This window comes from Corynebacterium sp. 13CS0277, from assembly GCF_002994655.1.
Lineage (GTDB): Bacteria > Actinomycetota > Actinomycetes > Mycobacteriales > Mycobacteriaceae > Corynebacterium.
On sequence record NZ_PPDL01000020.1, the window covers coordinates 1 to 57,671 of the forward strand.

Annotated in this window: 43 protein-coding genes, 2 tRNA genes and 1 pseudogene (1 of these 46 running past the window's edge); 15 read left to right on the plus strand and 31 right to left on the minus strand. The window is 68.5% G+C overall.

Annotated features, from left to right (window positions below; genetic code table 11):
- Positions 1 to 73 precede the first annotated feature (73 nt).
- From C1Y63_RS09235 to C1Y63_RS09245, 3 genes are all read right to left on the minus strand, one after another.
- Positions 74 to 1,366, minus strand: a complete 1,293-nt coding sequence (locus C1Y63_RS09235; RefSeq protein ID WP_233195665.1) for an IS481 family transposase — start codon at positions 1,364 to 1,366, stop codon at positions 74 to 76.
- Positions 1,367 to 2,133: 767 nt separating this feature from the next.
- Positions 2,134 to 2,862 carry an SDR family oxidoreductase gene (locus tag C1Y63_RS09240; RefSeq protein ID WP_106016171.1) on the minus strand — a complete coding sequence of 243 codons (729 nt, stop codon included), beginning with the start codon at positions 2,860 to 2,862 and terminating at the stop codon, positions 2,134 to 2,136.
- A 203-nt stretch (positions 2,863 to 3,065) separates the two neighbouring features.
- Positions 3,066 to 4,235, minus strand: a complete 1,170-nt coding sequence (locus C1Y63_RS09245) for an Ig-like domain-containing protein (RefSeq protein ID WP_106016207.1) — start codon at positions 4,233 to 4,235, stop codon at positions 3,066 to 3,068.
- Between the two features lie 958 nt (positions 4,236 to 5,193).
- On the opposite strand from C1Y63_RS09245, the gene C1Y63_RS09250 reads away from it, so the two are divergent.
- Positions 5,194 to 5,266: transfer RNA gene (locus C1Y63_RS09250), tRNA-Lys, on the plus strand.
- A gap of 148 nt (positions 5,267 to 5,414) precedes the next feature.
- Here C1Y63_RS09250 and C1Y63_RS09255 read toward each other — a convergent pair.
- Positions 5,415 to 6,920 carry a glycoside hydrolase family 1 protein gene (locus C1Y63_RS09255; RefSeq protein ID WP_106016172.1) on the minus strand — a complete coding sequence of 502 codons (1,506 nt, stop codon included), beginning with the start codon at positions 6,918 to 6,920 and terminating at the stop codon, positions 5,415 to 5,417.
- Positions 6,921 to 7,053: 133 nt separating this feature from the next.
- Between C1Y63_RS09255 and C1Y63_RS09260 the strand changes: the two genes are divergently transcribed.
- Positions 7,054 to 7,653, plus strand: coding sequence for an isochorismatase family protein (locus C1Y63_RS09260; RefSeq protein ID WP_106016173.1), 600 nt, complete (start codon positions 7,054 to 7,056; stop codon positions 7,651 to 7,653).
- A 215-nt stretch (positions 7,654 to 7,868) separates the two neighbouring features.
- Here C1Y63_RS09260 and C1Y63_RS09265 read toward each other — a convergent pair whose 3' ends face one another.
- Complete coding sequence (locus tag C1Y63_RS09265) at positions 7,869 to 8,144, minus strand: DUF3618 domain-containing protein (RefSeq protein ID WP_106016174.1); 276 nt, start codon at positions 8,142 to 8,144, stop codon at positions 7,869 to 7,871.
- A 219-nt stretch (positions 8,145 to 8,363) separates the two neighbouring features.
- Between C1Y63_RS09265 and bcp the strand changes: the two genes are divergently transcribed.
- The 3 genes from bcp (at position 8,364) to C1Y63_RS13240 (ending at position 11,236) form a co-directional block, all read left to right on the plus strand.
- Positions 8,364 to 8,864 (plus strand): thioredoxin-dependent thiol peroxidase, encoded by a 501-nt coding sequence (bcp, locus tag C1Y63_RS09270; protein WP_106016175.1) that lies wholly within the window; start codon positions 8,364 to 8,366, stop codon positions 8,862 to 8,864.
- A 234-nt stretch (positions 8,865 to 9,098) separates the two neighbouring features.
- Positions 9,099 to 9,749, plus strand: coding sequence for a TetR/AcrR family transcriptional regulator (locus C1Y63_RS09275; RefSeq protein WP_106016176.1), 651 nt, complete (start codon positions 9,099 to 9,101; stop codon positions 9,747 to 9,749).
- Positions 9,750 to 9,760: 11 nt separating this feature from the next.
- On the plus strand, positions 9,761 to 11,236 hold the full coding sequence (locus tag C1Y63_RS13240; RefSeq protein WP_106016177.1) for a ribonuclease HI: 1,476 nt from the start codon (positions 9,761 to 9,763) through the stop codon (positions 11,234 to 11,236).
- 199 nt (positions 11,237 to 11,435) lie between these two features.
- On the opposite strand, the gene C1Y63_RS09285 is transcribed toward C1Y63_RS13240, so the two are convergent.
- From C1Y63_RS09285 to C1Y63_RS09330, 10 genes are all read right to left on the minus strand, one after another.
- A complete protein-coding gene (locus C1Y63_RS09285) occupies positions 11,436 to 12,332 on the minus strand; it encodes an ABC transporter ATP-binding protein (protein ID WP_106016178.1) in 897 nt (298 codons plus the stop codon).
- Positions 12,333 to 12,483: 151 nt separating this feature from the next.
- Positions 12,484 to 13,584, minus strand: coding sequence for an iron chelate uptake ABC transporter family permease subunit (locus C1Y63_RS09290; protein ID WP_106016179.1), 1,101 nt, complete (start codon positions 13,582 to 13,584; stop codon positions 12,484 to 12,486).
- Positions 13,581 to 14,753: an iron ABC transporter permease gene (locus C1Y63_RS09295; protein WP_233195667.1), complete on the minus strand. Its 1,173-nt coding sequence runs from the start codon at positions 14,751 to 14,753 to the stop codon at positions 13,581 to 13,583. The genes C1Y63_RS09290 and C1Y63_RS09295 overlap by 4 nt, the downstream gene beginning before the upstream one ends.
- Positions 14,754 to 14,831: 78 nt before the next feature.
- Entirely contained in the window at positions 14,832 to 15,863 is a 1,032-nt protein-coding gene (locus C1Y63_RS09300; RefSeq protein ID WP_106016180.1) for a hypothetical protein, read from the minus strand.
- 284 nt (positions 15,864 to 16,147) lie between these two features.
- Complete coding sequence (locus C1Y63_RS09305; protein WP_106016181.1) at positions 16,148 to 16,780, minus strand: hypothetical protein; 633 nt, start codon at positions 16,778 to 16,780, stop codon at positions 16,148 to 16,150.
- Between the two features lie 307 nt (positions 16,781 to 17,087).
- Positions 17,088 to 19,547 carry a hypothetical protein gene (locus C1Y63_RS09310; protein WP_106016182.1) on the minus strand — a complete coding sequence of 820 codons (2,460 nt, stop codon included), beginning with the start codon at positions 19,545 to 19,547 and terminating at the stop codon, positions 17,088 to 17,090.
- A gap of 101 nt (positions 19,548 to 19,648) precedes the next feature.
- Positions 19,649 to 20,647 carry an iron-siderophore ABC transporter substrate-binding protein gene (locus C1Y63_RS09315; protein WP_199189104.1) on the minus strand — a complete coding sequence of 333 codons (999 nt, stop codon included), beginning with the start codon at positions 20,645 to 20,647 and terminating at the stop codon, positions 19,649 to 19,651.
- 368 nt (positions 20,648 to 21,015) lie between these two features.
- Positions 21,016 to 23,316: a hypothetical protein gene (locus C1Y63_RS09320; protein ID WP_106016183.1), complete on the minus strand. Its 2,301-nt coding sequence runs from the start codon at positions 23,314 to 23,316 to the stop codon at positions 21,016 to 21,018.
- Positions 23,317 to 23,955: 639 nt separating this feature from the next.
- Positions 23,956 to 24,441, minus strand: coding sequence for a holo-ACP synthase (locus C1Y63_RS09325; protein ID WP_106016184.1), 486 nt, complete (start codon positions 24,439 to 24,441; stop codon positions 23,956 to 23,958).
- A gap of 183 nt (positions 24,442 to 24,624) precedes the next feature.
- Complete coding sequence (locus C1Y63_RS09330) at positions 24,625 to 33,969, minus strand: fatty acid synthase subunit beta domain-containing protein (protein ID WP_369831040.1); 9,345 nt, start codon at positions 33,967 to 33,969, stop codon at positions 24,625 to 24,627.
- A 668-nt stretch (positions 33,970 to 34,637) separates the two neighbouring features.
- Between C1Y63_RS09330 and C1Y63_RS12705 the strand changes: the two genes are divergently transcribed.
- The 5 genes from C1Y63_RS12705 to C1Y63_RS09345 all read left to right on the plus strand — a co-directional run bounded on the left by C1Y63_RS12705 (position 34,638) and on the right by C1Y63_RS09345 (position 35,835).
- Complete coding sequence (locus C1Y63_RS12705) at positions 34,638 to 34,814, plus strand: hypothetical protein (protein WP_158256138.1); 177 nt, start codon at positions 34,638 to 34,640, stop codon at positions 34,812 to 34,814.
- A gap of 131 nt (positions 34,815 to 34,945) precedes the next feature.
- The gene (locus C1Y63_RS12710; protein WP_158256139.1) at positions 34,946 to 35,116 is read left to right on the plus strand and encodes a hypothetical protein; all 171 of its coding nucleotides are present in this window, start codon (positions 34,946 to 34,948) and stop codon (positions 35,114 to 35,116) included.
- Positions 35,113 to 35,331 carry a hypothetical protein gene (locus tag C1Y63_RS09335; RefSeq protein ID WP_106016186.1) on the plus strand — a complete coding sequence of 73 codons (219 nt, stop codon included), beginning with the start codon at positions 35,113 to 35,115 and terminating at the stop codon, positions 35,329 to 35,331. Before C1Y63_RS12710 ends, C1Y63_RS09335 begins: the two co-directional genes overlap by 4 nt.
- 133 nt (positions 35,332 to 35,464) lie before the next feature.
- A complete protein-coding gene (locus tag C1Y63_RS12715; protein ID WP_158256140.1) occupies positions 35,465 to 35,614 on the plus strand; it encodes a hypothetical protein in 150 nt (49 codons plus the stop codon).
- Positions 35,615 to 35,616: 2 nt separating this feature from the next.
- Positions 35,617 to 35,835, plus strand: coding sequence for a hypothetical protein (locus C1Y63_RS09345; RefSeq protein ID WP_106016188.1), 219 nt, complete (start codon positions 35,617 to 35,619; stop codon positions 35,833 to 35,835).
- A gap of 130 nt (positions 35,836 to 35,965) precedes the next feature.
- Here C1Y63_RS09345 and C1Y63_RS09350 read toward each other — a convergent pair.
- Positions 35,966 to 36,047 (minus strand) — tRNA-Leu (locus tag C1Y63_RS09350).
- A 206-nt stretch (positions 36,048 to 36,253) separates the two neighbouring features.
- Here C1Y63_RS09350 and C1Y63_RS09355 point away from each other — a divergent pair.
- Both C1Y63_RS09355 and C1Y63_RS09360 read left to right on the plus strand, forming a co-directional pair.
- The gene (locus tag C1Y63_RS09355) at positions 36,254 to 36,628 is read left to right on the plus strand and encodes a hypothetical protein (RefSeq protein ID WP_233195671.1); all 375 of its coding nucleotides are present in this window, start codon (positions 36,254 to 36,256) and stop codon (positions 36,626 to 36,628) included.
- Positions 36,629 to 36,692: 64 nt separating this feature from the next.
- Positions 36,693 to 37,049: a DUF3817 domain-containing protein gene (locus C1Y63_RS09360; RefSeq protein WP_106016189.1), complete on the plus strand. Its 357-nt coding sequence runs from the start codon at positions 36,693 to 36,695 to the stop codon at positions 37,047 to 37,049.
- Positions 37,050 to 37,134: 85 nt separating this feature from the next.
- Here C1Y63_RS09360 and C1Y63_RS09365 read toward each other — a convergent pair whose 3' ends face one another.
- The 9 genes and pseudogenes from C1Y63_RS09365 to clpS form a co-directional block, all read right to left on the minus strand.
- Positions 37,135 to 38,805 carry an MFS transporter gene (locus tag C1Y63_RS09365; RefSeq protein WP_106016190.1) on the minus strand — a complete coding sequence of 557 codons (1,671 nt, stop codon included), beginning with the start codon at positions 38,803 to 38,805 and terminating at the stop codon, positions 37,135 to 37,137.
- A gap of 474 nt (positions 38,806 to 39,279) precedes the next feature.
- A pseudogene (gene rdgB / locus C1Y63_RS09370) lies at positions 39,280 to 39,906 on the minus strand (RdgB/HAM1 family non-canonical purine NTP pyrophosphatase); the annotation flags it as partial.
- A gap of 118 nt (positions 39,907 to 40,024) precedes the next feature.
- Positions 40,025 to 40,759: a ribonuclease PH gene (rph, locus tag C1Y63_RS09375; RefSeq protein ID WP_106016192.1), complete on the minus strand. Its 735-nt coding sequence runs from the start codon at positions 40,757 to 40,759 to the stop codon at positions 40,025 to 40,027.
- Positions 40,760 to 40,956: 197 nt separating this feature from the next.
- Positions 40,957 to 41,742 (minus strand): MBL fold metallo-hydrolase, encoded by a 786-nt coding sequence (locus tag C1Y63_RS09380; protein ID WP_106016193.1) that lies wholly within the window; start codon positions 41,740 to 41,742, stop codon positions 40,957 to 40,959.
- Positions 41,743 to 41,904: 162 nt separating this feature from the next.
- Positions 41,905 to 42,765: a glutamate racemase gene (murI, locus tag C1Y63_RS09385; protein ID WP_106016211.1), complete on the minus strand. Its 861-nt coding sequence runs from the start codon at positions 42,763 to 42,765 to the stop codon at positions 41,905 to 41,907.
- 159 nt (positions 42,766 to 42,924) lie between these two features.
- The gene (locus tag C1Y63_RS09390) at positions 42,925 to 43,623 is read right to left on the minus strand and encodes a rhomboid family intramembrane serine protease (protein ID WP_106016194.1); all 699 of its coding nucleotides are present in this window, start codon (positions 43,621 to 43,623) and stop codon (positions 42,925 to 42,927) included.
- A 169-nt stretch (positions 43,624 to 43,792) separates the two neighbouring features.
- Positions 43,793 to 44,773, minus strand: a complete 981-nt coding sequence (locus C1Y63_RS09395; RefSeq protein ID WP_106016195.1) for a P1 family peptidase — start codon at positions 44,771 to 44,773, stop codon at positions 43,793 to 43,795.
- The gene (locus tag C1Y63_RS09400) at positions 44,770 to 45,324 is read right to left on the minus strand and encodes a DUF2017 domain-containing protein (RefSeq protein WP_106016196.1); all 555 of its coding nucleotides are present in this window, start codon (positions 45,322 to 45,324) and stop codon (positions 44,770 to 44,772) included. Before C1Y63_RS09400 ends, C1Y63_RS09395 begins: the two co-directional genes overlap by 4 nt.
- 11 nt (positions 45,325 to 45,335) lie before the next feature.
- Positions 45,336 to 45,689, minus strand: a complete 354-nt coding sequence (clpS, locus tag C1Y63_RS09405) for an ATP-dependent Clp protease adapter ClpS (RefSeq protein ID WP_106016212.1) — start codon at positions 45,687 to 45,689, stop codon at positions 45,336 to 45,338.
- A 163-nt stretch (positions 45,690 to 45,852) separates the two neighbouring features.
- Between clpS and C1Y63_RS09410 the strand changes: the two genes are divergently transcribed.
- The 3 genes from C1Y63_RS09410 (at position 45,853) to C1Y63_RS09420 (ending at position 50,820) form a co-directional block, all read left to right on the plus strand.
- Entirely contained in the window at positions 45,853 to 47,166 is a 1,314-nt protein-coding gene (locus tag C1Y63_RS09410) for a nicotinate phosphoribosyltransferase (RefSeq protein WP_106016197.1), read from the plus strand.
- 246 nt (positions 47,167 to 47,412) lie between these two features.
- Complete coding sequence (locus tag C1Y63_RS09415; protein ID WP_233195668.1) at positions 47,413 to 49,386, plus strand: ATP-dependent DNA helicase; 1,974 nt, start codon at positions 47,413 to 47,415, stop codon at positions 49,384 to 49,386.
- Between the two features lie 33 nt (positions 49,387 to 49,419).
- Positions 49,420 to 50,820: a class I adenylate-forming enzyme family protein gene (locus C1Y63_RS09420; protein ID WP_158256141.1), complete on the plus strand. Its 1,401-nt coding sequence runs from the start codon at positions 49,420 to 49,422 to the stop codon at positions 50,818 to 50,820.
- Here C1Y63_RS09420 and C1Y63_RS09425 read toward each other — a convergent pair.
- From C1Y63_RS09425 to nrdF, 6 genes are all read right to left on the minus strand, one after another.
- A complete protein-coding gene (locus tag C1Y63_RS09425; protein WP_106016199.1) occupies positions 50,817 to 51,668 on the minus strand; it encodes a hypothetical protein in 852 nt (283 codons plus the stop codon). The genes C1Y63_RS09420 and C1Y63_RS09425 overlap by 4 nt on opposite strands.
- An 85-nt stretch (positions 51,669 to 51,753) precedes the next feature.
- Positions 51,754 to 52,527 carry a YwiC-like family protein gene (locus tag C1Y63_RS09430; protein ID WP_158256142.1) on the minus strand — a complete coding sequence of 258 codons (774 nt, stop codon included), beginning with the start codon at positions 52,525 to 52,527 and terminating at the stop codon, positions 51,754 to 51,756.
- Between the two features lie 72 nt (positions 52,528 to 52,599).
- A complete protein-coding gene (locus C1Y63_RS09435; RefSeq protein WP_233195669.1) occupies positions 52,600 to 53,409 on the minus strand; it encodes an aminoacyl-tRNA hydrolase in 810 nt (269 codons plus the stop codon).
- Positions 53,410 to 53,495: 86 nt separating this feature from the next.
- Positions 53,496 to 54,791 (minus strand): phosphoserine phosphatase SerB, encoded by a 1,296-nt coding sequence (serB, locus tag C1Y63_RS09440; protein ID WP_199189101.1) that lies wholly within the window; start codon positions 54,789 to 54,791, stop codon positions 53,496 to 53,498.
- Between the two features lie 263 nt (positions 54,792 to 55,054).
- The gene (ctaD, locus tag C1Y63_RS09445) at positions 55,055 to 56,758 is read right to left on the minus strand and encodes a cytochrome c oxidase subunit I (RefSeq protein ID WP_106016201.1); all 1,704 of its coding nucleotides are present in this window, start codon (positions 56,756 to 56,758) and stop codon (positions 55,055 to 55,057) included.
- A gap of 606 nt (positions 56,759 to 57,364) precedes the next feature.
- Positions 57,365 to 57,671, minus strand: partial view of a class 1b ribonucleoside-diphosphate reductase subunit beta gene (gene nrdF, locus C1Y63_RS09450; protein WP_106016202.1) — the 3' end only. It continues 707 nt past the right edge of the window; the window shows 307 of its 1,014 coding nt (coding positions 708–1,014); its start codon lies beyond the right edge, outside the window; its stop codon occupies positions 57,365 to 57,367.

The following is a 57,671-nucleotide window of genomic DNA, read 5'->3' on the forward strand; positions in this document are numbered from 1 at the left end:
TGGAGTGGTGGAGGTTAGGTGTTTTGGGTGGTGTTCGAATGTTGGGTGGGCATGTCAGGGTTGTTCGTGCTGGTCATACCGTGAAAATCGGGGGTTCCAGACACACTTTCTGTCGTTTAACCCGGGTTTTTGGTTTTTCCGGGGGGATGACGTGGTCCGGGGGCGGTGGGTACTTCTCGTAGGGCTTCTGGTACTGCTTGCGTGGGTCCAGGATGTGGCGGGCGATGAGGATGCCTGTGGCGGTCTCGACGACGGTGGTTTGGTCATCGTCGACGAAGATGGTGATGGCGGTGTGGCGCCACTTTCTGCCGAGTCCGAGTTTGAGTAACTTGCCGCCGTGGCGGAGTGTGCATTTTCCAGAGGGGTCGACAACATCAGCGCGCGCTCGGTTGTTGGCGTCAGGGTCGTAATTGGGGTCTGGGACAGCCTTCGGTGCGCTGCTGTAGGCGTGGTGGGGGATCTTGCCTCCGATGGAACTGTGTGGGCGCCTGTTGTTGTAGAGTTCGACGGCGTCGTCGAGTTGTTTTTGCAGTTCTTGGATGGTGTGCGCCGGGGGCTGTGCGCGGAGGATCTTCTTGAAGGTTTGGTGCCAGCGCTCGATTTTCCCCTGGGTTTGGGGGTGTGATGGGCGGCCGTTTTTCTGCTCGATGTGCAGTCCGGCCAGCAGCCGTTCGAAGCCGTTGCGAGCGCCTGGCCTGCCGGTGAGGCGGGATGTGAAGATCATGCCGTTGTCGGTCAGTGTGGATTGGGGTGCGCCGTAGGTGGCGAAGGCTTTCTCGGCGAAGTCGACGACGATCTGCCCGGTGACTACTGGGTAGGCTTTGGCGTCGATGATCATGCGGGAGTAGTCGTCGATGCAGTCGAGGATTTCTACTTTGGTTCCGTTGACCAGGCGGTATTCGGTGACGTCGAATTGCCAGCATTCGTTGGGCATGGCCGCGTTGAAGCGGATGTAGCTGGATTTGGGGCGTCGCTTGGGGTGCGGGGTGACCATGCCGGCGTTGACCAGGATGCGGTGGATAGTGGACGCTGCGGGGGCGTAGAGCCCTTGTTGGGTCAGGTGCCAGCGGATGGTGACTGGGCCTGCGTCAAGGCCTTGCGCGGTCAGTGTGGTGCGCAGGTCGAGGATTGCCTTGGTGAGGGCTTCGTTGACGCGTGTGGGGTTGGTGTGGGGGCGCCTGGATTTAGGGGTGAGGGCTTGTTCTCCGTGGCGTTCGTAGGCGTGGAGGATGTTGTAGATGGTTTGGCGGGTGAGGTTGAGGTCGGCGGCGATTTGGGCGACGGGTTGGCCGAGTTGGTGTCTGGTGACGATGGCCTTGTTGCGGTTGTAGGTGGGGTCGCGGCGGGGCTTGCGGTTTGTGGACATACTTTTCATGTTTCCCGCCGCCGTGGGGTGGGATGTCAAAAATGTCCTGAGACATGTGTCAAACATGTCTGTACTGGGAAGTGTCAAGTATGTCCCGAGAGATGCCGGGGGTGGAGGGGTGTGAGGTGCAGGTGGGGGATGTCAAATATGTCCCCGATGTTCACACCGTCAGCCACCCCGAAAAAGAAAAGCCTTTCGCTATATGTCAGCGGAAGGCTTTTCGCATACCTACCCCCTGGGGCGCCCGCACGCGGGGGGTTAAGTGTCAAAAAGTGTGTATGCCGGCGTGTCGCGCTCGGCTGCGGCACCAACACACCGAGCGCCCCAGCCACAGCAGTCGATCCGGATCCTCCTGTGGCAGTCAGGCGGGCGTATTCGGACTGCGTGAGGCGACATGGGCTCCTTGATCGGCCCTCCACAGCCGCCATCAGCTTCGAGGCTCAGGAGGGGCGTTTGAGTCGCACAGCGCCATGTGGCGCCTTCGCGGCGTGAGCGATTCCGCGCGCCCGATACCCGACGTACTCAAAGAGCCTGCCTCACACATCCCTGCACGTCAGCTACGCTTTTTCAAGCGTTGCCCGGCCTTGGCACACGTATAGCACAGCTTCGGACTCGATGGGTGGATTTAGGTGTTCAGGGCCGTGTATATGCTCGAAAAGATTAAACTTCGCGTGTTCCCGCAGGTAGGGGCGGGTAAATCGAGGATTTCATACACACCTTTTGACACTTAACCCCACGCGGGGCCCGCCCAGCCCCGCCGGCGGCGGCTATTCGCTGCGGGGCCTCACAGAGAGGTTCGCGATCTGGGCGCTCGGGCCGATCGCCAGCACCCCGAGCAGCGCGATGGCCACCTCTTTGGGGTCGATGTACTTCTCGGGCGCGTACTCCCCCGGGGTAATGCCCTGCAGCATCTCTGTATCCGTCGGGCCGGGCGCCAGGGTCGTCACCCGCACCCCGGTGCCGGCGACCTCCTTGCGCAGGGTGTCGGCCAGCGCGTAGAGCGCGTGCTTGGTCGCGCAGTACAAACCTAGGCCCGGGTGCACGTGGGTGCCGGCACCAGAGTTGATGAACACCACGAGCCCTTCGGCGGCGGTGATCTGCGGCAGCAAAGCCCGGGTGAGGGTGGCGGGGGCGATGACGTTGAGCATCATCTGCCGCTGCCACTGGGTGGTGGTCGTTTCCTGCAGGGGCATGCGGGTCGCCACGGCGGCGGCGTGCACGAGCACATCAACGCGCTCCACGCCATGGAGTTGCTCCGGGAGGGGGTTCGCGTCGCTGAGCTGGAGCAGATCGCAGGCGACGGGGATGATGCGCTCACTGGCCATGGCGTGGAGTTTCACCTCGTTGCGCCCGAGGGCGTAGACGATGTGCGTGTCGGCGAGGGCGGCGGCGATGGCCTGCCCCATGCCTCCTGTCGCGCCAGTGACGACGGCGATGGGGATGCGTTGCGTGTTTTCGTCAAGGTTGCGGCCGGCGGAGGGGGACTGGGTGGTCATGGGTCAAGCGTAACCAACCGGCCCGCCACCGTGCCCGATGCGCGGCCACCCGCGCGGACGATTCCACCCCCGACAGCCCCCTCCCCCACCGACCAACGCCGCGGGTACTACGACAACGCCCACCGTGCGGTGCACGGTGGGCGTGTAGGATGCGTGGCTCAGGCACCAGCGGCGGCCCTGGTGGGGGCGCCGTGTCGGCGGGGCTATTGGTCTTCGCGCTGCGCGTTGCCGGCGGACCAGGTCTCCCAGGGGATGTTCCAATCGCCGAGGCCGTCGTAGCCGTTGAGGGTCCCGCCGATGGTGTTCTTCACGATGACGACGTCGCCGCGTTTGGTGTTGTTGAAGAACCACTCGGCGTTCGCCGGGCTGACGTTGAGGCAGCCGTGGGAGGTGTTCTGCGAGCCCTGGGCCCACACCGACCAGGGGGCCGAGTGGACGTAGATACCGGACCAGGACATCTGGGTGGCGTAGTTGACGGTGGTGCGGTAGCCGTCCGGGGAGGAGGTGGACAGCCCGTAGGTGGAGGAGTCCATGACCATCTGCTGGGAGCGGTCGCCTAGGACGTAGGTGCCGTTCGGCGTGGCGTACTTGTCGCGCCCCATGGAGATCGGCATGGAGATGATCTCCTCGCCGTCCTTGGTGATCGTCATGGTCTTGGTGTTGTCGTCGGCGTAGGCGATGATCGCGTCACCGATGGTGAAGTTGGTGGCGTTATCCTCGTCGCCCCACACCCCGTCGCCGAGTTTCACGCCGTGGAGCTTCACATCGACGCTGACTTCGGTCCCCGGCGTCCAGAAGTCCTTCGGCCGCCAGCGCAGCACCCGGTCGTTGAGCCAGTAGAAAGCACCGTCGACGTGCGGGGTGGTCTCAATGGTGATGGCCTTCTGGGCAGCCTCACGGTCGGGGATGGCGGTGTTGAAGGTGATCGCGATGACCTGGCCGATGCCGACGGTGGAGTCGGGGATCGGCGACAGGTAGGCCTCCGCGAGCGCCGTCGGCGCGATCGTCTGGAAGGTGGTGGTCAGGGTCTGCCCGTTCGAGGCGGTCGCCGTGATGGTGTAGGTGCGGTTGTAGCCCAACACCTCATCCGTCGACCAGGTCTTGCCGCCGTCCTTGATGGAGGCCTCAATGACCTTGCCGGTCTCGTTGACCATCTGCACCTCGGTGAGGGTGCCGTCGACAGCCTTCACAGTGACAGGCGTATCGGGGTTGACCTCCGTCGCACCGTCCGCGACGGACGCCACCGGCGGCATCGGCATCGCGGAGGTCTGTGCGGCGGCCTCCACGGTTTCGGATTCACCCTTATCAATGGTGCACGCCGTCAGCGTGGCGGCGAGTGCTGCCGCCGCAACGACAGCCACGCCCCGCAGCATGCGGGGGCGGGCCGCGCGGGTACCGCGGGGGTGGGCGAACATGTGGGTGCGAATGCCTGTCACGGGGGCTACTCCACTTACCTTGGGGTGAGTTCTTGAAAAAAGAGGGCTTAAAGGGTGTCACGGCGCGTGCCATCGCGCACCCCGCTGCGCGCACTGGACGAGCCACGTCTTCGCAGGTGTCGGCGTGCGGGTGCGGGGTGGGTGATGCCGCGACGTTTTGTTTGGCCTGACCACCCAACTTAGTGGTTTCTGGCGAGAGATACACCCGGCAGCGCCGGGCGGGCGCGCAATGTCACGCCCACGCCGCCAAGCGGCCTACATCACGACACACACTCGCAGGCGTAACAACCGGGCCCTGCCTGGTCTTTTGCATCACCCGCGCGAGTGCTGCGCATCTGCGGTCAGCTTACACCCAAATCTTGTTGATGTGGCAACATCACCACCCTTCACCCCGCACCAGATCGACAAGCGCCACAGGACCCCACACCACAGCAGAGGCACAAGCAGAGACAGCACAAAGAAAAGGGGTGGGAGCACAGGAGCAGAACAAAGAATAGGGGAAGGAATGGAGGAGAGAAGGAGAGAAGGAGGACTCCCAGCCACACTCCCCGAGCGCCCCGCAACGCACAAACACAGACGCGCGGCATAAATCGCGGAAACACGGGCTGGCCCCACGAACCCCGGCGGACTCACCTCGCCGCCGCCACACTGCCCACCCGCCGCCACACAAGACGGCGGGCACCACGCCGACACTGCCGCCAATCACCACCTACACGGCACGCGACGGCGGATCCATGCAAGACCTCCACCCCATGCAAGCAACCGCAGCACGCACCACGCACAGCAATACACCTCAGAAAGCGCCTTTGAGCAGCCGATTTGTCAAGGTTCAGCATCGTGCGTAATATTTCATTCCGTTGCCAGGGAGGCCGAAAGAAATCCCAGAGACAACGAAGCGCCATTAGCTCAATTGGCAGAGCAGCTGACTCTTAATCAGCGGGTTCGGGGTTCGAGTCCCTGATGGCGCACACTCCTTCGGGAGGCAAAGAAGAAAAAAACCAGCCTTCGGGCTGGTTTTTTTATGCCTTCAGCCAGCCTACCCGCCCGCAGCCCCGCACACACCTACTCACCGTGTGCGGGGCTGTCGCCTGCGCGGCACCTGCTCGCCTGGGGGCTTTACTCCCCCGCTGCCGGCGTGCGGTCGACGAGGGTGCCGCCGCGGCTGGCGATGACGTCCCGGTACCAGTCGAAGCTGTGCTTCTTATACCGCGCCAGGGTGCCACTGCCGTCGTCGTTCCGGTCGACGTAGACGATGCCGTAGCGTTTCGACATTTGCGCGGTGGAGGCACTGACGAGGTCGATGATGCCCCACATCGTATAGCCGATGACCTCCACCCCATCGAGGATCGCCTCGTGCAGCTGCACCAGGTGGTCGTTGAGGTAGGCGATCCGTTCCTCGTCGCGCACGGTGGGGCGCCCGTCCTCCACGACGAGCTCGTCGCGGGCACCGAGGCCGTTTTCCACCACGAACAGCGGCTTGCCCCAGCGCTGCCAGTACTCCCCGGCGATGATCCTCAACCCCACCGGGTCGATCTGCCACCCCCACTCGGAGGCCGGCAGCGTCGGGTTGTGCACCCCGCCGAACAGGTTCGCCACCGCCGGGTTCGACTCCCCGGCGGCCGCAGCCGCCGCAGAGATCGCCGTCGAGGAGTAGTAGCTGAAGGACACGAAGTCCACGGTGTGCCGCAGCGCCTCCTCGTCCTCCGGGCGGATGTCGACGACGATGCCCTGCTCCCGCCACGCCCGCCGCACGTACCCGGGGTAGGCGCCCCGACAGTGCACGTCCCCGAACGCCAACTGCTGCTCCTGCAGGGCGCGCGCCGCCAGCACGTCCTCCGGGTGGGGCGACAGCGGGTACGCCGGCACCGCCAGGATCATGCACCCCACCTGCGCCCCGGGCATCATCTCGTGCGCGAGCTGTGTCGCCCGCGCAGAGGCCACCAGCTCGTGGTGCATCGCCTGATAGAGCTCCGCCGGGGTGAGCTCCTCCTTCGGCGTCCAGATACCGCCGCTCATGAGCGGGGCGTGCTGCAGGGAGTTGATCTCGTTGAAGGTCAACCAGTACTTCACCCGGTGGCCGAAGCGCTCAAACAGCGCCCGGCAGTAGGTGAGGTAGAAGTCGATGAGCGCCCGGCTGCGCCACCCGTCGAAGGCCCGCGCCAGATACAACGGCGTCTCGTAGTGGGAGATCGTCACCACCGGCTCAATGTGGTGCTTCTCCAACTCGTCGAGGATGCGCTCATAGAACGCCAACCCCTCCTCGCAGGGCTCCTGCTCGTCACCCCGGGGGAAGATCCGCGACCACGCGATCGAGAACCGAAACACCTGCACGCCCGCCTCCGCAAGCAGGGCGATGTCCTCGGCGTAGCGGTGGTAGAAGTCGATGCCGACCAGCTTGAGGTTGTCCTCCGTGGGTTCCTGCGTCGGCGGCGCCGTCATCCCCCGGGGCATGACATCTTGAATGGATAGCCCTTTGCCGCCCTCGGCGTAGCCGCCCTCGTATTGGTTGGCGGCCATCGCCCCGCCGAAGAGGAACTCCGGCGGGAACTGCCGCACGGGGCCCTCCGGCACACGGCTGGTGTCCGTGACAGCCGGGGTGGGGGTGTGCGCGGTGGTGGTCATGGTGGCTCACTTTCTGCTGGGCGCTCGCAGGATCCGCGAGGCCCACGTCGGCAGGGATGGTTCACCCCCATTGTTCTCCCCCGGGCGGGCCCGTGGCACACCGGTATCCACAATGACCTTTACAGTGGGGTGCATGCGCGCACTCATCATCGTTGACGTCCAGCCCGACTTCTGCCCCGGCGGCGCCCTCGCGACCGCCCGCGGCACGGACGTCGCCGAGGCCATCGCCACGGCCGTGGAATCCCACGGCGGCACCTACGCCGCGATCGTCACCACCCAGGACTGGCACATCGACCCCGGCCCGCACTTCTCCCCCACCCCGGACTACGTCGACTCCTGGCCCGTGCACTGCCAGGCCGGCACCCCGGGCGCGGAACTCCACCCGGCGCTGCTGCGGGTGGCGGACATGATCAGCGCCCGCTTCCACAAGGGCCTGTACTCGGCCGCCTACTCCGGTTTCGAAGGCCGGCAGGCCGGCACGCCCCCGGAGATCCTCACCCCCGACGAGGAGGACACCCGCATGGACCTCGCGGCGTGGCTGCACTCCCGCGGGGTGACCGCGGTGGACGTGTGTGGGATCGCCACCGACTTCTGCGTGAAGGCCACCGCCCTTGACGCGGTGCGCGCAGGCCTGGAGACCCGTCTGCTGCGGGAGCTGTGCAGCCCGGTGGCCGCCGAGTCGGAGGCGACCGCCCTGGAGGAGATGGCGGCCGCCGGCATCACCCTCGTCTAGGGGCACGCCCCGCACCACCGGTGCCACGCCCAACCTGTGCGGGCGGGGTGCCCCCGGGCAGCACAAAGCCCACAGTCGTACCCCTCACCCCGGGCGCCACCGGCGCGGTGGGCGGATGGGGAGGAAGAAAGACTGTGGGCGGGTGTGTCCCACCCCCTTGACCGGCGGCGCACGCCGCACCCGATGACGGTGGGGGTGAGAAGAGTCTGTGTCGGTTACTCGCCTGCGAGCAGCTCGCGGAGAGCCTCCAGGTCCTTCTTGCGGGAGCGGCTACGAGACACCCCGAGGGCGATGACGGCGACAACACCGGCGGCGACCACACCGCAGATGGCCTGAACCTTCGGGTCGCGCAGCTTGTCCATGGCGGACTGCTTGGCATCCTCGACGAGGTTCTCCGGGCGGGTGCGCTCCGCGAGCTGGTCCAGGGTAGAGGCCAGCTGGCCGCGCGTACGCTCAATTTCGCGCTGGATATCGTCGATGTTGCGTGCCATGTGTTTCTCCACTTCGATTGGGTAAAAAATCACGGTGTGTGACGGGTGTGTAGCTCCCGCGCGCGAAGGCGCAGGCACGATACAAGACTTTAGGCGATACCCACCCCCGCGCGCTATCTCCTCTCCCACGCCCACCACACAGGTACGTACGCGTGCACGACCCCGGGCGCTGAGCCCCGGCCGGGGGCGGATTCGCCCGCGGCCGCTAAGCTGGGCGGCATGACTGACACTGCCACCCCCGCCGCACCCCACCGCCTCGCCGTCGGCGACACCGCCCCGGCGTTTACCCTCCCCTCTGCCTCCGGCACGGACGTCAGCCTCGCGGACTACGCCGGCCGGAAAGTATTGGTGTACTTCTACCCCCGCGCCAACACCCCGGGCTGCACGAAGGAGGCCTGCGATTTCCGCGACTCCCTCAGCGCCCTGGAGGGCCTCGGGGTCGACGTCGTCGGTATTTCCCCGGACTCTGTTGCGAAGCTGCAGAAGTTCCAGGCCGACCACCAGTTGACGTTCCCGCTGCTGTCCGACGCGGACCGCAGCGTGATGACCGCCTGGGGTGCCTTCGGGGAGAAGAAGAACTACGGCAAGATCGTCCAGGGGGTCATCCGCTCGACGTTCCTCGTCGATGCCGACGGCACCATCGCGATGGCGCTGTACAACGTGCGCGCCACCGGCCATGTCGCCCGGGTGCTGCGCGACCTGGGCGCAGCCGACGCCTAAACACGCACTCCCTTTTCTCCCCCGCCTGGTGCGCACGGTGCGGGAATGACCCCGCGGGGGCACCGTCCCCACCCCACACACTGCTGTTCAGGTTGACCTTACTCACACCGGTGGGGGTCGGCCTCATGGCCAACGTACAATTGGTTACCTGCGTGCCGCGCCCGTGCGCGGGTGCGCAGTGTTGTTTGTTTCGCCCACCCCACTCGTTGCTGTCGAAGGAGGTGACACCCCACCATGAACCAGCCGGAGATCCTCGTCCCCCGCCGCCGCCCCGCGCAGCAGCGCTCCCGGGAGCGCTTCAACCGCATCCTCAAGGCCGCCCGCGCGGTCCTCGTCGACGTCGGCTTCGAGTCCTTCACCTTCGACGAGGTGGCCCGCCGGGCGGAAGTCCCCATCGGCACCCTGTACCAGTTCTTTGCCAACAAGTACGTGTTGATCTGCGAACTCGACCGGGAGGACACCGCCGGCATCGTCGAGGAACTCACCCGCTTCTCCCAGCTGGTGCCGGCGCTGCAGTGGCCGGACTTCCTCAACGAGTTCATCGACCACCTGGCGGGCCTGTGGCGGGATGATCCCTCCCGGCGGGCCGTGTGGCACGCCGTGCAGTCCACGCCCGCCACCCGGGCGACGGCCGCCGTGACGGAGGCCGAAATGCTCGCACTCATCGCTGAGGCGCTGCGCCCCCTGTCGCCGGGCGCGGACCCGACGCACCGGAAGCAGTTGGCGGGGATCCTGGTGCACACGGTGAGTAGTTTGCTCAACTTTGCGGTGCGCGACGCCCAGCTGGGGGCGTCGAGTGACGAGTTCGACGCGGTGTTTAGCAACACCGTGGCGGAAATGAAGCGCATGGTGGTGGCCTACCTCTTCGCCGTGGCGACGGGCTAGGGGCGGCACTCATGCACGACTCCGACGCCGAGGATGCCGCCCCTGCGGCGTTCGACGCTGCCACAGCCGCCGCACCCCCGCGCCCCTCATCCGGGCTGCCCGGGGTAGGCCTACCGATGCACCTGGCGTTGGAGCCCGGGCGCGCGCAGCACCACACCCCCGCCCCGCAGGGGTCGTCACCGGTGCCGACGCCTGCGGCGATGGCCGCCCAGGCGCAGGCCCGGCGGGCGGCACAGCACTCCGCGGCGGCGGTGGGGGCGGGCTCCGGGCGTTTGCAAAGCCTCCCGGCGCTCACGGCGCCGAAGCCGCTACTCGCCCTGGAGCGCGGCCCCGGCACCCCCATTTTTGATGAGTTGTTCGCCCGCTTCGTCCGCGGCGACTTCGCGCCCACGCCCTCGCCGGCGGTCATGCCGCGCCGCACCACCAGCCGCCGCGTGGAAGCCTTCGATGACCCGTGGGCCCAGTACGGCACCGCCCACTGGGATCCGGCCGCGGCCCCCAGTGAGGTGTTCCTGCGGATCAAACTGTTCACCTTCCGGCGGATGCACCGCACGCTGACCATCGTGTGCACCGCCGGTTTCATCACCCCGGAGCACAGCGGCGAGTGGGTGACCACCCGCACCGTGGAGGAAGCCGCCATCCCCCGGGAGGCGGTGCGCTACAAGGGCCTCAACCACGGGGTGGTGCGCCCCGCGCTCCTCGAGGAGCCGGACCTCCGGGCCCACCCGCGGGCGGAACGGCCCGCCTGGGCGGCGCTGCAGTCACTCCTGGCGGAGATGCTGGCCGATGTGGATGCCATGGTGGTGGGGTGGGCGCGGCGCGGCTACCAGCCGCAGGTGCGTTTCGCGGAGCCCTACGGCACCGCACCCCGCGGCCCCGGGCGCCGCCTCTGGCCGACGTATATCGCCACCCTGCTCACCCGGGATGTGGCGGCCAGCGCCCAGGAGATCCTCACCGCCGAGTTCCCCGCCCTGCCCGGCGGGCTCAACCCGGTACCGCTACCGACGTATCTCCCCCGGGAGCACTACCCCACCCCACCCCGCCCGGTTGTCATCGCCACGGACGCCTCCTGGAACATCAATAGCCATTTCGCGGGGATCGCGTGGGTGTCCTCCGAGGGGACCTGCTGGTCGGATACGGGCAAGTACCGCAACATCATGCTGGCGGAACGCTCCCCCGTCAACCATGCGATCAATGTGGCGGAAACCCGCTACCCCGACCGGGAGGTCACCATCCTCACCGACAACCGGGGGGTGGCCCGCGCCTGCCGGCGGGAGGAGTTCCGGCACCCGCAGCTGCGGGTGGAGTGGGTGCGCGGCCACGCCGGGCACCCCCTCAACGAGGCGGCCCACCGCCTGGCGATGGCGCGGCGCCGTTGCACCGAGTTCCGCGTCCCGGAGCACGTGTGGGAGACCCAGCAGGACACGATCCTGCAGGATGCGGCGCGGGACTGGCGCCGATGGACGGCCGCCCGCCGCAGCCGCTAGGGGTGGAGGTTGGCGCACGAGTGGTGAGCGCTGCACCTAGGAGTCCTGATCGGTGCTGCACACCACGCTCATGGGCGCTGTGCACCGCAAGCCAGGCGAAAGACGCACCCGCGCCCCACACCTCCTCATGCTGTCAGGGGTGTGGGGCGCGGGCGTACATGTACGTTCTTGTGCGGCAGCTGCCGCACGGGCGTGGGCGTTAGTCGCGCACGGCGTCGAACACCATCGTGTCGACCGTGTCGGCCGCATCGGCCACGGGGGCTGCCACGGCAGCGGTCTCCGGGGTGGCGGTGCCGGGCAGTGTCCAGTCCTCGTCGTCGCGGGGGATGACGATCGGGCGGCCGGTGCGGGGGTCGGGCACGATATCGCAGTCGAGGGCGTAGACCTCCTTGAGCAGCTCACTGGTGACGACGTCCTCCACTGCACCTTCGGCGACGATGCGGCCATCCTTCATCATGATCAGGTGCGTGGCGTAGCGGAACGCCAGGGTGAGTTCGTGGAGGACCGCCACCACCGTCCGGCCGCTGCGCTGCAGGGCGCGGGCCAGGTTGAGGACCTCCACCTGGTGGGTGATGTCCAGGTAGGTGGTCGGCTCGTCGAGGAACACAATCGGGGTGTCCTGTGCGAGCACCAACGCGATCCACACGCGCTGCCGCTGACCGCCGGACAGTTCACTCACGCGCCGGTCCGCGAGCTCCACCACCCGCGCCTGCAGCAGCGCCCGCTGCACGGCTTCTTCGTCGGCAGCCGACCAGTGCTGGAATGCCGACTGGTGCGGGTAGCGGCCCCGGGACACCAGGTCGTAGACGGTGATGTCGTCGGGCGCGATCGGCGACTGCGGCAGCAGCGACAGCTTCTTCGCCACCTCTTTCGGCGGCTGCTTGTGAATGTTCACCCCGTCGAGCTGCACCTCACCGCGGGTGGGCGGCAGCATCCGGCACAGGGCCTTGAGCAGGGTGGACTTGCCGCAGGCGTTGGGGCCGACGATGACGGTGAACTCGCCCTCGGGCAGCTCGACGGAGATGTCGTGCAGGATCTCCCGGTCGCCGTAGCCGACCGTGATGTTGCGGGCACCAATGGTGGGGTGGGTGGACATGGACGTCACCAGGCCTTCCAGGACACGGGGAGAGAAAAACAAACGGGGCAGGACGCCCACAGGGACAAAACAGGGGGAAAAAAAGAGAAACGGAGATAAAGAAACACCACGCCACGGCCCCGCCCGCAGGCGGGGGCCTGTGGTGCTGGTGTCAGTGGCGTTGGTTGCGCCACTGGTTGGCGAGCAGCCACACGAGGTAGCAGCCGCCGGCCACGCCGGTGACGACACCGACGGGCAGCTGGGTGGGCGCGAAAATACGCTGGGCGATGATGTCACTGACCACCACGATGAGCGCGCCCGTCACTGCCGCGCCGGCGAGCCCGGCCTTCGAGGTGCGGCTGACTTTCCGGGAGATGTGCGGGGCGGCCAGGGCGACGAAGCCAATGGGGCCGGCGGCGGCCACCGCGACGGCGACCAGCGCGATCGCCACCCCCAGCAGCAGGATGCGGGTGCGGGGCACGTTGACACCCAGCCCCGTGGCGAGCTCGTCGCCACAGGTCATCATCGCCAGCGGCCGCGCCAGGTAGAGCGCCCCGGGGATGAGGATGCCGACGAGGATCGTCACCACGGTGGCGGTCGGCCAGGTGGTGGCGTTGAAGGAGCCCGACATCCAAATCGCCGCCGTCTGCGCGGCCGCGAGGCTGCCTTTGACGATGAGCAGGGAGTTCATGCCCTGCAGGATGGCGGCGACACCAATACCGATGAGCACGAAGCGGGTGCCGTTCATGCCGCCGCCCTTGGCGAGCAGGTACACCACCGCGCCGGTGGCCAGGCCACCGACGAGGGCGCCCAGGCTGGTGGCCAGGGCACCGGCCTCAAAGACAATGATCTGGATGAGGGCGCCCGTGGCGGCACCCGTGGTGAAGCCGGTGATGTCGGGGCTGCCGAGCGGGTTGCGGGTCAGCGTTTGGAACACGCCACCCGACACTCCCAGTGCCGCGCCCACCACCAGCGCCAAGAGCACGCGGGGGGCGCGCATCTGGCCGACGAAGAAGTCCATCATCGGGTCCCCGGACAGCCCGTAGAGCGCGGCCGGAACCTTCGCCAACGGCACCCCATAGTCGCCGAGGGTGAGCGCCACCGCGCCGCACAGCAGCGCAGCGACGAGCGTGAGAATCCCGGCCGTGAGTGCGCGGCGCTCCGCGCGGAGCACCACCGGACCAAGCCGGAGCAGCACGTAGCGGCGGGCGCGCGCGGCGCGCGCCGCCTCGACGTCCGGGGCGGCCTGGGGTGTGGGAGTCCTGCGGCTCATGCGGACACCACCTTCCTGCGGCGAACAACAGCGATGAAGAACGGGGCACCCAGGATCGCGGTCGCAATACCGGTCTGGATTTCCTGCGGGGCAATGATGAGGCGGGCCGCAATGTCGGCGGCCAGCAGCACCACCGGCGCGATGATGGCGCACAGGGGCACCGCCCAGCGCATGTCAGCACCAGCGACGGTGCGCGCCAGGTACGGCACCGCAAGACCGATGAACATCACCGGGCCGATCGCGGCGGTCGCCGCACCGGCCAGCAGGGTCACGGCCACCATCACCAAGGTGCGCAGCCTTTTCACCCGCACGCCGAGAGCCTTGCCGGCGTCGTCGCCCAACGCCAGGGCGTTGAGCCCCGGGGTGAGAGCGACGGCGAGCACCAGGCCGACGACGATGAACACGGCGGTGGCTTCCAGGATCGGGTAGCCGCGGCCCTCCGCGGAGCCGGCCGCCCACAGGCGGAACTCGTTGAAGGCGTTCTTGTCGGCGAGGATGACGATCTGCACGAAGGAGCTCACCGTCATCGTCACCGCCACACCGGCCAGCGCGAGCCGCGCCGGGGTGGCGGTACGGGAGGCGACACCACCGAGGATGTAGACGACGATGGAGGCGATCGCCGCGCCCGCAAAGGCGAACCACAGGTAGAACCAGATGCTCGTGCGGCCGAAGATCGCCACCGACAGCACCACCGCGAGGGCGGCGCCGGCGTTGACGCCGAGCACACCCGGGTCGGCCAGGGGGTTGCGGGTCAGCGACTGCATGAGCGCGCCCGCCACGCCGAGGGCAGCGCCGACGGCGATGATGAGCAGGGTGCGGGGGATGCGCTGCCCGTGGACGACCGTGGAGGAGAAGGAATCATCCGGATGGATGAGCAGCTGCACGGCCTGCCAGGGGCTGATGTCACCGGAGCCAAGCATGAGGGAAGCGATGACGAGCGCCACCAGTGCGCCCAGCACACCAAAGGTGGCGAGCAGCCGCACCGGGGTGCGCTTCCACACGCTCGCGGGGGCAGCGACAGCAGCACCAGCGGTGGAGGAAGAAGCGGGAGAGGAAGAGGGCTGCCGCGAGGACGCGCCAGCAGTGGCGGCGACCGCAGTCGCCGCACCGGCACCCGCCGCCAGCGTCTGGGCCCGCGCGCCCTGGGGCGCGGAGCCGTCAGCGTTCACTGCCTCCGGCCCTGCCTGCGAGCCCGCACCATCGGTGTCAGTCTCGGGCGGATCGGAGTCAGCGTCGCTGTTCGCTCTTCAAACCTGCTGGCCGCCGCGGGCGCGGTTGACGTACAGGTAGGCGGCGATACCACCGAAGCCGACGATGAGGATCGCCCCGCCCACCAACAGCCCGATCATGGGTGCGCTGTTGGAGCCCTGGGCGTAGACCACTTCCCCACTGGTGGTGTCGTAGACGACTTCCTCACCAGCGGCGTTCGTGCCGGTCTGCTTCGCGCCCTTGGAGCCGCCGGCGCTGAGCACCTTCGGAGTCTTCGAGTCCTTCTTAGCGTCCTTGGCATCCTTCGCGCCCGCGTTCGCCTTCGCTGCCGGCGCGGCAGCAGCAGCGGCGGGGGCGGCAGCGGCAGCTGCTGCAGGCTCGGCGGCGGCCGGCTGGCCCTCCGCGGCCGGGGCCGGGGCACCAACGGTGCGGGTGGTGGTCGTGCGCCCGTTCTTCGTGTTGCGGGTGGCCTGCTGCACGGCCTGGGCGACGGCGGCGGAATCGACGCCGGTGCCGGACGTTTGTGCTTCGGCCTCCGCCTTGGCTTCCTCGGCGCGGGCCGCGTTCGCCCCGGAGGCGGGCACGACGGTGAAGTCGACAGAGCGGTTGGTGAAGCCCTTGGAGCCGATCTGCTGGCCGTTTTCGTCGATCTGCGCCTCACTGGACAGGAAGCGCAGCCAGTGGGAACCGGGGGCGATGTCGCAGGGCAGGTCGAAGGAGCCGTTCGCGGTGCCGTTGCTGTCGGCGGTGTGGCGGTGGATCACGCCGCTGCCCTGGACGGTGGTGTCGCCGTAGCCGATACCGTCGTCGATCTTCATGTAGACGACCTCGCCGGCGGGGTAGCCCGTGACGGAGAAGTTAATGGTGTCGCAGGGCTCCAGCGTCATCGGGGAAATATCCGAGTCGGTGCCGGGGGTGTTCGCGCCGGGGCCGCCCGGCGGGATGGCCTGGGCTGCGGGCAGCACGGTGCCGGTCGGGGCGACCGCGCCGGCGACAACCCACGCGGCACACAGGCCTGCGGATGCGGCCAGCGCGGCAATACGGCGAACGCCCGTGGAAACAATGCTCATGGTGTCTGTCGCGTCCTTTGCGAAAAATCAATGGCGGTGACCTGCCGGCCACAGCTGAAACGAAGAAGTAGTGAAGGTTGAGTCCAGCGGAGCTTCGCCCCGCCGGGCAGCAGAGAAAAAAAAGTCTGTGGTGAAGAAGGAAGCCGTGCCGAGAGATCCCCGCACGGAAAAAATCAGAATTAGTGCCCCAGCGGGTGCCGGGCACCCGCTGGCGCAGGACAAGAGAGAGCGGTGACCTCCCCCGCCCACCGCGCTGTGGCGGTGGGGGTCAGGGGGCACTCACCTTAGGGGCGGGGCAGGCCCGGGATGGCGCCGGAGAGTGCGGCACCGACAGCGCCCAGCAGGGCCAGGACGATGGCGATGATGGCGATCATGCCGCCGCCACCGGCGGAGCCGGCGTCGCCCTTGTTGTTGTCGCCCGGCTTCTTGTCATTGTCGCCCGGCTTCTTGTCATCGTTGCCCGGCTTCTTTTCATCCTTCTTCTCCGCGATGACGGTGAAGTCAGAGTCGCCGCGGGTGCTGAAGCCCTTGGTGCCGTCGTTGCCGACGAAGCGCAGGTAGTGCTTGCCCTCGGGGACGTTCTTGTCGCAGAGGTCCATGGAGCCGGTGGCCTTACCGTTGGCCTCAACGATGCCCTCGGACCACACGCCCTGGCCCTGGACGCCCTGGTCGCCGCCGGCCCACTGGCCCTTGTCGACCTTGGCGGAGAACTTCATGCCCGGGGTCCAGCCGGAGAGCTCGAAGCGGATGGTGCAGTTGTCGGGCTTGGAGTAGGTGTTGCCGTTGAGCAGCTTGACGCTGGTGCCCTCGGTGTCGACCTTGGCCTCACCGGTCGGGGGCAGCGCGAGCGCCGGGGTCGCGAGGGTGAGGGACAGGGCGGCCGCTGCAACAGCGGCGGTGGTCTTTGCGAAACGCATGGATGCGGTCCTTTCTTCTGCGGGGTTAGGCCTCAGGCATCAAGCCGTATCGCCCGCGCCCGCGTGGGTGACGCAATGTGTGAGAAACGTGTGGTGCAACCGCCGGCTGAGCATCGTTGTCCTCCCGCCCTGTATGCCCCGGGGTTGTCGGGGCGTGGCGTGGGGACTGGTGGCGGCTGTCTCGGTGGGCAGCCCCCTGTGGTTGATGCTCAGGGTGGTGGCCTGGTGGTGCGGAAACACCCCACCCACGCCCGGGGAAAGAAGTCCCCGGGGTGGATGGTGGCGGGCCCGCACGGGCCCGGGTGGCCTAGCTCTTGGAGCGGCGGCCGGTCATGAACACGCCGATGAGGACGAGTTCGACGAGGGCGATGGCGGCGATGATGAGCGCCCAGTCGGTGCCGCCCATGAGCGGCGCGTTCTGCGCGACGAGCACCGGCTCGTCCGCGGCAGGCAGGGAGTCGGCGGCTGCGGCATCGGGGATGGTCAGCCCCGCCCAGCCGAGCAGCTCCCCGGCGGGGTCCTGGGCGGTCACGGCCCACTCCCCCGGCTCGAGGCCATCGATGCCAACCTGGATGGTGTGGTCGTCGCCGACCTGGGTCCACCCGAGCGGCTGCGCGCCCTCCGAGTTGTACAGGTAGGCGAACACCCAGCTGCCGGGCTCCGCCTGGGTGGTGATGGTGAGCAGGCCGTCGCGGACGGCGGCGGCGAACTTGCCGTTGTTGCGCGGGGTGAGCTTGCCCTTGTGCTTCACCGGCTGCTCGGGGGTGTGCTCCGGCTGGGGGGTGGAGTTCTTGGCGGCAGCACTGGCGTTGCCTGCGGCGGGCGCCTTGACGCTGGCGGCGGCAGCGCCGCCTGCTGCCGCGGCCCGCGGCGCGGACGCGGCGGCCCGGGGTGCGGCAACGGCGTGGTTGCCCTGGTTGGCGTACTCCACCACCTCCACCACCTCGTCGGTGCCGCTGGTGGTGCCGGCCGCGGTGGTCGCGGCCTTCTTACCGCCGCCGAGCATCTCGACGAGCAGCTTGGTGCCCTTATCGACGTCCTTGGTGAAGGCGGTGACTTCCTTCTGGATGTCCGCCGCCTGCTTCGTCAGGGAGCTATCGTCGGTGTTCTTCGTGGACTTCTTGCCGCCGGAGGTGGCGCGCGCCCCACTGCCAGTGGTCTCGGATTCGTCGCGCTCCCAGGGAGTCCAGCCGAGCACCTCGCCGAAGTCGTCGAGGCCGCCGGCCTGCAGGGTGAGGTTGAGCTTCGTGTAGCGCTCGGGGATGACGGTGCGGTCGATGGTGATGCGACCCCGGTCGTCAACCTGGTAGAAGTTGCTCTGCCAGAACACACGCCGGGAGCCGTCTTCGGTGAAGCCGGCGACGTAGATGTAGTCGCCCTTCTTCCGGCCCGGCACGCGCAGGGTGATGGTCTTGTCGTTTTCGTCGATGATGTCGACATCGTTGCGCTTGGAGTCGACGATGTACTTCGACGCCAGGAAGGTCTCCGGGATGCCCAGCGGCTTGTACTCTCCCTTGACGAACACGGTGTTGCGCTTGCCGGTGAACGGCAGGGAGATCACCGGGTCGCCTTCCTTGATGGAGCCGGTGAGGAAGCGCAGGGTGTGGGCGCCGTCGCCGAACGCCGGCTTCGAGCCCAGCGGGCCGGAGGTCGTACCGTCCGGCAGGGGCATGTCGTAGTCGAAGTCACCGGTCGCCGGGTCCGGAACAATGTAGTCCCAGATGGTGAGGTTCGCGTCGACCTTGTTGCTCTCCAGGCGGCTAATGGCCGCCTCGTCGATCTTCACGGCAATGATGTTGGAGCCGGAGATCGGGTTGCACCAGCCCTGGCCCTTGATGTTGACCTTGCCGTCGACGATCTCCCGGGAGACCTCGATGCGGGGGAACTTCAGGTCCGTCACGCAGGTGACGTTGTCGTCGTGGCCAACCCAGGGGGTGCGGTCGATGATCATCGGCTGGGAGTTGACCGTAATGTTCGGTACGTCAGCGCTGTCCAGGAGGCCCTGGGTGACGTTGACGAAGAACTTCTCCCCCGCGGACAGGTCCTTCGGGATGGTGAAGGTGGTGGTGAAGGTGCCGTCCTCGGAGGAGTCCATGAGCACCCACAGGGTGGGGTCCGGCTGCTTACTCTTCGGGTGGTTGAGGATATCGGTGGCGCGTGCGAAGGTCTGCGTCCACTGGTCCTTCTCCCCCTGGTAGCGCAGCTTGAGCGCCATCTCGGTCTTCTTCGCCCAGCCGGTACCGGTGACGGTGATCGTCTGCCCCGGGGTGACGAACTTCGGGACGGTGACGGTGTAGCCGTCCTTATCGGTGGTGATGGTGGCGTCCGGGTCGTACTCGCTATCCGGCACCCGAGTCGGCGCGGCGGGGGCCGCCGAAGCGGGCGCGCTCGCCGCCTCCGAGGCGGGTGCCTCGGCAGCGGGGGCTGCCGCGGCCGCAGAGGGCTCTGCGGCGGGCGCGGTGTCGGTGGTGGCCCGGCGGGTGCGGCGCTTCGGGGTGGCGGTGGTGTCCTCGACAGCGGGGGTGGCGGTGGCCGGCTCGTCGGCAATGACCGCCATCGGCACGGCGAACTCGCCGCCCTGCAGGCCGACCGCGGTGTCCGCATCCTGATCGGCGGTGGTCTCTGACGTGGTACCAGTCGTCGTCGCGGTGGATTCCGCCCCGGTGGTCTCCACGGTGGTGTCGGCGGCGGTGGCCACCGGTGCGTGCAGGGCGAGCAGCCCGCAGATCGCGAGCACGGCGGGGGTCAAGCGGCGGTGGGTCATCATCGCGGGCGCATCCTTAGGAGAAGTGAGAAAAGAAAAATGTCACGGAATAAGGTGAATTAGAAGAACACGTGCCTCCACTGCGGGGCGTGGCGCGTGTGGGGTTATTCGAGGTTGTTGTTGACGTCTTCGACGATGCGGCGCATCAGGATCGGTCCGCCGGTCGATGTCCACAGCGCCCCATCGACGGGGATGATGTGGCCGTCTTGGAAGGCGATGAGGTCGGTGAAGCCCGGCACCCGCACCGCGGAGGCGATGGCCTGCTCGGCGGCTTCGATGTCGACGCTGCCGCCGGCATCCGGGTTGGAGATCGAGGACCCGCCCAGGGTGCCGAAGAACATGTAGTCGGCGTCAATGTCCTGGAGGTTCTCGTTACTCACCGGTTCCGAGTGGCCGCGGCCCATGCGATCTTGGGCGGGCGGGCGGCGCAGCCCGAGGTCCATGAGTGCCTGCCCGGGCGGCAGGTCCTGCAGGATCATGGCGGCGGAGTTGCCTTCCCAGCGGACGATGGAGAAGGTGTCCTCGGAGTACTTCTCCAGGTGGCCGCGGGCGGCGGCGACCTCTTCGTCGTAGGCGGCCATGATCTCCTGGGCCTGCTGTTCCTTGCCGACGGCGGCGGCGAGGTTTTCGAAGTTGGTGCGCCAGTTGCCGCCCGCGTAGCCGAGGTAGACGACCGGGGCAATGACCTTGAGCGCGTCAATCGCCGGCTGGTTGTTGTTGATGCTCGTGCCGTCGACGAGGATGAGGTCCGGTTTCGCGGCACCGACGGCCTCGAAGTTGACCTGGGAGACCGAGCCCAGCAGCTCAATCTCGCGGGCTTCCTCCGGCAGGTAGGGGGCGACGGTGCGCTGGCCACGGCCGGCCACACAGCCCACCGGGGTGATACCCAGTGCGAGCAGCCCGTCGAGTGCGGGTTCGGACAGGGCGACGATGCGCTGCGGGTCGGCCGGCACGACAATGTCGTCGCCGTAGATGTCTTTCACGGTGCGGGTGGCCCCGGTGGGTGCGCCGCCGCCCGCGGCACCAGCGCCTCCACAGGCGGCCAGGCCGGCTGCCGCGGCCGCCACAGTGGCGGCGGTGAGGAACTGGCGGCGGCTATACATGCGGGTCACGACGAGGCCTTTCACAACACGTCCGCGGGGGACACAAAGAAAAATCAGAACTAGAAAAAGAAGAGAGAAGAAGAGTGAAGGAGAGAGAAGCAGCGAAGAGAAATTCAGTGAAGAACACACACCCGGCACGCTCGAGAGCCTGAGGGGGACATGTGCCTCGCATCCGCCGGGCGGGCAGTGCTCACGGGGAGCGCCGCCCGCCCGGGGTGCTTCAAGGGAGAAAAGGGTGCGGGGCGAGTGCTGCTGTGTGGGGGCAGTACGTCACCTCCGCGGTGTCTGTCACACGCGCCTCACAGAGGGAGTGCGGGGAGAGGTCCAAGCCCCGCAGTGTGGCGCGTGTGCCAGGGGTGAAGCGCGGTTTAGAGCTTCAGGGCTGCGCGCAGCGGCTCGGGCAGCAGGTTCTTGTCGAGGGCACCGTGCTGGAACAGGGCGCCGATGATGCCGACGATGGCTGCGAGCACGGCGAGGACACCGGCGAAGCCAGCGGCGACGCTGGAGGTGTCGGAGCCGTCCTTGCCGGTCTTGGAGGAGCCGGGCAGGGAGGAGCCGTCCTTACCGGGCTTGGAGGAGCCCGGCAGGGAGGAGTTGTCGGTGGAGCCGCTGCCTGCGTCCGGCTTCTTCGGGGAGATCTTGAACAGCAGGTTGTTGTCCTTGTCCTGGCCGTCGCCGCCCTTGTTCACGACGAAGGCGTTGCCCTTGTCGTCCACGGAGACGTGGTTCGGCAGGGCGGAGACATCCAGGTTGCCGATGACGGTGAGCTTGTCAGCGTCGATGACGGTCAGGGTGCCGCCGGAGCGGTTGGCGACGTAGAAGACGCGCTTGACCGGGTCGAAGGCGGCGGACAGGGCCTGGGCACCGGTGTTGATGGCCTTGACCTGCTTCTTCTTCTCCACGTCGACGATGATGGCGTTGTTGGAGGCCTGGGCGGCGACCAGCGCGCGGCGGGTGGTCGGGTCGTAGGCCACACCGGAGGCGGTGCCGACGGACGGGTCGAGCTCGATGGTCTCGACGGTGTCGTTGGCGCGTGTGTGGACGACGCCGAGGACCGGCTTGTCGAGGGAGACGGTGATGAGGTCACCGGTTGCCTGGTCGAAGGCCAGGGACATCGGGCCGGGCACGCCCTGCTCGCCGATCTTGATGTCCTTGATCTTCTCCAGCTTCTGGGCGTCGAAGACGGCGATGACGTCGCCGCCACGCGGGGTGGAGACGTAGACCTTCTGGTCCTTGGTGTCGACGATGATGTCGCGGGCGTGGTGGGCGTCGCCGATCGGGAACTGCTTGATGAGCTTGAGGTCGGCGGCGTTGTACACGGCGACGGTGTTCTGGCGGGTGTTGGTCACCCACACCTGGTCGAGCTTGTCGTTGACGACGATGCCGTAGGGGCCGTACTTGCCTGCGCCCTCGGGGGCGTCGGCGATCTCACCGGTGGCGGTGACCTTGAGGGTCTCCGGATCCACCTTGATGAGGCTGGCTTCCTTCAGCGGCGGGCGGCCGACGGAGCGGGTCACGTAGAGGGCCTTGTGCTTCGCGGAGTACGCGGACTGGTACAGGCCGGCCGGCAGCTTCTCGCTGGCGACGGTGAAGTCCTGGACGTTGATGAGGGAGTTGTCGGGGGTGACAACGGTGTCGGTGGTGTAGGTGTGCTCGGTGCCACCGGAGACGATGGTGACGGTGATCTTCTTGCCCACCAGCTCGGTCTTCGCCGGGATGGCGACCTTCTCCAGGGTGGCGGCGCCGTCCTTGGCAGCGACCTTCTGCTGCGCATCGGTGAGGAAGTTCTTGTCGTCAACGCCGAGGAACTTCACGGTAGCGCCATCGGCGAGGGTGGTGACCTTGAAGGTGTTCTCGGAGCCGGCGGCGGTGGAGTCTGCGGAGACGTAGGCCGGAACCTCACCGGTGAAGGAGACGGACGCGCCCTTGTCGTCGGTGAGGACGACGGTGGCCTTGGAGCCTGCAGTCACAGACGCCGGCAGCACGACAGTCGCCAGGGAGTTGGCGGCGTCGACGGTGGCGGAGTCTTCCGTGCCGCGGCCGACAGCGATCTTGGCGGCTTCGCCGTTGACGGTGACGGTGTAGGTAGCACCCGCAGTCAGACCGGAGGTCACAACGCCTGCGCGGACGTCGCCGCCGCGGCCCTGGCTGAAGGAGGTGACCGTGGAGTCCTTGGTCTCGGACACCTTGGTGTTCGGGTCGAGGACGTTGATCCACGCGACGCGAGTGTAGCCACCGTGTCCGAGGAAGCGCAGCATGTGTGCGCCCGGGGTGGTGCCCTCGGGGATGCGCACCTTGACGTTGAAGTCGGTCAGATCCTTCGGCTTGTGGTACATCACCGCCTTCTCGTTGTAGAGCGACGGATCCGGGCTCAGGCCCTCGAAGTTGGTGCTGACCTTGGCGGTGCCGTCGTCGAACTTCATCACGACGTAATTGGAGTCTTCAGTGACGGGCATACCGGTGATAGCGAGCTCGACGATGTCGCCCGGGCGGCCCTCATCCTTGACGTAGCCGACCTCGGTGTAGGGCGTCTCGACCTGATGACCGTCAGCGGTCTTGTTGTCGGCCGGGGCCTCGTAGGCGGAGGCCGGGGCGTGGAGGCCACCGACGATCATGCCGGTGGTGAGCAGCGCCGCGATCGCGCGGCGGCCGATGAGCTTAGAAGACACAGTGAATCTCTCTTGTCGATTGGGCTGGTGCGCAGCCACCCCTGGGCCACCTGGGGTGTTGTCCGCTTCTCCGCGCGGGCAACGGTGCCAGAGGGGCTGCGCGGCGCAGGCCGTGAATCCTGCCTGCTGCCTGTGATGACACAGTGCGAAGCCTTAAATTTGGCTTGCCTCATGCAGGCTAACCTAGTTCCCGAGAGCCGGTCAACCTTTTGGATGAAAATTTCTTGACCCCCTCCCCCGGCGGGGGTAGCTCCCCCCTCGGAGCACACCTTCAGCCTGCACTTATGGAGGATACCCTACTTCGCTTTACCACCCCCATGGCACGGATACCCCTGCCACCCCCGCCCGCCACGAGCGCGTCATCCCAGCGACCCATCAGCGCCCCGCAATCCATTCCCGGACCGCACCCCCAGCGTCCTCACAGCCACCACACCACCCGTTACCGCAGGTCACACGCGGCACAGGTCGGCCACCACACCTCCCTTCTCCCGCGCTCGACACCCCGCAACGGCCCCGCCGGACTCCAACCACCGCACACCATCGCAGCCCACACCGAGGTCAGGCTTATGCATGTGATTTTTCGCATAGTGGGTGTGGGGCGTGGGCTGGCACGCCGCAGACAATCCCCGGCAATACCCCTCAGGCGCGCACAAGCAGCGCGTGGGCGACGGCGTACTCCCCGTCGTGGCTGAGACTCACCTGCAGCCGGCACCCCGGGCAGGACGCGGCAAAACGCTCCGCGACGCAGCCTGCGAGCCGCACGATCAGCCGCCCCCAAGGGTCGTGTTCCACGGAGATCTCCGCGTAGCGCAGCTCCTCAACTCCGAGCACCGGCGGCTGGCCCACCAGTGCCTGCTCCCAGGCTTTCACCACGGCCTCCTTGGCCGCGTAGCGTCCGGCGACGAACTCCGCCCGGCGCGCGGGTGTGCGCTGGTGCATCAGCCGGCGTTCGACGGGGCTGAGCACTTCAAGAAACGCGGTGCCCGGGTGGGCGAGTTGTTCCGCCACCCCGGGGATGTGCACGAGGTCCACCCCCAGCGCCGGCACGCACACCCCCGGCCCCGCCGCATCCCCCTGGCTGGGCGCGGGAATGCGGGGGTATGGCGTGAGCTCGGGGTGCGTCATGGGCGGGTTCGTCCTTGTCTGTGGTGGGGCGAGGTGGTGGTGATCATTGTGCGCACGTCATCCACCCGGCACACCGGGCGGACGCGCGCGCGGTACCCCAGACATACCCCCGCCGACGCGCCCGAGGGAGAACTCGGAGGCGTCGGCGGGATTGTGAGAGGGGCACGCGGCTCCTGCGGGGGTTTACGCGTCGAGGCCTGCGATCTCGGCGCCGGTGCGAAGCACCCCGTCGACGAGGCGGGCGTCCGGGTCCAGCAGCACCGCGGCCTCCCGCTCCTTCGCGGCCGCACCCGTCGCACCCAGGTTGCGGTCCACGGGGCGGGTGTACAGCGGCGCGCCGCCGTGCATGCCCCGCAGGATCCGCAGCCGGCCACTGGCGCGGCGGTCCCGGTCGGCGGCCCGCCAGGCATCGGCGGCGTCTGCCCCACGCTGCTGCGCCACGGCGGTGGCGAAGACCTCCGGGTGGACGAGCGCAATGAGGGCGCTGACGTGGCCGAAGCCGAGGGAGGTCACCAGGCCGGCCTTGAGGGGGCCGGGCCGCAGCGCCGCGCGCAGCCACACGAGGTGGGGGTGCTGCGCGAGGACCGGGTCGACGCAGTCGAGGCTGCGGTTCGGGGGGATGAGCCCCTCGGCGAGTACCTGCGCCAGGCCCGCCAGCTGGAAGGCGGCCGCCCCGCCCTTGGCGTGGCCGGTGAGCGTCTTCTGGCTAATGACGTACAAAGGGTTGCCGTCCGCGCGGCCCAGGTGGGCGGCGAGGCGCTCGTGCAGGTCGGACTCGTTGGGGTCGTTCGCCGCGGTGGAGGTGTCGTGCTTGGAGATCACCGCAATGTCGTCCGGGGTGACATCGAGGTCCGCCAGCGCCCGCGCCAGGCGGCTGTGGCTGCCGCCCTGGGCGGCACCCAGGGCCCCCAGCCCGGGGGCGGGGATGGAGGTGTGGGCGCCGTCGGCGAAGGATTCGGCGAAGCCCACCACCGCGGCCACGGGCAGCCCCAGGTCGGCGGCGACGCTGCCGCGCGCGAGCAACAAGGTGCCGCCGCCGGCGGATTCCACGAAGCCGGCGCGGCGCCGGTCGTTCGCCCGGGAGAAGAAGCGATCGGCGATGCCCTTCATCCGCAAGCCTTGGGAGTCGGCGGTGGCGGCCATGTCGCCGAAGCCGGTAATGCCCTCAATGCTTAAGTCGTCAAGGCCGCCGGCGACCACGAAGTCGGCCTTGCCGAGGCGGATTTTATCCATCGCCTCCTCCACCGACACGGCGGCGGTGGCGCAGGCAGCCACGGGGTGGATCATCTGCCCGTAGCCGCCCACGTAGGACTGCATGACGTGCGCGGCGACAACGTTCGGCAGGGCTTCCTGCAGGATGTCGTTGGCGCGCGGCTCCGCGAGCAGCCCATCGAGGTAGAGGCTACGCATGGACTCCATGCCGCCCATGCCGGTGCCCTGCGTGGAGCTCACCCGGGTGGGGTGCAGGTGCCGCAGCACCTCCGCGGGGGTGAACCCGCTCGACAGGAAGGCGTCCACGGTGGCGACCACGTTCCAGCAGGCCACCCGGTCGAGGTTGTCAACCATGTCGGCGGGAATGCCCCACACGGCCGGGTCGAAGCCCTCCGGCACCTGGCCGCCCACGAAGCGGCTCATTGCCATCCGGCGCGGCACCCGCACCGGGGTACCGGCCCGGCGCACGACCTGCCACTCCCCGGTGTCCGCGTCACGGTGCACCTCGGTGTGCTCCGGGTGGGAGCGCAGGAAACTGCGGGCGGCCTCCTCGTCGGCCACGCTGAACTGCACATCGTGGTCGAGGTAGATGGTCGTGAGCTCGGGGGCGAGGTTGTCGACCATGCCGAAATCGTCGTGGTACTGCCGCACCCCCACCCGGCCCAGCACCTCATCGGCGAAGGTGTCGTAGATGTCGGCTTCGTCGATGGGGTCGCCGTCGGCGGTGTACCAGCCGGGGGTGGGGTCCTGCTCAAAGCGGATAAGCCCCATCGACCAGGCGAGCTCCACCACACCGGCGGCACTCAGGCGGCCGGTGGTTTCCGCCTCCCAGCGGGTGCGGGAGGAGCCCCACGGGCCCAGCTCCGCTGCACCGACGAGGACCACCATGTCCTCCAGGCGGGTGGCCACCGCACCCACCTGCGGGGCGGGTGCTGCGGCCAGCTCGGGCAGGTTCGGCAACGCCGCCAGCTGGCGGGAGGCCTCCTCCTCCGCAGCACCTGCGGCCGTGGCTTCTGCCTCCGCGCGGGCCGTGCGGGCCAGCTCCGCGAGGTTGAGCTCCGCAGTGCCCAGGCCGCCGGTGTAATCACACACCACCGGCGCGCTCGCGGCCGCCGCCCGCGCCTCGGCGCTGATCTGCTGGAGCAGCAACTCCGCCATCTCCTCGGTGGCAAAAGTCCGCACCCCGGCGGCCTCCACCGCGTCGACGAGAGGATCGTTGCCGCCCATGAGCCCCGTGCCCCGCACCCACCCAATGTGGGCGTGCACGAGGGACGCCCGGTCACGCCAGCCCGGCTCCGCATGCCAGCGGTTGACGAGCGCATCGAGCGCCGCCTTCGACTCCCCATAGGCACCATCCCCGCCGAAGCGGCCCCGGTTGGGGCTACCCGGCAGCACCACGTGCAGCCGGTGCCCCACATGGGTATCCGCGCCCAGCGCGGAGCAGCCCGCAATGAGCTTCTCCACCGCCCACAGCAGCAGGCGCATCTCGTTTTCCGCGCGGGGACCGACCTCCGCGAGGCTGCCCTGGACGCGGGGCGCGGCGAAGGGGAACAGCAGCGTCGGCACCAGCCGCGGCTTCGTCACCTGGGGCGCCCCATTGACGGTGGCGGTCTGCTCCGCACCAATCCACTCGATCACCGCATCGAGATCACTGAAGCTCGACAGGTTCGCCGGCACCACCCACAGGGCGGCCGCCCCACGGGCGTGGGTGCGGTAGAGCTCCTTGTAGAACTCCAGGCGCTCATGGCTCAGGCTGCTCGTCGTCGCCACGACGGTCGCCCCGCCGGCCAGCAGCCCGCCGGTCACCGCGGCAGCAATGCTGTGCGGGGACGCCCCCGTCACCACGGCGACATCGTCCGCATACGGCAGCGGGGTATTCTCACGGGCCTGCGCGGCCAGGCCCCGCAGTACCTCCGCACGCTGCGCATCGGAGGCTGCGCTGCGGCGCGCCAACCACTCGGCCAGCTCCGCCACAGCACGACCGGTACCAGTGACATCGAGTGCTGCGAGCTCAGCGCCGGTCAGTTCACCTGCCGCCACCCGGGCCACGTCCTCCCGGGCAGACGCCCAACGGTCATCCAACAGCACCGCCTTGTCCGCGCTAAAGGACTGGGACACCAGCCGCGGCCACTCCGGGCCCAGCTCCGCGGCCACCAGATCAAACAGGGCCCGGTCGGCATCCTCATCAGGCAGACCTTCCGTCTTCGGCCGGTGATCCAACCCCAGCTGCGCCAGGATCGTCCGGGCCGTCGCCGCCAACACACCAGCCTTACCGGTGACCTGCTCCGCGAACGCGCCCAAGGCGGCCGAATCCACCACCCCGCCGGCAGCACCAGCGGCCGCGGGCAACGCCACACTGATCCCCCGGGCCGCCGCCACGTGCTGCACCGCCGCATCGACGAGCTGCTCCAGCTCCGCCGCCGAGGACGGGGACGCCGGGCTCAAAAACGCCAACTCCCCGCCCCGCAGGGAGGCACCCTCCCGGGCGCCCAACACCACCGCGGCCGTGACATGATCCGCCCAGCCCTCGCCCAGGCCCCACACCTCACGCACCCGTGCGGCCACATCACCCGGCCGGGCACCGGCAGGGCCAGTCAGACGCCGCAGCGCATCCGCCACCGCGTCCCCCAGCACCGGGCCGAAGGCCTGGTAGCCCTTCGCCACACCCGACACCTTCGCCTGCAGGTCCGCCAGCTCCGCATCGGCGGCCCCATCAATCGCCCCCACGCCGAACTCGACGCCCAAGTCCAGCAGCAGCTGGTTGCGGCGGGAACTCACCCCCTCCACGAGGGTTTCAATGGAATCCGTCGCCCCCATCTGATCCGGGCGGACCTTCGTCCACAAAGCAATGAGCATCGCCGTCGCATCCGCCGGCCCAAACACCAGGTCAGCGGGCCGCTCCGCCGCGGGCGCCGCGGGAGCGGCAGCAGCCGCCGCCTCCGCGCCCGGGGCCGCACCCTGGGCAGCGTCCGGGGCAGTGCTCTGCGCCATGCCCGGCGCGCCGGGCACCTCGGCGGCGTCGGCTTCGGTGGCGGTGTCCTCGCCGCTGGGGCGGGGGATGTCGTCGGTGGCGAACACCTTCGCGGCATCGCGTTCGACGTTGAGGACCTCCACCCGGTCCGCGTGGCGGGCATAGGCCGGCAGGCGCAGCGTCTGCCCCATCATGTTCGCGATCGTCGGGGCGGAGCCCACGCCCACCTCCACGAAGCGGTCGAGGCCGAGGGCCTCGAGCGCGAGGTGCTGGGTTTCGATCCAGCGCACCGGGGAGGCGAACTGCCACGCGAGCAGCTCAACGAGGAGTGCGCGGCCCAGCTTCGTCGGGTGCTGCGCCCACGTGTCGAAGTGGGCATTAATGTCGCTGAGCGTCTCGGAGGTGCCGATGCGCTCCGGGTCGACGACGTCGAGCATGGCGTCGACGAAGCTGCGGCTCAGCTCGAAGGGGCGGGCCACCAGGTTGGGGATGTAGCGCCCCTGCAACGGTGCGAGGTCGACCTCCGCGGGCAGGAGGCGGTCCAAGTGGGCGCGGAAGTCGTCCACCCCGCCGCGCAGGCGGGTGGAGTGGAAGGGCACGTCGATGCCCGGGATCATGATGAGTGCCCGCTGCCCCGGCGCAGCGGCCTCCGCGGCGGCGGCAAGTGCCTTGAGGCCTGCGACGGTGCCGGCGACGGCGTACTGCAGGCCCGCCAGGTTGTAGTTGACGATCTCGAGGAATTCGCCGGACTCGGCGGCCATGCGGGCGACGAAGCCGGCGACGTCGTCCGCACCCAGGCCCATCTTGTGCGGCCGCAGCGCCGCCAGGCCGTAGTTGGAGCGCCCCTCGTCGTCGCGGTCGACGAGGCGGTGCATCGTCAGCCCCCGCCGGTAGACGATCTCCACGACGGATTCGAGGCTGAGCACCCCGGCGTAGGCCGCCAGGGCGTTGTACTCGCCCACACTGTGCCCGGCGAAGAAGGCCTCCGTGTCGAGCACGTGCGCCTCCGCCATCTCGGCGACCTGGGCGACGCCCAGGCAGGCCATGGCGACCTGGGTGAACTGCGTCAAAAACAGCACGCCCTGGGGGTGGAAGAACCGCTCCCCGGCGACCACCACCTCCTGGGGGTTGTTTTCCACGATCTCGAGGATGGAGAAGCCCAAGTGGGCGCGGGTGTGGGCGTCGGCGCGATCCCAGATGTCGCGGGCGGCGCGGCTGCGGGCGCGGGCCGCCATGCCCATGCCCTGGGATTGGATGCCCTGGCCGGGGAAGGCGTAGAAGGTGCGCGGCGCGCGCACCACCGCCGTGGCCTGCAGCACCGGCTGCCCCGCCACGGTGGCAACCACCTGCCGCACTTCCCCGCGGCCGGGCCGGCTGTCGATGCCGGCGCGCTCCACGAGGAACTCGATCTCCTGCCCGGGCAGCACCGGTGCCAGCATCGTCGCCGTGTACTCCACCACCTCCGCCGCGGGCGTGTGGATCTCGCCCTCGCGGTACTCGGCGGCGGCCACCAGCTGGCCCACTGCTGAGGTCCACATGCCGTGCACGATGACTCCCGGCAGGCCCGCCAGCGCGGCGGCAACGGGGGCGACGTGGATCGGGTTGCGGTCCCCACTGACCACGGCGAAAGGCCGCAGGTCCTGCGGGGCGCGCACGCGCGCCTGGGCGCGGAAACTGCGCGGGGTGTCCACCACGGACGGCAGGATGGAGGTGTTGGTGCGGGCGGTCTGGGTGCCGGTGCGGCCCCGGATCGCGAAGCGCTCCGTCAAGCGCGCCACGAGGCTGTCGTCGTCTGCGCGGCGCAGGCTGGCGCGCACCACCACGACGCGCCCCATGTCGGTGTCGGTGATCTCGTCGACGCGGGCGCGGGTCACCAGCCCGACCCCGGCCAGCGCGCCGAAGTCGATGCTCTCCTCGGACGCGAGGGTGAGGTGGTGCTCGAGGTGCACGAGGCTGAGCATGCCCTCCACTACCTGCAGGGAGTCGGCCGCGCCACCCCGGCGGGCGCTCGCATCGGCCGGCACGGTGGCGTGCGCCACGGCGGAGAAGATCGCCGGCCACGCCAGCCCCACGAGCACGTCGCCGGCCGGTGCCACGGCGCGCGTGGACTGCGGCAGGAACCCTTCGGTCACGGCCCGGTAGTCGGCCAGGCGGGCCGCATCGAGGGTCGCATCCCAGCGGGCCACGCCCTCGGCATCCGGGGTGGGCAGGGTGCCGCCGGCGGCGATGCGGGTGAGTTCCGCCATCGCGGCCGCCGCGTCCTCGGCGGTGACCCGCGGGCAGGCCCCGCCCTTGGTGTTGGTCTCCAGGGTGAGCCGCATCCGCAGCACCCCGACGCTGCTGCCCCCAGCAGCCCCCGCGAGCAGCGGCACCTCCAGCTCGGCGTGCTCGGCGTCGAGGCGGCGCAGCCGCGCCCCGCTCGCGGGGTGGGTGGCCCCCACCACGGGGGCAGAGCTATCGGCGCCGGCGGCTGCGTCCAGCTCCCACTCGGCGGGCGCGCCCACCAGGTGCACGGGGTTGGCGGCCCCGCGGCCCGCCCACTCGATGCAGGGCGCGGCGAGCACCGCGGCCACGACGTCGTGGGCGGCGGCGGGAACCTCCGGGCTCGTCGCATCCAGGCCCTCTGCGGCGAGGATCGCATCGGCGGCCGCCGCGCAGAAGCGGCCCAGCAGCTCGGCGACGGGCTCGTCGGCGCGCTCAATGCCGGCCACCGCGCTCGTGCCGGGGATGACGCACACCGCGTCCGCGGCGAAACGCGGGTCGTGGGCCTGCCACAGGGAATCCGAGCGCCACCAGCGGCGCACATCCGCATCGATGACGGGCACGAAACCGACCGGCTTGCCGGGGGTGCGGCACAGCCCCCGGAAGAACACCACGTCCGCCGGGTGCAGGGTGGTGCTCGTCGCCTGCGGGTAGGCCTCCTCCAGGGCGTGCAGCAGTGCCGTCACCTGCGCGGCCGTGGCCGCGGGATCGAGTGCTGCCTCCCGCAGGTCTTCCGGCAGGCGGGAGGTGATCGCCCCGTGGTCGGCCTCGCTGAGGCGGGCCTCCGCCCGGTCGAGCATCTCGCCCAGGCGGCGCGCCCAGGACACATCCACCCAGCCGGGGTAGTCCTCCTGCGGGCCGGCAAGTTCCACATAGCGGGCCAGCCACTGCCCGTAGGTCATGTCCTCCACGTCGCCGAAGTAGGGCTTCGCCGTCTTCGCGAGGGCGGCGATGATCTCCTCCCGGCGGGCGGCGACCGCGTCCGCGTCGCCGGCGACCTCGTCGAGGAGGCGGCCGCAGCGGGCCGCACTGTTATCAATCTCGTGGATATCGGCCCCCAGCTGGCTGCGCCCGGAGGCCATGCCGCCGCGGGCCGCGCCCGCCGGCACCCAGCCGTCCACCCCAGTGGTCTCCACGAGGAGCTGCTTGACCGCCGGCGAGGTCTTCGCCTCCTTCGTCGCCATCGCCACCGTCCCCAGCAGCACCCCATCGACCGGCATCGCCGGCAGCCCGTGGGCCTCGGCCCACGTTCCCATGAGGTAGCTGGCGGCCCGCTCCGGGGTGCCGATGCCACCGCCGACGCACAGCACCGTGTTCGGCACCTCGCGAATCTGCCCGTAGGTGGCGATGAGCAGCTCGTCGAGGTCCTCCCAGGAGTGGTGGCCGCCGGCGTGGCCGCCCTCCACCTGGATGATGATCGGCACCTCGGGTACCGCGCGCGCAATGTCGAGCACCTGCTCAATCTGGCGCACCGCGCCCGGCTTGAACACCACCCACGGCAGGCCCGCCGCCCGCAGCTCGTGCACGAGGGCGACAGCCTCCTCACGCTCCGGGATACCGGCGGTGACCACCACGCCGTCGATGGGGGCGCCGGCGGCGCGGGCGCGCGGCACGAGCTTCGTGCCGCCGATCTGCATCTTCCACAAGTAGGGGTCCAAGAACATGGAGTTGAACTGCACCGCCACCCCCGGGTCGAGGAGCTCCTCCAGGCGGGCCAGGGTGCGGGCGAAGTGCTCCGGGGTGACCTGCCCGCCGCCGGCGAGCTCCGCCCAGTGGCCCGCGTTCGCGGCGGCGGCGACGATCTCCGGGTCGGCGGTCGTCGGCGTCATGCCGGGCAGCAGCATCGGGGAACGCCCCGTGAGCTCAGTAAAGCGGGTCACCACCCTGAGGGTGCCGTCGGCGGCGCGCTCCACGCGGGGCGCGAACGCGGTGTAGGGCACCGGGCGGGCCGGCGCGTGCCCCGCATCGAATAGGGCCTGCTGGCCGGCGGCACCCGCCACCGCCAGGGTGCCCACCCCGCGGCCGGCAAGAATGTCGGCGGTGAGGAACTCCACCCCGTCCGCCGGCCCGCAATCAAGAACCCACTGAGCCCCCGACGCGAGCACCGCCTCAGTAGTGGCCACCCAGTCGACGGGATCCACGATGACCGTCTGCGCCAGCTGCCGCGCGCGGGCAGCGTCCATACCGCAGGCCTCCGCCCAGGCGGCGACCTGCTCCACCGCGGGCTGGAACGCCGGGTGGTGGAACCCCACCTGCACCTCCAGGGGGGTAAACGTCGGGGCAAAAGGCGCCCCGCCCTTGCGCTTCGCCTGCACCTCGGCGGCATCCCGGGCGGCCTCCGCCTCGAGGACCTGCTGCACGCGTGCCACCTCCTCCGGGCGGCCCACGACGACGAAGGCGTCACGGGCATTACGCAAACCGATGGCGGGGCGACCGGGACCATCGGCCACAGCGTCAATGGCGCGCTGCAGGCGTTCCTCGTCGACGCCCGCCACGAGCAGCATCGGCAGCAACTCGCCCTGCTGCACCATGCCGCACACCCGCGCCTGGCGGGCCACCGCCGCGCCCATGAGCTGCGCGAGAGCCAACAGCGATGCTGCCTGCTCCGGGGCGCGCAGCAGCTCCACGGCCAGCACGCCCTGCGAGTGGCCGACGGCCGTCCGTGCGGACTCCACCGGCAGGCCCTGGGCCTGCAGTGACTCCAGCACCGCCACCTGGGCGGCCAGAATTCCCGGCACGCTCACCGCGGCATGCACCGGATCGCAGGCCACCACCGTGGCCGCGGCACCAGGAGTCTCCGCCACGCCGGCGGCGGCCACCTCCTCTGCCCAGGCACACGGATCGAAACCGTGGGGGCGCAGCCCCGCAATCTCGTCCGCCACCGGCGCGAGCAGCTCCGCCGCCTGCTGCAGCAACGCCGGCAGCTGCGTGCCCGCGCCCGCGGCGCGCGCACGGGCGAGAGTGCCCAGCCAGTCGAAGCCCTGGCCGGCGAAGCACAGGGCGAAGGAGGAGCGGCCGGAGGTGAACTCGTCCACCAGGCGCGCCCCGCCCAGCGGAGCCTGCCGCACCGCTTGAGCCGGCACAGCGGCAGCGGACACAGACGACGCGGCGGTGGAAGCAGCAGAGCTGGAAGTGGGTGTAGTCACGTGAGAACCCTTCATGGACTAGGAATCAAAGAATCGTGCGCCCCCGCCCACACACGACACGTGGGGCGGGGTTGGGCAGTGGCCCAAAACTTTTGCCCAATCACCATGCCACAAAAACTTGAGGAAACCGTCATATTTTGACGCGCGACACCCACACAACCACCACACAACTCCCCACAGTGCGAAAGAAACCACAGGTCACGGCGGGAACAGCACCCATCCTGAGAGTTTCCTGACAGAACGAATTCACCACCCCCATACCGCCCCCACGCCACCCACGGCCCCGCGCACACAGATAGGCAAGCTCGCACGCGAGCGCACTCCGACACCGCCCCGTCACGTACGCCACGGACGCAAGACGCGCCCCGACACCCACCAAGGCGCACTACCCGCCACACCCCGCATAAACAGCGCAGACAGACCCCCACCGGGACCCACTGCAGCGCACCACAGAACACGGCATTCGAAAATCTGTGTGTCATTTCTGGCGGGCGTTTCCGCCCCGCGTCCTACACTCACCCTCCGTGCAGGAAAAGAGCGCACCCCCTGGACGAGGGCGCTATCCGCACCCCTGCTCACCCGCGACAACGACAAGGACCACAACCATGAACGCCACTGGCGCGCTCAAGCTCTCCATCCCCGCATGGCTGAGCCTCATCCCCCTCACCTACTCCATGTTCCAGGACGACAACACGATGACTGCCCTGTGCTACGTCGCAACCTTCGGATGCCTGACGCACATGTTCGCCACCGTCATCGCGGCCAATCGCCGGGACACCTAGTCACAACCACCGCGAGCCCCCGGGACGCGCACACTGACCCTTTGAGGAGCAACCAACGCAAGCACAGAAAACCCCCGGATAGGCTAATTATCCGGGGGTTCTCCCCCTAACCTACACCGAACAGGACCGAGATGTACTACCTCAACAAGATCATGATCCCCTTCTGGATCACCCTGATCGCGACCATCATCGCCCACAACCACGCCCCGACGCCCGTGTTCGTCGTGATGCTCATCTGCTGCATCGCGAGCTACGTCTTCTTCGTCTACAAGGGACGCAAGTTCGCTCGGGGGCAGAAGTGAGCATCGACCCCATCCTCACCGACCGCAGCACCGGCCGCGAGCTGTGGACCTCCAACCAGTGCGCCACCTATTGCGGGATTACCGCAAGCGGCTGGGTCAGCGGATCCCACCGCGGGGTCTACCCCAGCGCGGTCGGCAAGCACGGCCGCAACTCCGTGTGGTTCGCCGACGAGGTCATCGCATGGCGTGAAGCCCACCCAGGGCATTCCTCGTAAGCAGCGACGCCTGTGCACTACGTATGGGCCCCACCATCAAAGAGGCAAACCCCGAAGACTTCAACATAACCCCACTTCAAGGAGAATCAGCGTGATCATCAGCTACCCCCGGTTCGCCCTATACTCACTGCCAATGTCAGTCACAAGCTTCCCCTTCGTCTTCGCCGTTGGCAACGGTGATACGCTGCTTGCCACCTCCACCTTTATTGCGTGGATCTCGTGCTTCGTATTCTTCTTCCTCGCCATCTTCGCCGATGTTCGAGCCGCAAAGAAAGGCATCTAACCATGGACGACCTCAACGCCCGCATCATCCACGAGGACACCGGCCGCGAAATCTGGACAGCACAACAGTGCGCCGAGCACTGCGGTATCGCCCGCTCGTCCTGGTCCTCCGGATCCACTCAAGGCAAGTACCCCGCCCCGGCGGGTAACTTCCTCCGGGGGCGGGTGTGGTTCGCCGACGAGGTCATCGCGTGGCGCGAGGAGCACCCCGGCCGCGGCTAGCCTCGCTGCCCAACGCGAGTTCCTTGGAGCATCGCGAGAAATGTGTCCCGCACACTCTTGCGAAGCACCATACATAGAAAATTCCCCCCAATGAACCAGTAAAGCACTATCAATTCGGGGGGATTTTTCGTGCGCCCGGGGAGACTTGAACTCCCACGTCCTAGGACACTAGAACCTAAATCTAGCGCGTCTGCCAATTCCGCCACGGGCGCATGCTCGACTCATGTTAGCCCGTGCTGCTGCCACTCCCAATTTCACGCCAACCCCCGCCGCACTGTGCAGGGCACCGTGGGCGGAACTCTCCGCCCCTCCCGGGGTGGCCGCGCGCGACCCCGCCGGCCCCATCCCGGGCGGCATCGGAGTAGACTTTCCCCCTGTGACAGACCACGACACCAGCTCCCGTCCCCGCCGCACCAGGATGAAGCCTGCACACATTGTGCTGCTCATCGTGGTGTTCCTGGGTTGTTTGGCGTTGAGCTGGTGGCAGTGGACGCGCTTCCAGTCCGGCAACGGTTCCTTCCAGAACTTAGGCTACGCCCTGCAGTGGCCGGTCTACGGTGTCATCGCAATCTTCATGTACCGCCGCACGATGGCCTACGAGGACGAGCTCGCCGACGGCGACGCCGAACCCGTGAAATCGGAATCGGCGGGCACGATCGATGCCATCGACGACAATTTCCTCCCGCAGCGCACCCAGCTGACCGTGGAAGAGTTCAACGCGATGAACCAGCAGACGCGCCGCCGGCGGCGCGCACACGACGAGGACCACCTCGCCGCCGAGACGGACGCGTAGCCCGCCGCAGTTCTTCGTCTTTTTTTCGTCCCCCTTTGTTTTCCCCGCCCCGTTTGGAGCCACCATGACTACCCCTGCCCCGATCACTCCCGCCCGCAAGAAGCGGGTGGCTGACGCCCTCAAGCTGTTTCGGATCGCCGCCTGGGTGACGGGTGTGTGGCTGCTCGTGCTCACGGCCCGCATGGTCATGCAGTACATCTTCCACATGGAACTCCCCCAGTGGGCGTTCTACATCGGCCAGGTGCACGGCCTGTTCTACATGCTCTACCTGCTGGCGACCGTCAACCTCGGGACGAAGGCCCGCTGGCAGCCGGCGAAGTGGATTATCACCGCCCTGGCGGGCACCATCCCCTTCCTGTCCTTCTGGGCGGAGCACATCCGCACGCAGGAAGTACGCGCAGCATTCAACCTGGACACGTAACACCCCACCAGGCACCCATCACGCAGGGCCGGTCCGAGGGAGATCCCCGGACCGGCCCTGTACCGTTACCCTGCTGTCGTCGGCGCTAACTCTGCAGGTTAGGGTCCATCGACTGCGCTGCGCGGCGTACCCGCAGCGCAGCGAGCAATCCGAGCAGCAGAAACACGACAGCGCTGAGCAGCGCGTAGCGGGTGGACACCGCAAACCCTTGTGCCAGGGCATCAGCCACCGGCGCATTCGCAGGGTTTGCGGACCGGAATGCGGGCAACATCGAACCGGCCGAATCGTGCATCACCGAGGCTAGGTGCGTCGCCTCGGGGGCGGGGATGTGGGTGGCGGCCAGCTGGGTGGGAAGTGTGTGTGCCAGCGACGCCGAGAGCACCGCGCCGGCGACGGCTGCCCCCACGGCGGCGCCTACTTGACGGGTGGTGGACTGGGTTGCCGACCCCTGGCCAGAATCCGCCGGAGGGACATCCCGCAGCACCAGCGACGTCAGCTGGGCGGAGGCCAATCCCAAGCCCAAGCCGTAGATGATGAGCAACCCGCCAACCAGCCACGGCGAGACCGTCGCCGAGACGACAACGGCAACGAGGCTCATGCCGACGACCTCGAGAGCGAGTCCAACGACCACAGTCCAGGGGGCACCGATTGCTGCCGCGACGTGGCGGGCGGCAGCACCAGAGCCGAAGGCACCCAGCGCCATCGCTGCCAGCACAAAGCCTGCGTGCATCTCAGTCAAGCCGAGCACGTTCACCAAGAACAGCGGCAGCATGAACACGACACAGAATTCACCGACTGCCACAGCGAACGCTGCGACATTCCCCCACGTGAATGTTGGCACGTGGAACAGCTGCACGTTCAGGATGGCATCGCGCCCATTACCGGCCCGGTGGCGCTCCCACACGATGAACAGTGCGAGGAACACAATTCCGAGGACGAGCGCGACGAACGCCGCCGACACTGGAGCCTGCGTCGACCACACCTGGGCACCAATCTGCAGATCGCTAATCGGTCGGAACCATCCCAGGGTGGGGCCTTCGATGATGCCGAACACCACGCCACCGAAGCCGAGCGCCGAGGTGAGGAAACCATCGACATCCATCCCCCGGCGCTGACTATCGCCCCGGGTCTGCGGAACCCACAGCACCGTGCCCACGGCCACGGCGAACGCGATCGGCACATTCACCCAGAAGATCCATTCCCAGGACCAGGTGGACGTCAACCAGCCGCCGAGCAACGGTCCGAGCGCCGCGGCACCTGACATCACCGCACCCCACACACCAAACGCTGCGGCGCGGGCAGGCCCCTGGAACATGGCGTTGACACTGGACAGTGTTGAAGGCAGCATGACGGCACCGCCCACACCTTGCACGAGACGAGCCAGGATCAGCGCGCTCACGCTGCCAGACAGCGCCGCCATCACAGACCCCACTGCGAAGAGCACGACCCCCGTCATGAACGTAGTGCGGCGACCAATCCTGTCTGCCAACCGTCCCGTGGAGAGCAGCAACGCGGCGAACACCACCGAGTACAGCGAGTTCACCCACTGGGCATCAGTGATGCTCAGGTGAAGCTTTTCGATAATGTCTGGCAATGCGACACCGACGATGGTTCCATCGATGACGATCATGGCCAGCCCGAGTGCGAGAACCCACAGAGCTTTCCACCGCTGCGCATACACGGTATCCACTGGTGCGCTCGTGGGCACTCCGTCCGCAGACTTCGCCGCAGGACCAGAAGGGGAGATTCTTTTCATACCTTCTATCTAAGCAGTGAGCAGCTCCCCAAACAGGCGCACTGATGTCCTGCGATCAACGAACGTGACTCGCACGCTGGACCAATGACGGTGGAACAGCCAGGCGGAGGAGTACAGTCCATGTGTTCTGCGTAGCCCAAGACCCTCCATAAGATGGGTGCACGGCGCAGGGTTCGGTGCACTCCCCTCTGGCATGGATGCACACTGATGCATCGGTCTGGGGCGGAATGCTCGTGCAGCAACACGCGCTGCACGAGCTCGCGCGCAGCGCTACTCGCCGTTCGGCACAGTCGCTTCCTCAGGGAGTGCTGTCACTCCTTCGGCGACGACAGCTGCCTCTGCGGCAGCGGCTTGCTCACTCACCGCAGGATCCCCATCGGCGCCTTCCTCCCCGGCGGCTTCCTCCGGGGTCACCACCACGATGGGGGAATCGTCCTCAGAGGTCACCGCAGTGCCGTCCTCGGCGTACTTGGTGGCCAGCTCAGCGATGACCGGCACCAAGGCTTTCAGCGCCTTGCCGCGGTGCGACAGGGCATCCTTTTCCGCCGGGGTGAGCTCCGCGGAGGTGCGGGGCCGCTCGTCGAGATCCTCGACGCGTTCGTCTTCCTCCGCCGGGATGAACAACGGGTCGTACCCGAAGCCCTCGTCGCCGACGGGGGTGCGCACGAGACGCCCCTCCCAGGTGCCCTTCTCCAAAAACTCGTCGCCTTCCGGGGTGACGACCGCGCACACGGACACGAAGCGGGCAGTGCGCCGCCCGTGGGGCACGTGCTCCAACTGCTTGAGCAACAGCTCATTGTTGGCCTCGTCGTCGCCGTGGGTGCCGGACCACCGGGCGGACAGCACCCCCGGCATGCCGCCCAGCTCATCGACGGACAGGCCCGAGTCGTCCGCGAGGGTCACCAGGTGGGTTTCCTTCGCGCCGGCGCGCGCCTTAATGAGCGCATTGTCGGCGAAGGTGCGCCCGTCTTCGACGGGCTCCGGGTAGCCGAGCAAATCCTCGCTGGAGACCAGCTCCACCCCCTCAATGCCCGCCTCCTGCAGGACGCGGTGCAGTTCCTTGAGCTTCTTCGGATTGTGCGTTGCAACATGCAACAACATGGTGGGATTCCCCTTGGGTCACGAACGTGAAAAACAAACTGGGACAACCACGCCCCGCCCGCACCAGGCACAGGCTTATACCGTGCGCGCCGGCGGGCAGGTGGCGCGGGAGAAAAACTTACTCCGCGAGGGCGGCCTGCTGCGCGGCGAACAATTCGGTGCAGCCACGCTCCGCGGCGTCGAGAAGTTCGGTCATCTGGGCGCGGGTGAACGTCCCGGCCTCCCCAGTGCCCTGGACTTCCACGAAGGCCCCATCGGCGGTCATGACGACGTTCATGTCGACTTCCGCGCGGGAATCCTCCTCGTAGGGCAGGTCGAGGCACACGTGGCCGTCGATGAGGCCGACGCTCACGGCGGCCACCGGTTGCTTCAGCGGGTTGCCGGTGAGCACCCCGCGGCGCTTGAGCTCCGCAACAGCATCCGCCAACGCCACATAGGCGCCGGTGATGGCGGCGGTGCGGGTCCCACCGTCGGCCTGCAGCACATCGCAGTCAATCGCGATGGTGTTCTCCCCCAGCTGCCCGAGATCGATCGCGGCCCGCAGGCTGCGGCCCACCAGGCGAGAAATCTCGTGGGTGCGGCCCTTCACCTTGCCCTTCATCGACTCGCGCGGCATGCGCTCGTGGGTGGCGGCCGGCAGCATGGAGTACTCGGCCGTCAGCCAGCCCTCCCCGGACCCCAGCTTGAAGCGCGGGATGCGTTCCTCCACGCTGGCGGTGCACATCACGCGGGTGTTGCCGAACTCCACCAGCACACTGCCAGCCGGGTTCGTGGTGAAGCCGCGGGTGATGCGCACGGGGCGCATCTCGACGGCGGCGCGCCCATCAGCGCGGACAAAAGAAGCGTCAGTCATAACTCTCCATCGTAAACCCCCCACCGCCCCACAGCCGCCCCCACCCGCTGAGACCCCTGCCACCGGGGGCTGGCCCCTTGGGGCAGGCCACACCCGGGGACCACGCCCGGCGCCTACCCCCAGGACGAGAGCCGGGCCCAGACCAGCGGGAGCCGCGCCGCCACAGCATCCCGATGCCGCTGGGGCGGCGCGCGTGGCTAGGGTGTCGGCGACCCCGCGAGGTCGAAGACGTCGCCGGCGCGGCCGATGACGATCTCCCCGTCGAAGGTTTCCCGCGCCCCCCGCAGCGCCTCCTCCGGGTCGGTCCACGGCGGAATGTGCACGAGCACCAGCTTGCGGCAGCCCGCCTCTTGAGCGATGGCGCCGGCCTCCGCGCCGGAGAGGTGCATGTTCTCCGGCTTGCCCTCGCTGGAGTACCCCCAGGTTGCCTCGCAGAGGAACACGTCCGCCCCGCGGGCGGCCTCCACGAGTCGGGGGGTCGGCGCGGTATCGCCCGAGTAGGCCACCACGTGGCCCGACTTCGGGTCCCGCACCCGCAGCGCAAAAGTCTCAATGGGGTGCACCACCCGAAACGGGGTGACCTCCAGGCGGTCGACGAAGGTTTCCTGCCCATCCACCCAGGGGGCGAACGCGAAAGTGTCCGACATGTCATCGACCTCGTCCGGCTCGTCAGCCGACAGCCTTCCCAAGTGGGTGAAGGTGGCCTGGGGGCCGAAGCACAGGTTCCGCCCGTCGGAGGGGCGCTGCGGGTGGTAGCGGCGCCACACGAGCAGGGAGGGGAAGTCGAGGCAGTGATCCGGGTGCAGGTGGGAGAACAACACGTGCACATCGCTCGGGTCGGCGTGGTGCATGAGGTGCGCGAACGTGCCCGGCCCCAGGTCGAGCACCACATCGCTCATGCCGTCGGCGGTGACGACGTACCCGGACGCGGGATTGGAGCGGCGCGGAACGCTGCCTGAACACCCAAGGATCCGTACTTTCATGCGGCTATCGTGCCATGTAGGAAAGCGTCTGCGCTAGCTGACACCGACCCGTATGGCACACCCGACCGCAGCGCGACCACCGTGGGCCACACCACGCCCCCACACCCCCGCAGCCCAAGCCCACGCGGGCCGCCCGCGCGCATCACAGCGCCGCGCCGCGGTTTAGGGGCTGACCTGGCTGACGCTGGTGATGTGGGGGCCTAAGAACCGGGAGGCGAGGCGGGCGAAAACCTCCGGGTCGCCGGTGGACTCGAAGACGCGGGTGGGCGCGGCCGTGGCGGTCTCCGGGTCGACGAGCATGTCCGTCGTCGACAGGATCCGCACCACATCCTTCGCGGTTTCCTCCGCCGAGGACACCAGGGTGACGTGATCCCCCATCGCCAACTGAATCACCCCGCTGAGCAGCGGGTAGTGGGTGCACCCCAACACCAGGGTGTCCACGCCGGCGGCCTGGAGGGGGGCGACGTAGCTTTCCGCCACCCCCAGGATCTGCCGCCCGGAGGTAATGCCCCGCTCCACGAAATCGACGAAGCGGGGGCAGGGCTCGGCGAAGCACTCCACCCCCGGCACCGCATCAAAAAGCTCCTGGTAGGCCCCGGAGTTCACGGTCCCGACCGTGCCAATCACGCCCACCTTGCCGTTGCGGGTCGTCGCCGCCGCGCGGCGCACCGCCGGCAAAATCACCCCGATGACCGGCACGTCGTAGCGCTCCCGGGCATCCCGCAGAAACGCCGCGGTGGCGGTATTGCAGGCGATGACGATCATCTTGCAGCCGCGCCGCACCAACTCGTCGGCAACGTTCTGCGAGTGCTCGCGCACCTGGGAGATCGTCAGCGGCCCATAGGGGCCGTGGGCGGTGTCCCCAATGTAGAGAATCGACTCGTGCGGCAACTGGTCCACCAGGGTGCGCGCCACGGTGAGCCCACCCACGCCCGAGTCGAACACCCCGATGGGGGCCTCCCGACCGGGGGACGCAGCCTGTGCGTGCGTCTCCGGCGTATTACCGCCTGTTGAGCTCCCCATGAACACCATCTCCTACCCACCTTGGTGGCACCCACCCCACGCGCCGCCGCGCGAGGGGATGCGCCGAAAAAAACGTCTCACATCACGCGCACCGCGCGCGGGCCGGAGGCGGCCTCACGCCACGCGTGCGCGCCTTCCACGGTAGTCCCCGTGAAGTACTCAGCGCGCCAACTGCCGCTGGCGGGCATCCTCCCGCGCCCGGGAACTCAACACCCACGCCGCCAGCACCCCCGCCAACGCCCCGCACAGGTGGTACTGCCAACTCACCCCCGGGGTGCTGGGCACCACGCCCCACAACCAGCCGGTATAGCTCAACGCCAGGGCAATGCCTAACGCCAGCTGGCCGAAGCTGCGGGAGAAAAAGCCCCGCACCACCAAGTACGCCAACCACCCGTACAACACCCCGGAGGCACCGATGTGCACGCTCATCGGGCCACCAATGAGCCACACTCCCAGCCCGCTGAGCACGATGATGAGCAGTGTTGCCCACACGAACTCCTTCCGGCCCGACCAGGCGAGCAGGAACGCGAACACGGCCCCCGGCACCGAGTTCGACACCAGGTGCCCCACCGAACCGTGGAGGAAGGGGGCGGTGAAAATATCCGGCAAGCTGGACACGTCCAGGGGGTGCACGCCGAAGCGCAGCGCCTGCTGCCCGGCGAGCACCTGCACCGCGTAGATCACCCACAGCACCACGAGATAGCCGATGGCCACCTGGGCGGCATGCCACGCCCGCGTCGCCGCCGGCACTCGGGGGCGCTGGGTGACCACGGGCGCACCACTCGCGTAGCCGCCGGGGATGGGCTGGGGCATGGACGCCCGCGGCGGGGTCGAATTGTTCCAGGAGGGGTACGTCATGGGCGCAGTCCTTGGGGGCACATCAGGCAAAAACAGACAACACGACACCCGTGCAGGGCCGGCGGCCCCTGCGGTGTCTTGACTTAAGAAACGCGCAGCACCCGCCCGGTGTTCCCGACGACCAAGAAAAAGTCGTGCAGTGGCACCGGGCGGGTGCGGGGGCGCTGTCTTAGTCCAGCAGCAGGTCGGACAGGGCGGTGGTGTCGTGGCCCGTGACCGCGGAAACCACCGCGTCGACGATGGCGGCCTGGACGGTATCCGCGCTCGCCGCACACAGCATCCCGAGGGTCTCCACATCGACGCCGCTGCCGTCGCCGGTGGACAACGCGAACAGGGTGTCCCCGTCGAGCGGGGAATGGGCGGGCCGAATCGCCCGGGCCATGCCGTCGTGGCCCGTGAGCGCCAGGCGGCGCGCCTGCGCCTTCGTCACCGGCGCGTCGGTGGCCACCACGCCAATCGTCGTATTCAGCTTCGTCGCCAAGGACTCCAACGCCGCGTACGCATCCACGTCGACCCGCAGGCGCGGGTCCCCGTAGAGGATCCCGGTGTCGGGGTCGACGACGTGGCCCACGGGGTTGGCAACCACCCCGGCGGCGAGGGTGAACTGCCCCATCGGGGTGTCCACCGTGGCAGAGGCGGTGCCAAAGCCGCCGCGTAGCTTGCCGGCGGTCGCCCCGCAGCCGGCGCCGACACTGCCGCGGGCGGTGGCCGCGGCCGCATCATCCACGGCGGCGAGGGCCGCCCGGGTGGCGGCCGCCCCATCCGCGGCGGTGGGGCGGTGCTGCGGGTCGCCGACCAACAGGTCGAAAATCACCGCGCCCGGCACGATCGGCACGATGGGGCCGGGCCGGTCGGGGCCCAGCACGGGGAACCCGATGCCGGCGCCCTCCAGGTGCTGCATGACACCGTCCGCGGCGGCCAGCCCATAGGCGCTCCCCCCGCTGAGCAGCACCGCATGCACCTGCGCGACCGTGTTGTGCGCCTCCAGCAGGTCGGTCTCCCGGGTACCGGGGCCACCGCCGCGCACATCGACGGCCGCGAACGCGCCCGCCGGGGCCACGACGACGGTGCACCCCGTATCCCCGAGGCTCACATGCCCCACGCCGAGGCCCGGCACCGCCGCCAACCCCCGATCGACACCCCCACTCATCCGAGATCCCCCATCATCGCGTGCAGCAAACTGTCCTGGTTGTAGGCCAACCAGTCGACCAGCATGTCCCGGTCCGCCGCATCGTTCGGCCCCGGCCCGTCCTGCACATCGCTGGACGCCAAGTACAGGCGAATATCGTTGAGCGCCTGCAGCCACCCGTGGGCTTCGTCTTCCGTGAGGGTGACCGTCTCGTCGCCGGCGGGCCCCAACGCCCAAATGACCACGTTGAGGTGCTCCAGCTTCGCCGCGCAAATATCCGTCTCGTGCAGGCTCCGCAGCAGCTGATTATCGCCCTCGTACTCCTCGTCGCCCTCGCGCTCAAAGTCGGGCAGCAGCCGTGCCAGCGACGGATCCTTCGGCGCGTGCTTGTGCCCACTGGGCATGCCGGTGAGCTCCGCGAGCTCATCCTTCGGCGCGGACTGCGCCCGCCGAATCAACGCCTCGCTCACGGCGACCGCCAGGTCCCCGAGCACCTCCCGCTCCATCGGCTCGAACGTGGCCGTGAACTTCGGTGCGCGGCCCAGGCCCCGCTTCTTCTTCCAATCCTTCATGGTGCGCGAACTTACCCCCCTTGTTGCATCGTGGCCCACAGGCCCGCGGTGTGAAGCTTTTTCACATCCGCCTCGACTTTGTCTTTCTCCCCGGAGGACACGACAGCCTTGCCCTCGGTGTGGACTTGCATCATCAACTCGTGGGCGCGCTTCTTGTCGTAGCCGAGCACCGTGTGGAACACGTAGGTGACGTAGCTCATGAGGTTCACCGGGTCGTCCCACACAATGCACAGCCAGGGCAGGTTTTCGGCGGTGGTGACCTCCACCGCCACGTCCTCCACCACCTCGGGGGTGGCCATGGGGGACCCTGCGGCGACAAGCGGCGGGAAGGAACCGGACCGCGGGTGGTGTGCTTGGTATGACATGCCCCCATAGTATGCGCCCGGGCACAGCACGTGGGCACCACCCCGCCCGCCTGCGGGCGCTGTCGCGCACAGCTGCAGCACACGGCACCGGCGGCGGTGTCGACGGCGACGCGGGTGGCCCACGACCGGCGCAGGTGGGGGTTGCTGGCTTAGACTCAGGGGCGTGAAACATCAGCGCTCCACCGCCCTCCTCACCGACAAGTACGAACTGACGATGCTCATGGCCTCCCTGGCCGACGGCACCGCCCACCGACAGTGCACCTTCGAAGTGTTCGCCCGCCGCCTGCCGGGGGAACGCCGCTACGGGGTGGTGGCGGGCACAGCCCGCGTCCTGCGGGCCATTGAGGACTTCGTGTTCACCGAGGACCAGGTCGCCGGCATGGACTTCCTCGACGAACGCACCAAGCAGTTCCTCCTCAACTACCGCTTCAGCGGGCAGGTCGACGGCTACATTGAGGGCGAACTGTATTTCCCCTACTCCCCGATCCTGACGATCCGGGGCACCTTCGCCGAGTGCGTCATCCTGGAGACCGTCATCCTGTCGATCATGAACGCCGACTCGGCGATCGCCTCCGCCGCGGCGCGCATGGTGACCGCGGCGGATGGTCGGCCGATCATTGAGATGGGGTCCCGCCGCACCCACGAATACGCGGCGGTGGCGGCCTCCCGGGCGGCCTACCTGGCGGGCTTCGATGCGACCTCCAACCTGGAGGCGGCGCACCGCTACGGCATTCCCGCCTCCGGGACGGCGGCGCACGCGTGGACGCTGGCGCACGTCAACCCGGACGGCACCCCGAATGAGGAGGCGGCGTTCCGCGCGCAGGTCGACACCCTCGGCACCGACACCATCCTCCTCGTCGACACCTACGACATCACCAAGGGTGTGGAGACTGCCGTGGCGGTCGCCGGCACCGAGCTCGGCGGGGTGCGGATCGACTCCGGTGACCTGGGTGTGCTCACCCGGCAGGTGCGCCGCCAGCTCGACTCCCTCGGCGCGCGGGACACCAAGATTGTGGTGTCCTCCGATCTCGACGAGTTCACCATCGCCGGCCTGCGCGGCGACCCCGTCGACGTGTTCGGCGTCGGCACCTCCGTGGTCACGGGCTCCGGGGTGCCGACCGCAGGCATGGTGTACAAGATCGTTGAGGTCGACGGCAACCCGGTGGCGAAGCGCTCCCGCAACAAAAAGAGCGTCGGCGGCGGCAAGCGGGGCCTGCGGGTGCACCGCTCCACGGGGACGGCGGTGGAGGAAATCGTGCGCCCCTTCGACGCGCCTCAGCCCGACACGGGCCGCTACACCGCCCGGGAACTCACCGTGCCGCTCATGCGCGACGGCCGCATCGTCGACGGCCTGCCGGATCTGCACCAGTCGCGGGAGCACCTCGCGCAGCAGCTGGTGTCCCTGCCGTGGGAGGGCTTGGCGTTGTCCCGCGACGAGCCGGTGCTCGCCACCCGCTTCGTCGGCTTCGACAACTAGGCCCCACCCCACCCTCCGGGCCGAGCGCGCACCACTACACCACTGTGTGCGGGGGTGATATCCCTGGTGGCGGGCCCGGTGGGCCCGGTTATCCACAGGTGCCTGTGGTGGCCCTCGCGTGCGCGCACCCCTCGGGCCTAGACTTTGTGGGCACATGGCACCCCGCCGAGGCCGCAGGCCCCAGCACATCCGGTTGTGGCGGTTGCTCTGTGTGTGTTCCTCCCCCGCTTGCCCAAGGATGGTTTTGTGTCCACCGACAGCCCCCACAGCACCGACTCGCCGACCGCAGCACTGCTCAGCGCCGCCGTCGACAGCCTGGGCGGCGCCCGCCGCGACGGGCAGGTCCGCATGAGTGAGGCCGTCGCCCAGGCGCTCGCCACCGAACGGCACCTCGCCGTGCAGGCCGGCACCGGCACCGGCAAATCGCTGGCCTACCTCGTGCCGGCCGCCGCCCACGCCATCAACACTGGCGTGCCCGTCATCGTATCCACCGCGACGATTGCCCTGCAGCGGCAGCTCGTCGGCCGGGACCTGCCCCGGCTGGCGAAGGCACTGGAGCCCCACCTGCCGCGGCCGCTGAGCTTCGCGATCCTCAAAGGCCGCTCCAACTACGTCTGCCTCAACAAGCTCGCCACCGGGGAGGCCGACGGGGAGGCACTCATCGGGGAAGAGGAACTCTCCGCCGTCGGCCAGGAAGTCCGCCGGCTGTCGGAGTGGGCGCAGGACACCGACACCGGCGACCGCGACGACCTGGAGGAGGGGGTGAGCAACCTGGCGTGGCGGCAATTGTCCGTCACCGCCAACGAATGCCTCGGCGCCAGCCGCTGCCCCCAGGCGGAGGAGTGCTTCGCGGAGGCCGCCCGGCGCGCCGCCCGCGAAGCCGACATTGTGGTCACCAACCACGCCCTCCTCGCCATTGATGCGCTCGCCGACATTGATGTGCTGCCGCAGCACGACGCCGTCATCATCGACGAGGCCCACGAACTCGACGGGCGGATCACCGGGGTCGCCACCAACGAACTCACCGCCAACGCCCTGGTGTTGGCGGCCCGCCGGGCCGCGAAACTGGGTGCCGAGGGCACCGAGGACGGGCTGCTCGGCGTCGCCGAGGACTGGACGGTGCTCATGGAGTCCGCGGACCGCGGCCGGTGGACCCATCTCCCGGAGGACGTAGCCGGCCCCTTGGTGAAACTGCGGGACTCCCTGTGGTCGGTGCGCACCGCCATCCACACCGCCCCCGAGGGGGAGGCCGCGAACGATCCGGAAACCAACGCCGAACGCCACCACCTCTCCCAGCACTTGGTGGAACTCCACGACACGTGCGTGCGGATCCTGGCGGTGTTCGACACCCCCGACCCCGCGCAGCAGACCGATGTGGTGTGGCTCGCCGACGAGCCGCGCCGCGGGGCGGTCATCCGGGTGGCTCCCCTGTCGGTGGCGGGGCTGCTGAAAACCCGCCTGTTTGCCGAATCGACGGTGGTGTTGACCTCGGCGACGCTGACGGTGGGCGGCAACTTCCGGGCGATGGCCGCCTCCTGGGGGCTGCCCGCAGGCTCCTACGATCAGTTGGATGCCGGCACCCCCTTCGACCCGCGGAAATCGGGCATTCTGTACGTGCCCCGGCATCTGCCGGAGCCCGGCCGCGACGGGCTTGCCCCGGAGACCCTCGAGGAGCTCAAAGACCTCATCATGGCGGCCGGTGGGCGCACCCTGGGGCTGTTTTCCTCCCGGCGGGCCGCCGAGCAGGCCACCGAATGGATGCGGCCCCGGCTGCCGATGGATGTGCTGTGCCAGGGGGAGGACTCCACCGCGAACCTCATCGCGAAGTTCGCCGCCAACGAGCACACCTGCCTGTTCGGCACGCTCACCCTGTGGCAGGGGGTGGATGTGCCGGGGAAGAGCTGCAGTCTCGTCGTCATGGACCGCATCCCCTTCCCCCGGCCCGATGATCCGCTGCTGCAGGCCCGGAAGGAGGCCGCCGACGCGGCGGGCCGTAACGGGTTCATGGAGGTCGCCGCCACCCACGCGGCGTTGCTCATGGCCCAGGGGGCCGGCCGGCTGCTGCGCCACGTCGACGACAAGGGTGTCGTGGCGGTGCTGGATACGCGGCTGGCGACGAAACGCTACGGCAGTTTCCTCACCAACAGCATGCCGGCGTTGTGGCCCACCACCGACAAAAAGACCGTCATCGGTGCCCTGCAGCGCCTCGTCGCCCGCTAACCCGACCACTTCACAAGGGGGTTGTTTTCTTCCGTGGCCGTCCACGATCTGCTCCTCGCACACCTCGACACCACCCCGGATGCGCCGGCACTGACCAGCCGGGATGTCACTGTCAGCTACCAGGAGTTGGTGGCCCAGTGTGATGCCACCGCTGCGGGCCTTATCGCCCGGGGTGTGCGCCCCGGGCAGCCGGTCGCCCTGCAGCAGGCCAACGGCATAGGCTTCGTCACCAGCTTCCTAGGTGTCCTGCGCGCCGGCGCGGTGGCGGTGCCGATCCCCGTCTACGCCACCGCGCGCGACCGCGCGGAGCTCCTCCACCGCACCGGCGCGAAGCTGTGCCTCGACGAGGAGGCGGCAGAGCAGCTGCGGCGCACCGCGGTGCCGGCGGTTATCACCTGGCCGAGCGTCGACGAGTCTCAGCTGGCGGTCCTCCCCCAATCCTCCGGGACGACCGGGGTGCCGAAGATCGTGGAACTCACCCACGCCAACATTGTGGCCAACAGCCGCCAATTCGCCGCCGCCGTCCCCATCGCCGCCGCCGACACGGTGCTCAGCACCCTGCCGCTCAGCCACATCTACGGCCTCACCGCCACCCTTTTGGCACCCCTGACGCGCGGCGCGCACGTCGTCACCCAGCCCTTTGAGGCCACGAGTTTCCTCGCCGCCCACGCCCGCCACGGCATCGGTGTGACCTTCATCGCCCCACCCATCGCACCACTGCTGGCACACGCACCTGACAGCGTTACCTTCCCCCAGTTGCACCACATCATCTCCGGGGCGGCGGCTCTACCCGCCGCCAGCGGCCACGCCGTCGAGGCCCGCACCGGGGCAGCAGTCCTCCAGGGCTACGGCATGACGGAAGCCTCCCCCGTCACCCACCTGCGCCGGCTGAGCTCCTCCCCCATGGAATCCATCGGCACCCCCCTGAACGACACGGAGCACGCGATCGTCGACCCGGACAGTGGGGTGCCGCTGCCCGCAGGTGCTGTCGGTGAGCTCGTCGTGCGCGGCCCGCAGGTCATGCGCGGCTACCACCTGGACCCGCAGGCCACCGGGGAGGTGCTGCGCGGCGGGTGGCTGCACACCGGGGACCTGGCGCGCATCCTGCCGGACGGGTCGGTGGTGCTCGCGGGACGCATCAAAGACATCATCACCTCCCACGGGGTGCAGGTCAGCCCCACGAAGGTGGAACACCGCCTCCTGGAGCACCCCGGGGTTGTTGATGTGGCGGTCTTCCGGGGACGCACCACGCGCGGGGAGGAAGCCCCCGCCGCCGCCATCGTCGGCACCGCCACCACCGCGGAGCTCACCCGCTTTGCCCGGGAACACCTCAACCCCTACGAGCGGCCCCGGATCTTCCTCCCCGTCGACGCCATCCCCCGCAGCGCCGCAGGCAAGATCCTGCGCCGTGAGCTCGAAGGACTGCTGGACTAGTCGGTGGCCGGGTCCGCGGGGCGCGCGACGTCCCGGGTGCGGATCGCGGGATTGCCAATGAGTTCGTGGCGCAGATCGTCATCGAACTCGTCGCCCACCGCGGCCGCCATCTCCACCTCGTCGATGGGGGCCATGCCCTGCCAGTAGGCCTCCATCCACATGAGCACCACCACGGGCACCAGCAACGCAAACAACGGCACCACATACAACGCCACCCGGGCCATGAGCACCGCGCCCACCACCACCGCGAGAGTCACCCCCACGAGGCGCACCGTGGCCGCCCGATGGTGGCGGAAAAAACGCAACCCGAAGGCGAAGCTGCGGCCGTCGGCGACCGCGATGGGGGCAAACGCCACCGGCACCGCCGCCAGCAGGCTCACCACCCCGGCACCAATGATGACGCCGGCGACGACGCCGGGTCGCTGCTGCGCGGCGGGCAGCGTGGACTCCCCGAACAGGTGCTGCGACAGCGCCGCCACCGCGAGGGTGCCGACGACGGCGAAGGCGCTGACTGGTAGGCTCGCGGCGAAGGTGCGCGCCCAGTGCGGGGGGCGGGCGGCGCGGCGCTGCGTCCACACCGCGCACACGGTGACGAAGATGGCGACGCCGACGACGAGGAGGACGGCGATGAGTCCGACGAACCCCCAGTTGTCGCAGACCAAGTGCTCGTCGCCAGTGACCACGCAGCTGCGGGTCAGGTTCGCCACCGCCTGGGAGACCAGGGTGCCGAACGTGATGCCGTAGACGAAGCTGAAGGCGACCCACTTGGGCCAACTCATCACAAACGCGGACGCGCCGCGGCCGACACACTGGCCGACCCCGATGCGCGCAAAACCTAAAGCGGGCATGAGAAGAAACTATAGACCTTCCCGCCCCCGCGCGGGGCGGTTTGAGAGACCCACCGGATGAGTGGGTGCGCGCGTGGTGGCCCCGTTAGATGCCGGCGATGATGGAGTCCAGCACCGCCAGCACCCAAATACCTTCGACCATGCCGACGAGTTTCGGGCTCATCGGCTTCGGGCGCCCCTCGTTGAGGTACGGCATGAGCCAGGAGCGTACAGCCACGGCCACCATGACCAGCGCCGGCCAGATGCGGCAGTAGCCGCCAAGCCACAGGCCGATGACCGCCCCTGCGGCGAGGACGTGGTAGCCGATGGACCAGGCCAGCCACCTGCGGTCCCCGCGGTTGCGGATCATCGTCTTGACGAAGAGGATGGTGCCGCACTGGTAGAGGGCCACCACCGCGCAGGCGACCAGCAGGGCCCGCCAGTCGGCGGTGCCGGGCGGCAGCAGCAGCCCACAGGTGGGGATGAGGGCCGCGGACGCCAGGGTGGTGCTCATGCCGCTGGCAACACTCCGGGGCCGTTTGCGGTACGCCTCGTAGACGGCGACGGCGACGAGCGGGGCGAACCAGCACGCAGCCCACAGCACCCGCGGCGCGCCGACGATCACGATGAGGGAGGCCATGGCACTGATCGCGGCGTAGGTCGCCAGCGCGGGGACGAAGGTGCGCTTGCGTTTCGCCGGGACTTTCAGCCACAGGCCGAGGGCGAAGAAGGCGAAATAGCCGGCAAACCAGGCGACGGCGAGCGGGATGTCGAGTAGCTGTGGGCCGGTGATGATGATGCCCAGCAGGATGGGGACAATGACCATGACCCAGGCGCCGTGCTGGTCGGGCACCCATCCGGTGTTCTTGCGGCGTGCCATGCGTGCTCCTTCGATGAGCGTGGACATGTGCGCCACAGGGCGCACAGTTAAAGACGCATGTATTTTACTCCTTTAGTTGGAGTCCGCCGTGCCCCGCCCCGGCACTGCCACCACCGTGTGGGCGCCGGGGGCGACCTCCGTGTAGCCGGCATCGGCGACCACGACCGCCCCAGGGGCGGCACAGAGCGCGAGGAACTCCTCGTGCGGCACCTCCCGCACCGCAAGCAGGAAACCCGCCCGCGCCCACGCGATCGCCACCTCCGGCGGCAACGCTGCCGCAAGCAGCATGCTGCCGTGGCCAACCTGGGCGGCAGCCTTGCCTGCGCTCATGCCGAGGGAGGCGTCGACGGCCACGAGCGGCCAGGCACCATCGACCGCCCCCGGCGCATCCGCCGGCAGGTCGGTGCCCTTGATCTGTAGCCGGGAGATCGCCTGCGGCACCGCCGCCACCCGGCCCGGCATGATGGCCCGGGCTTGCGCCCCACTGGCCCGCGTCACGGTGCAGCCCGGCACGTCCTGGGCGCGCCGCCAGCCGGCCCCACTGGCCCGGCGGGCCACCTTGCGGATTTTCAGCCCGTACCAGCCGGCGAGTGCCGCCTCCATGGGGGATCCGGGCAGGCCCGCCTCCCCCAGCAAGCAGGCGGCCGCCACCGCCTGGGCCGCCGCGGCGAGAATCTCACTGCGCGCCGGCAGCGCGGTCTTCTCCAGGTGCAGCACGATCTGCATCGCCTGGGCGGTGTCATGAGTTTCCTCCTCGCCCCGGGAGACGCGCCCGGCGAGCGCCGCGTGTGCACGCCGCACACGCTCCTCGTCGAAGCCGCAGGTGCAGCCGGGCACAGGAGTAAGGGAGGAACAGGGGTTTGCATCAGGGGCTTCACACACGGTGCACCAGCATACGCAGCCACAGACGACAACACCCGCAGCCCCGGGGAAAAAACCACGGGGACTGCGGGCGGAGAAGGACGGTGTTAGTTCTCGGCTTCGATGCTCGGCTCACGCTCCGGCAGCGGCACGCGCCGGTAGGTGCCGTCGTCGAGATCGGCCTCGTCGATCTCTTCGCGGCTGATACCGAGGATGTAGAGCACCTCGTCGAGGAAGGGGTGGTTGACGGAGGCGTCGGCGACTTCCTTGAGCGCCGGCTTGGCGTTGAAGGCGATGCCGAGGCCCGCCTCGGAGAGCATGTCGATATCGTTCGCCCCGTCACCGACGGCGACGGTCTGGTGCATCTTCAGCCCCGAATCCGCAGCAAACTCGGCCAAGAACTCGGCCTTCGCGGCGCGGTCCACCACCTTGCCGATGACCCGGCCGGTGAGCTTGCCGTCCTTGATCTCCAGGGTGTTGGCGCGGACGTAATCGAGCTCCAGCTCCTCCGCGAGACCCTCCAGCACCTGGATGAAACCGCCAGAGACCACAGCGGCCCGGTAGCCCATCCGCTTGAGGGTTCGGATCGTGGTCCGCGCACCCGGGGTGAGCTCAATCTGGGCGGCCACCTCGTCAATGACGCTCGCATCGAGCCCCTCGAGGGCGGCGACGCGCTCCCGGAGGGATTCCTCAAAGTCGAGCTCGCCGCGCATGGCGCGCTCCGTCACGGCCGCCACTTCGGCCTCCCGGCCGGCATGGGCCGCCAGCATCTCGATGACCTCACCGGTGATGAGGGTGGAGTCGCAGTCGAAGCAAATGAGCCGCTTGCTGCGGCGCAGCAGGCCGGCACGCTCAATGGCGATATCCACCCCAATTTCGCGGGTGAGCGCCGCCAGCGCCTTACGCATGCCAACACCGCCGCCGGGCTTCGGATCGGCGACGGTAATCTTCAGCTCTAGGCCGGTGAGCGGGTAATCCGCGATGCCCCGGATGGTATCAATGTTGGCCCCATAGTCAGCCAAGGTCTGCGCAATGCGGGAAATGTGCCCGGCGGTCACCGGGTCGCCCAGCACCACCACCGCGTGGGTCGACAGCGGGCGGGTGGACGCCAGGTGCTCCTGCAGCTCCACCGAGACGTCCTGCCCGTAGGCCGCCATGGTGATCTCGAGGCCCTCGGTGAGGACCTCCACGCGGTCCTTCTCCAGGCCGACGAGGGCCGCCAGGTTGAGGCGCCCTCGGAACTGGGACTGCTCCACATCGAGAATCTGCACGCGGTGGCTGGCCAGCACGCGGAAGCACGCGGCGGACACGCCCGGCCGGTCGGCGCCGTGCACGGTGATGACGGCGGGGGTGAGCCCCTGTTCGAGGGCGACAGAAATATCGGGAGCAGTTTTGTCAGTCACGCAGCATATTGTGTCATCAACCGGCCAGGACCTGTTAGTTCTGCGGGGTTGACCCCAGGGGTAACCCAGCACCCCACCCCACGGGGCGCAGAGACGCCACTACCCCCAGCACCGTGTGGTGCTGGGGGTAGATGGTGCGTAGTGGTCCGACACCGCGCGGGAGCCGGACCGGAGGCCTTGCAGGAGGCCCACTCACGTCAGCCGCGGGAGTTGCACCCGGCGGCTCCTCCCGGAGATGTCCTCCGGGTGGAGAGGGAAGACTGTTATGCCTTCACCTTGTGGCCGATGTGAGCCTCGGCGCGGAAGCGCTCCACCATGTGCGGGTAGTGCAGCTCGAACGCGGGGCGCTCGGAGCGGATTCGCGGCAGGGAGGTGAAGTTGTGGCGCGGCGGCGGGCAGGAGGTTGCCCACTCGAGGGAGTTGCCGTAGCCCCACGGGTCGTCGACGGTGACGACCTCGCCGTAGCGCCAGGACTTCCACACGTTCCAGATCACCGGGAGGAAGGAGATACCCAGGAGGAAGGAGAAGACCGTGGAAATCTGGTTGAGGGTGGTGAACCCGTCAGAGTCGAGGTAGTCGGCGTAACGACGCGGCATACCCATGTTGCCCAGCCAGTGCTGGACGAGGAAGGTGCCGTGGAAGCCGACGAACATCAGCCAGAAGTGCAGCTTGCCGAGCTTCTCGTCGAGCATGCGGCCGGTCATCTTCGGGAACCAGAAGTACACGCCAGCGAAGGAGGCGAACACGATGGTGCCGAAGAGGGTGTAGTGGAAGTGCGCGACCACGAAGTAGGTGTCGGACACGTGGAAGTCCAGCGGCGGGGAGGCCAGCATGATGCCGGTGAGGCCACCGAAGAGGAAGGTCACGATGAAGCCGAAGGCGAAGATCATCGGGGTCTCCCAGGTGATGTGGCCCTTCCACATGGTGCCCACCCAGTTGAAGAACTTCACGCCGGTCGGCACGGAGATCAGGAAGGTCATGAAGGAGAAGAACGGCAGCAGGATGGCGCCGGTCACGAACATGTGGTGTGCCCACACGGCCATGGACAGGGCGGCAATGGAGATGGTCGCGAAGACCAGGCCTGCGTAGCCGAACATCGGCTTACGGGAGAAGACCGGGAAGATCTCGGAGACGATGCCGAAGAACGGCAGCGCGAGGACGTACACCTCGGGGTGGCCGAAGAACCAGAACAGGTGCTGCCACAGGATGGAGCCACCGTTGGCCGGGTCGTAGATGTGGCCGCCGAGCTTGCGGTCGTAGAGGATACCGAGGGCAGCTGCGGTCAGCATCGGGAAGATCAGCAGCACCAGCAGGGAGGTGATGAAGATGTTCCAGGTGAACACCGGCAGACGGAACATGGTCATGCCCGGTGCGCGGAGGCACACGATGGTGGTGATCATGTTGATGGCGGAGGCGATGGTACCGATACCACCGACACCGACGCCCAGGATCCACATGTCGGAACCGACGTTCGGGGAGTGGATCGCATCGGACAGCGGGGAGTACATGGTCCAGCCGAAGTCAGCAGCACCACCCGGGGTGGCGAAGCCGGACAGCATCATGACACCACCGGCGGTGGTGAACCAGAAGCCCAGGGCGTTCAGACGCGGGAACGCCACGTCGGGGGCGCCGATCTGGAGCGGCATGATGTAGTTGGCGAAGCCCCACACGACGGGGGTGCCATAGAGCAGCAGCATCACGGTGCCGTGCATGGTGAACAGCTGGTTGAACTGCTCGTTGGACAGGAACTGCAGACCCGGGTGGTACAACTCAGCACGGATCAGCAGCGCCATAAAGCCACCGAGGAAGAAGAAGCAGAAGGACATGATGATGTACATGATGCCCAGCGTCTTGTGGTCGGTGGTGGTCAGCATCCGCCAGGCAAAAGTGCCCTTGCGGGCATTGCCTGTCGGCAAAGGCCGGGCCGGCGCGACCTGGTGGTCGCCCTTAGGCGCGACAGCGGTCATAGGTTCCTCCTGACTACGCGGCATCACCCATCGCCATGGGTGATGCGCTTGTGGTGCCTTCTGATCGTATCGGAGGCACACGCGGGTATCTAGCCTTTTCGTTAGATATCGGGGTAAAGGTTACCGGCTTTCCTGGCTGTGATCTAACTGGGAATGGGCTAGATGTGGGCTAACAGCCGGCTTCACACACGCCCCACACCTCCCACTAGTGAGCAAGCACACATGCGTGCGTGTGCGGCGACACAGTGCGAGGGGATCAATCCACCCCACCCATAGCCCCCTTTTGAGTCAACCATAAGTTGCAATGGTGGCCCTCACCCCGCCAGCAGGGGGCATTTCTACTGCTCACGCAGCACTTCGCGCACCGCCCACCACTCCCCCACTCCCCACATGTCGCCCCCGCCCCCTGAGCGCGGACCGCCGCCCCGCCCTACGCGCCCCATACCCCCACGGGTATCGCCGCTGGTTGCGGGGCCAATCCTCACCCATCACTCGACCCCACATCGGCCACACGGGCCACAGGGGGTGCGAGCGCGCCAAGCACCCGCAGACACGCGCACGCCCCCGACTCCAGCGTCACTGGAGCGGGGGCGTGGATGCGGCGACTTAGAAGTCCCAGTCCTCGTCATCGGTCGCCTCGGTCTTGCCGATGACGTAGGAGGAGCCGGAGCCGGAGAAGAAGTCGTGGTTCTCGTCGGCGTTGGGGCTCAGCGCGGACAGGATCGCCGGGGACACGCGGCACTCGTCGGCCGGGAACAGGCCCTCGTAGCCGAGGTTGTTCAGCGCCTTGTTCGCGTTGTAGCGCAGGAAGCGCTTGACGTCCTCGGTCCAGCCGAGCGGGTCGTAGAGATCCTCGGTGTACTGCGCCTCATTGTCGTAGAGGTCGTAGAGCAGGTCAAAGGTCCACTCCTTC

What these genes read in the sequence shown, in the direction of transcription:
- C1Y63_RS09245 (WP_106016207.1), bottom strand. Translation starts at nt 4,235, where the DNA reads ATGCTGCGGGGCGTGGCTGTCGTTGCGGCGGCAGCACTCGCCGCCACG.
- C1Y63_RS09395 (WP_106016195.1), bottom strand. Translation starts at nt 44,773, where the DNA reads ATGAGTGGGGGTGTCGATCGGGGGTTGGCGGCGGTGCCGGGCCTCGGC.
- C1Y63_RS09360 (WP_106016189.1), top strand. Translation starts at nt 36,693, where the DNA reads ATGACTACCCCTGCCCCGATCACTCCCGCCCGCAAGAAGCGGGTGGCT.
- C1Y63_RS09400 (WP_106016196.1), bottom strand. Translation starts at nt 45,324, where the DNA reads ATGAAGGATTGGAAGAAGAAGCGGGGCCTGGGCCGCGCACCGAAGTTC.
- C1Y63_RS12715 (WP_158256140.1), top strand. Translation starts at nt 35,465, where the DNA reads ATGTCAGTCACAAGCTTCCCCTTCGTCTTCGCCGTTGGCAACGGTGAT.
- C1Y63_RS09380 (WP_106016193.1), bottom strand. Translation starts at nt 41,742, where the DNA reads ATGAAAGTACGGATCCTTGGGTGTTCAGGCAGCGTTCCGCGCCGCTCC.
- C1Y63_RS09325 (WP_106016184.1), bottom strand. Translation starts at nt 24,441, where the DNA reads ATGACGCACCCCGAGCTCACGCCATACCCCCGCATTCCCGCGCCCAGC.
- C1Y63_RS12710 (WP_158256139.1), top strand. Translation starts at nt 34,946, where the DNA reads ATGTACTACCTCAACAAGATCATGATCCCCTTCTGGATCACCCTGATC.
- C1Y63_RS09285 (WP_106016178.1), bottom strand. Translation starts at nt 12,332, where the DNA reads ATGTCCACCCACCCCACCATTGGTGCCCGCAACATCACGGTCGGCTAC.
- C1Y63_RS09265 (WP_106016174.1), bottom strand. Translation starts at nt 8,144, where the DNA reads ATGGCACGCAACATCGACGATATCCAGCGCGAAATTGAGCGTACGCGC.
- C1Y63_RS09275 (WP_106016176.1), top strand. Translation starts at nt 9,099, where the DNA reads ATGAACCAGCCGGAGATCCTCGTCCCCCGCCGCCGCCCCGCGCAGCAG.
- C1Y63_RS09240 (WP_106016171.1), bottom strand. Translation starts at nt 2,862, where the DNA reads ATGACCACCCAGTCCCCCTCCGCCGGCCGCAACCTTGACGAAAACACG.
- C1Y63_RS12705 (WP_158256138.1), top strand. Translation starts at nt 34,638, where the DNA reads ATGAACGCCACTGGCGCGCTCAAGCTCTCCATCCCCGCATGGCTGAGC.
- C1Y63_RS09425 (WP_106016199.1), bottom strand. Translation starts at nt 51,668, where the DNA reads ATGCCCGCTTTAGGTTTTGCGCGCATCGGGGTCGGCCAGTGTGTCGGC.
- C1Y63_RS09255 (WP_106016172.1), bottom strand. Translation starts at nt 6,920, where the DNA reads ATGACCACCACCGCGCACACCCCCACCCCGGCTGTCACGGACACCAGC.
- C1Y63_RS09300 (WP_106016180.1), bottom strand. Translation starts at nt 15,863, where the DNA reads ATGAGCATTGTTTCCACGGGCGTTCGCCGTATTGCCGCGCTGGCCGCA.
- C1Y63_RS09430 (WP_158256142.1), bottom strand. Translation starts at nt 52,527, where the DNA reads ATGGCACGCCGCAAGAACACCGGATGGGTGCCCGACCAGCACGGCGCC.
- C1Y63_RS09260 (WP_106016173.1), top strand. Translation starts at nt 7,054, where the DNA reads ATGCGCGCACTCATCATCGTTGACGTCCAGCCCGACTTCTGCCCCGGC.
- C1Y63_RS09235 (WP_233195665.1), bottom strand. Translation starts at nt 1,366, where the DNA reads ATGTCCACAAACCGCAAGCCCCGCCGCGACCCCACCTACAACCGCAAC.
- C1Y63_RS09305 (WP_106016181.1), bottom strand. Translation starts at nt 16,780, where the DNA reads ATGCGTTTCGCAAAGACCACCGCCGCTGTTGCAGCGGCCGCCCTGTCC.
- C1Y63_RS09310 (WP_106016182.1), bottom strand. Translation starts at nt 19,547, where the DNA reads ATGATGACCCACCGCCGCTTGACCCCCGCCGTGCTCGCGATCTGCGGG.
- murI (WP_106016211.1), bottom strand. Translation starts at nt 42,765, where the DNA reads ATGGGGAGCTCAACAGGCGGTAATACGCCGGAGACGCACGCACAGGCT.
- C1Y63_RS09290 (WP_106016179.1), bottom strand. Translation starts at nt 13,584, where the DNA reads ATGAGCCGCAGGACTCCCACACCCCAGGCCGCCCCGGACGTCGAGGCG.
- bcp (WP_106016175.1), top strand. Translation starts at nt 8,364, where the DNA reads ATGACTGACACTGCCACCCCCGCCGCACCCCACCGCCTCGCCGTCGGC.
- clpS (WP_106016212.1), bottom strand. Translation starts at nt 45,689, where the DNA reads ATGTCATACCAAGCACACCACCCGCGGTCCGGTTCCTTCCCGCCGCTT.
- ctaD (WP_106016201.1), bottom strand. Translation starts at nt 56,758, where the DNA reads ATGACCGCTGTCGCGCCTAAGGGCGACCACCAGGTCGCGCCGGCCCGG.
- C1Y63_RS13240 (WP_106016177.1), top strand. Translation starts at nt 9,761, where the DNA reads ATGCACGACTCCGACGCCGAGGATGCCGCCCCTGCGGCGTTCGACGCT.
- rph (WP_106016192.1), bottom strand. Translation starts at nt 40,759, where the DNA reads ATGACTGACGCTTCTTTTGTCCGCGCTGATGGGCGCGCCGCCGTCGAG.
- C1Y63_RS09345 (WP_106016188.1), top strand. Translation starts at nt 35,617, where the DNA reads ATGGACGACCTCAACGCCCGCATCATCCACGAGGACACCGGCCGCGAA.
- C1Y63_RS09365 (WP_106016190.1), bottom strand. Translation starts at nt 38,805, where the DNA reads ATGAAAAGAATCTCCCCTTCTGGTCCTGCGGCGAAGTCTGCGGACGGA.
- C1Y63_RS09355 (WP_233195671.1), top strand. Translation starts at nt 36,254, where the DNA reads ATGAAGCCTGCACACATTGTGCTGCTCATCGTGGTGTTCCTGGGTTGT.
- C1Y63_RS09390 (WP_106016194.1), bottom strand. Translation starts at nt 43,623, where the DNA reads ATGACGTACCCCTCCTGGAACAATTCGACCCCGCCGCGGGCGTCCATG.
- C1Y63_RS09315 (WP_199189104.1), bottom strand. Translation starts at nt 20,647, where the DNA reads ATGTATAGCCGCCGCCAGTTCCTCACCGCCGCCACTGTGGCGGCCGCG.